The 56,500-nt window shown below is 60.3% G+C and carries 52 protein-coding genes and 1 riboswitch (1 of these 53 only partly in view); of the genes, 30 read left to right on the top strand and 22 right to left on the bottom strand.

All coding sequences use genetic code 11. The annotated features are described in order from the left end of the window. A partial coding sequence (locus tag DYI20_RS03315) for a transposase (protein WP_244924649.1) occupies positions 1-156 on the top strand: 156 nt, incomplete at its 5' end. Here the strand turns inward: DYI20_RS03315 and DYI20_RS03310 are convergent. Further along, positions 137-1,138: an IS481 family transposase gene (locus DYI20_RS03310; protein ID WP_122548869.1), complete on the bottom strand. Its 1,002-nt coding sequence runs from the start codon at positions 1,136-1,138 to the stop codon at positions 137-139. The two genes, DYI20_RS03315 and DYI20_RS03310, sit on opposite strands and share 20 nt — an antisense overlap. A 188-nt stretch (positions 1,139-1,326) precedes the next feature. On the opposite strand from DYI20_RS03310, the gene DYI20_RS03305 reads away from it, so the two are divergent. Further along, on the top strand, positions 1,327-2,766 hold the full coding sequence (locus tag DYI20_RS03305) for an NAD(P)H-quinone dehydrogenase (protein WP_122548877.1): 1,440 nt from the start codon (positions 1,327-1,329) through the stop codon (positions 2,764-2,766). A gap of 96 nt (positions 2,767-2,862) precedes the next feature. On the opposite strand, the gene DYI20_RS03300 is transcribed toward DYI20_RS03305, so the two are convergent. The 5 genes from DYI20_RS03300 to DYI20_RS03280 form a co-directional block, all read right to left on the bottom strand. Continuing rightward, positions 2,863-4,299, bottom strand: a complete 1,437-nt coding sequence (locus DYI20_RS03300) for an MFS transporter (RefSeq protein WP_243857804.1) — start codon at positions 4,297-4,299, stop codon at positions 2,863-2,865. Positions 4,300-4,476: 177 nt separating this feature from the next. After that, a complete protein-coding gene (locus tag DYI20_RS03295) occupies positions 4,477-6,312 on the bottom strand; it encodes an acetyl/propionyl/methylcrotonyl-CoA carboxylase subunit alpha (protein WP_122548867.1) in 1,836 nt (611 codons plus the stop codon). 204 nt (positions 6,313-6,516) lie between these two features. Then, entirely contained in the window at positions 6,517-7,164 is a 648-nt protein-coding gene (locus tag DYI20_RS03290) for a Maf family protein (RefSeq protein ID WP_110098786.1), read from the bottom strand. Beyond that, entirely contained in the window at positions 7,164-7,397 is a 234-nt protein-coding gene (locus DYI20_RS03285; protein ID WP_158278482.1) for an acyl-CoA carboxylase epsilon subunit, read from the bottom strand. The genes DYI20_RS03290 and DYI20_RS03285 overlap by 1 nt, the downstream gene beginning before the upstream one ends. A 39-nt stretch (positions 7,398-7,436) precedes the next feature. Then, on the bottom strand, positions 7,437-9,050 hold the full coding sequence (locus DYI20_RS03280; RefSeq protein ID WP_233242904.1) for an acyl-CoA carboxylase subunit beta: 1,614 nt from the start codon (positions 9,048-9,050) through the stop codon (positions 7,437-7,439). A gap of 160 nt (positions 9,051-9,210) precedes the next feature. On the opposite strand from DYI20_RS03280, the gene DYI20_RS03275 reads away from it, so the two are divergent. The 10 genes from DYI20_RS03275 (at position 9,211) to gatB (ending at position 20,035) form a co-directional block, all read left to right on the top strand. Beyond that, positions 9,211-10,128, top strand: a complete 918-nt coding sequence (locus DYI20_RS03275) for a biotin--[acetyl-CoA-carboxylase] ligase (protein WP_122548866.1) — start codon at positions 9,211-9,213, stop codon at positions 10,126-10,128. A gap of 177 nt (positions 10,129-10,305) precedes the next feature. Further along, positions 10,306-10,905, top strand: coding sequence for a PH domain-containing protein (locus DYI20_RS03270; protein WP_110098783.1), 600 nt, complete (start codon positions 10,306-10,308; stop codon positions 10,903-10,905). Continuing rightward, on the top strand, positions 10,905-12,122 hold the full coding sequence (locus DYI20_RS03265; protein WP_183145586.1) for an adenylate/guanylate cyclase domain-containing protein: 1,218 nt from the start codon (positions 10,905-10,907) through the stop codon (positions 12,120-12,122). The genes DYI20_RS03270 and DYI20_RS03265 overlap by 1 nt, the downstream gene beginning before the upstream one ends. 20 nt (positions 12,123-12,142) lie before the next feature. Then, positions 12,143-12,910, top strand: a complete 768-nt coding sequence (locus DYI20_RS03260; protein ID WP_158524596.1) for a PP2C family protein-serine/threonine phosphatase — start codon at positions 12,143-12,145, stop codon at positions 12,908-12,910. Further along, complete coding sequence (gene ligA, locus DYI20_RS03255) at positions 12,907-15,204, top strand: NAD-dependent DNA ligase LigA (RefSeq protein ID WP_122548865.1); 2,298 nt, start codon at positions 12,907-12,909, stop codon at positions 15,202-15,204. The genes DYI20_RS03260 and ligA overlap by 4 nt, the downstream gene beginning before the upstream one ends. A gap of 5 nt (positions 15,205-15,209) precedes the next feature. Further along, positions 15,210-16,112, top strand: coding sequence for an inositol monophosphatase family protein (locus DYI20_RS03250; protein WP_122548864.1), 903 nt, complete (start codon positions 15,210-15,212; stop codon positions 16,110-16,112). A 12-nt stretch (positions 16,113-16,124) separates the two neighbouring features. After that, positions 16,125-16,661 carry a GNAT family N-acetyltransferase gene (locus tag DYI20_RS03245; protein ID WP_199445893.1) on the top strand — a complete coding sequence of 179 codons (537 nt, stop codon included), beginning with the start codon at positions 16,125-16,127 and terminating at the stop codon, positions 16,659-16,661. Between the two features lie 55 nt (positions 16,662-16,716). Next, the gene (gatC, locus tag DYI20_RS03240) at positions 16,717-17,013 is read left to right on the top strand and encodes an Asp-tRNA(Asn)/Glu-tRNA(Gln) amidotransferase subunit GatC (protein ID WP_110098778.1); all 297 of its coding nucleotides are present in this window, start codon (positions 16,717-16,719) and stop codon (positions 17,011-17,013) included. Next, positions 17,013-18,542 carry an Asp-tRNA(Asn)/Glu-tRNA(Gln) amidotransferase subunit GatA gene (gene gatA, locus DYI20_RS03235; RefSeq protein ID WP_110110358.1) on the top strand — a complete coding sequence of 510 codons (1,530 nt, stop codon included), beginning with the start codon at positions 17,013-17,015 and terminating at the stop codon, positions 18,540-18,542. The genes gatC and gatA overlap by 1 nt, the downstream gene beginning before the upstream one ends. Further along, positions 18,539-20,035 carry an Asp-tRNA(Asn)/Glu-tRNA(Gln) amidotransferase subunit GatB gene (gatB, locus tag DYI20_RS03230; protein WP_110110357.1) on the top strand — a complete coding sequence of 499 codons (1,497 nt, stop codon included), beginning with the start codon at positions 18,539-18,541 and terminating at the stop codon, positions 20,033-20,035. Before gatA ends, gatB begins: the two co-directional genes overlap by 4 nt. Positions 20,036-20,149: 114 nt before the next feature. On the opposite strand, the gene DYI20_RS03225 is transcribed toward gatB, so the two are convergent. Next, positions 20,150-21,754 carry an ABC-ATPase domain-containing protein gene (locus tag DYI20_RS03225; RefSeq protein ID WP_122548863.1) on the bottom strand — a complete coding sequence of 535 codons (1,605 nt, stop codon included), beginning with the start codon at positions 21,752-21,754 and terminating at the stop codon, positions 20,150-20,152. A gap of 148 nt (positions 21,755-21,902) precedes the next feature. Here DYI20_RS03225 and DYI20_RS03220 point away from each other — a divergent pair, with 148 nt between their 5' ends. Next, entirely contained in the window at positions 21,903-23,003 is a 1,101-nt protein-coding gene (locus DYI20_RS03220) for an NAD(P)/FAD-dependent oxidoreductase (protein ID WP_122548862.1), read from the top strand. 10 nt (positions 23,004-23,013) lie between these two features. Here the strand turns inward: DYI20_RS03220 and DYI20_RS03215 are convergent, their stop codons facing one another. Continuing rightward, positions 23,014-23,895, bottom strand: a complete 882-nt coding sequence (locus DYI20_RS03215) for a phosphotransferase family protein (RefSeq protein ID WP_110101098.1) — start codon at positions 23,893-23,895, stop codon at positions 23,014-23,016. A 44-nt stretch (positions 23,896-23,939) separates the two neighbouring features. Here DYI20_RS03215 and DYI20_RS03210 point away from each other — a divergent pair, with 44 nt between their 5' ends. Together DYI20_RS03210 and DYI20_RS03205 are read left to right on the top strand one after the other, a co-directional pair. Then, positions 23,940-24,752: a CPBP family intramembrane glutamic endopeptidase gene (locus DYI20_RS03210; protein WP_244924648.1), complete on the top strand. Its 813-nt coding sequence runs from the start codon at positions 23,940-23,942 to the stop codon at positions 24,750-24,752. Positions 24,753-24,836: 84 nt separating this feature from the next. Then, positions 24,837-25,091 carry a hypothetical protein gene (locus DYI20_RS03205; RefSeq protein ID WP_110098772.1) on the top strand — a complete coding sequence of 85 codons (255 nt, stop codon included), beginning with the start codon at positions 24,837-24,839 and terminating at the stop codon, positions 25,089-25,091. Between the two features lie 51 nt (positions 25,092-25,142). Here the strand turns inward: DYI20_RS03205 and DYI20_RS03200 are convergent, their stop codons facing one another. Further along, complete coding sequence (locus DYI20_RS03200; protein WP_122548861.1) at positions 25,143-27,545, bottom strand: ATP-dependent RNA helicase; 2,403 nt, start codon at positions 27,543-27,545, stop codon at positions 25,143-25,145. Positions 27,546-27,653: 108 nt separating this feature from the next. Then, positions 27,654-27,769: riboswitch (SAM riboswitch) on the top strand. A 79-nt stretch (positions 27,770-27,848) separates the two neighbouring features. Here DYI20_RS03200 and DYI20_RS03195 point away from each other — a divergent pair. From DYI20_RS03195 to DYI20_RS03180, 4 genes are all read left to right on the top strand, one after another. Continuing rightward, positions 27,849-29,198 (top strand): O-acetylhomoserine aminocarboxypropyltransferase/cysteine synthase family protein, encoded by a 1,350-nt coding sequence (locus DYI20_RS03195; RefSeq protein ID WP_110098770.1) that lies wholly within the window; start codon positions 27,849-27,851, stop codon positions 29,196-29,198. Positions 29,199-29,261: 63 nt separating this feature from the next. After that, positions 29,262-30,425 carry a homoserine O-acetyltransferase MetX gene (gene metX / locus DYI20_RS03190; RefSeq protein ID WP_233491981.1) on the top strand — a complete coding sequence of 388 codons (1,164 nt, stop codon included), beginning with the start codon at positions 29,262-29,264 and terminating at the stop codon, positions 30,423-30,425. Between the two features lie 46 nt (positions 30,426-30,471). Next, the gene (locus tag DYI20_RS03185) at positions 30,472-31,155 is read left to right on the top strand and encodes an alpha/beta hydrolase (protein WP_122548860.1); all 684 of its coding nucleotides are present in this window, start codon (positions 30,472-30,474) and stop codon (positions 31,153-31,155) included. Between the two features lie 136 nt (positions 31,156-31,291). After that, positions 31,292-33,838 carry a bifunctional metallophosphatase/5'-nucleotidase gene (locus DYI20_RS03180; RefSeq protein ID WP_122548859.1) on the top strand — a complete coding sequence of 849 codons (2,547 nt, stop codon included), beginning with the start codon at positions 31,292-31,294 and terminating at the stop codon, positions 33,836-33,838. 130 nt (positions 33,839-33,968) lie between these two features. Here DYI20_RS03180 and DYI20_RS03175 read toward each other — a convergent pair whose 3' ends face one another. Further along, positions 33,969-34,229, bottom strand: coding sequence for an RNA-binding S4 domain-containing protein (locus DYI20_RS03175; RefSeq protein WP_110098767.1), 261 nt, complete (start codon positions 34,227-34,229; stop codon positions 33,969-33,971). A 196-nt stretch (positions 34,230-34,425) separates the two neighbouring features. Between DYI20_RS03175 and DYI20_RS03170 the strand changes: the two genes are divergently transcribed. The 7 genes from DYI20_RS03170 to DYI20_RS03140 all read left to right on the top strand — a co-directional run bounded on the left by DYI20_RS03170 (position 34,426) and on the right by DYI20_RS03140 (position 42,577). Further along, the gene (locus DYI20_RS03170) at positions 34,426-35,808 is read left to right on the top strand and encodes a glycine--tRNA ligase (RefSeq protein WP_122548858.1); all 1,383 of its coding nucleotides are present in this window, start codon (positions 34,426-34,428) and stop codon (positions 35,806-35,808) included. After that, entirely contained in the window at positions 35,809-36,750 is a 942-nt protein-coding gene (locus DYI20_RS03165; RefSeq protein WP_122548857.1) for a GNAT family N-acetyltransferase, read from the top strand. Then, the gene (locus DYI20_RS03160; protein ID WP_244924647.1) at positions 36,704-38,098 is read left to right on the top strand and encodes a YibE/F family protein; all 1,395 of its coding nucleotides are present in this window, start codon (positions 36,704-36,706) and stop codon (positions 38,096-38,098) included. Before DYI20_RS03165 ends, DYI20_RS03160 begins: the two co-directional genes overlap by 47 nt. Before the next feature lie 134 nt (positions 38,099-38,232). Beyond that, complete coding sequence (locus DYI20_RS03155) at positions 38,233-39,732, top strand: CoA-acylating methylmalonate-semialdehyde dehydrogenase (protein WP_122548855.1); 1,500 nt, start codon at positions 38,233-38,235, stop codon at positions 39,730-39,732. 26 nt (positions 39,733-39,758) lie between these two features. Further along, the gene (locus tag DYI20_RS03150) at positions 39,759-40,835 is read left to right on the top strand and encodes an enoyl-CoA hydratase/isomerase family protein (protein ID WP_122548854.1); all 1,077 of its coding nucleotides are present in this window, start codon (positions 39,759-39,761) and stop codon (positions 40,833-40,835) included. A 5-nt stretch (positions 40,836-40,840) separates the two neighbouring features. Then, complete coding sequence (mmsB, locus tag DYI20_RS03145) at positions 40,841-41,725, top strand: 3-hydroxyisobutyrate dehydrogenase (RefSeq protein WP_122548853.1); 885 nt, start codon at positions 40,841-40,843, stop codon at positions 41,723-41,725. A 66-nt stretch (positions 41,726-41,791) separates the two neighbouring features. Continuing rightward, the gene (locus DYI20_RS03140) at positions 41,792-42,577 is read left to right on the top strand and encodes an enoyl-CoA hydratase-related protein (RefSeq protein WP_122548852.1); all 786 of its coding nucleotides are present in this window, start codon (positions 41,792-41,794) and stop codon (positions 42,575-42,577) included. A gap of 91 nt (positions 42,578-42,668) precedes the next feature. On the opposite strand, the gene DYI20_RS03135 is transcribed toward DYI20_RS03140, so the two are convergent. Beyond that, entirely contained in the window at positions 42,669-44,441 is a 1,773-nt protein-coding gene (locus DYI20_RS03135; protein WP_122548851.1) for an AMP-binding protein, read from the bottom strand. 116 nt (positions 44,442-44,557) lie between these two features. On the opposite strand from DYI20_RS03135, the gene DYI20_RS03130 reads away from it, so the two are divergent. Then, entirely contained in the window at positions 44,558-45,751 is a 1,194-nt protein-coding gene (locus DYI20_RS03130) for an acyl-CoA dehydrogenase family protein (RefSeq protein ID WP_243857808.1), read from the top strand. A gap of 66 nt (positions 45,752-45,817) precedes the next feature. After that, entirely contained in the window at positions 45,818-47,392 is a 1,575-nt protein-coding gene (locus tag DYI20_RS03125; RefSeq protein WP_208392294.1) for a fatty acyl-CoA synthetase, read from the top strand. Here the strand turns inward: DYI20_RS03125 and DYI20_RS03120 are convergent. The 3 genes from DYI20_RS03120 to DYI20_RS03110 all read right to left on the bottom strand — a co-directional run bounded on the left by DYI20_RS03120 (position 47,381) and on the right by DYI20_RS03110 (position 50,967). Beyond that, positions 47,381-49,108 (bottom strand): AMP-binding protein, encoded by a 1,728-nt coding sequence (locus DYI20_RS03120; RefSeq protein WP_122548849.1) that lies wholly within the window; start codon positions 49,106-49,108, stop codon positions 47,381-47,383. The genes DYI20_RS03125 and DYI20_RS03120 overlap by 12 nt on opposite strands. 41 nt (positions 49,109-49,149) lie before the next feature. Then, complete coding sequence (locus DYI20_RS03115) at positions 49,150-50,118, bottom strand: LapA family protein (protein ID WP_147472509.1); 969 nt, start codon at positions 50,116-50,118, stop codon at positions 49,150-49,152. A 69-nt stretch (positions 50,119-50,187) separates the two neighbouring features. Continuing rightward, entirely contained in the window at positions 50,188-50,967 is a 780-nt protein-coding gene (locus DYI20_RS03110; protein ID WP_243857807.1) for an LLM class flavin-dependent oxidoreductase, read from the bottom strand. Positions 50,968-50,987: 20 nt separating this feature from the next. On the opposite strand from DYI20_RS03110, the gene DYI20_RS03105 reads away from it, so the two are divergent. After that, on the top strand, positions 50,988-51,518 hold the full coding sequence (locus DYI20_RS03105) for a recombinase family protein (RefSeq protein WP_425320824.1): 531 nt from the start codon (positions 50,988-50,990) through the stop codon (positions 51,516-51,518). Continuing rightward, positions 51,431-51,664, top strand: coding sequence for a hypothetical protein (locus DYI20_RS12875; RefSeq protein ID WP_233491989.1), 234 nt, complete (start codon positions 51,431-51,433; stop codon positions 51,662-51,664). The genes DYI20_RS03105 and DYI20_RS12875 overlap by 88 nt, the downstream gene beginning before the upstream one ends. 101 nt (positions 51,665-51,765) lie before the next feature. Here DYI20_RS12875 and DYI20_RS12440 read toward each other — a convergent pair whose 3' ends face one another. The 8 genes from DYI20_RS12440 to DYI20_RS03070 form a co-directional block, all read right to left on the bottom strand. Continuing rightward, positions 51,766-51,996 (bottom strand): low molecular weight phosphatase family protein, encoded by a 231-nt coding sequence (locus DYI20_RS12440; protein ID WP_166769962.1) that lies wholly within the window; start codon positions 51,994-51,996, stop codon positions 51,766-51,768. Between the two features lie 72 nt (positions 51,997-52,068). Next, positions 52,069-52,236, bottom strand: coding sequence for a hypothetical protein (locus DYI20_RS12270; protein ID WP_166769961.1), 168 nt, complete (start codon positions 52,234-52,236; stop codon positions 52,069-52,071). Positions 52,237-52,282: 46 nt separating this feature from the next. Continuing rightward, positions 52,283-53,161, bottom strand: a complete 879-nt coding sequence (locus tag DYI20_RS03095; protein WP_122548847.1) for a permease — start codon at positions 53,159-53,161, stop codon at positions 52,283-52,285. Further along, positions 53,151-53,546 carry an ArsR/SmtB family transcription factor gene (locus DYI20_RS03090; RefSeq protein WP_110101658.1) on the bottom strand — a complete coding sequence of 132 codons (396 nt, stop codon included), beginning with the start codon at positions 53,544-53,546 and terminating at the stop codon, positions 53,151-53,153. Before DYI20_RS03090 ends, DYI20_RS03095 begins: the two co-directional genes overlap by 11 nt. 47 nt (positions 53,547-53,593) lie before the next feature. After that, positions 53,594-54,664, bottom strand: a complete 1,071-nt coding sequence (locus DYI20_RS03085) for an ArsO family NAD(P)H-dependent flavin-containing monooxygenase (protein WP_122548846.1) — start codon at positions 54,662-54,664, stop codon at positions 53,594-53,596. Then, entirely contained in the window at positions 54,657-55,082 is a 426-nt protein-coding gene (locus DYI20_RS03080; RefSeq protein ID WP_110098754.1) for an arsenate reductase ArsC, read from the bottom strand. The genes DYI20_RS03085 and DYI20_RS03080 overlap by 8 nt, the downstream gene beginning before the upstream one ends. Further along, a complete protein-coding gene (gene arsB, locus DYI20_RS03075) occupies positions 55,079-56,197 on the bottom strand; it encodes an ACR3 family arsenite efflux transporter (protein WP_110101660.1) in 1,119 nt (372 codons plus the stop codon). The genes DYI20_RS03080 and arsB overlap by 4 nt, the downstream gene beginning before the upstream one ends. 38 nt (positions 56,198-56,235) lie before the next feature. After that, positions 56,236-56,500, bottom strand: partial view of a methyltransferase domain-containing protein gene (locus DYI20_RS03070; protein ID WP_122548845.1) — the final stretch only. 566 nt of this gene lie beyond the right edge of the window; only the last 265 of its 831 coding nucleotides appear in the window; its start codon lies off the right edge, out of view — the gene reads right to left on this strand; it ends in the stop codon at positions 56,236-56,238.

The following is a 56,500-nucleotide window of genomic DNA, read 5'->3' as shown; positions in this document are numbered from 1 at the left end:
CTGCACAGCATCTATGACCAGCCCGATGCCCAGGAAGTACACGCCCAGTTCGACCGTGTCGTCGAGGCCCTGGACCATAAACACCCCAAGGTCGCCGACCACCTGGCCGGGGCCCGCGAAGACATCCGCACCCCAGCTAGTTGTACTTCCCCGTGAGGTTGTGAACGCGGGCTGAGGAGGTTAGGCCTCCGATGGCGGTGTGGGTTCGATGATGATTGTACTCATGTAGGAAGGCCTGGTAGGAGGCCTCACGTTCTGATTCGCTAGCGTAGGCGCGCGCGTAGGCCCATTCGGTCATCAGGGTTCGGTTGAACCGCTCGACTTTGCCGTTGGTTTGTGGCCTGTAGGGCTTGGTGCGCTTGTGTTTGACTCCCTCGCCGAGGGCTTTGCGGAATTCCTTAGAGCGGTAGCATGAACCGTTATCGGTCATCACCGCGGTGACCTCGACGCCGATGCCGGCGAAGAAGGCCCTGGCGCGTTTCCAGAACCCAGCGGCGGTGTGCTTGCGCTCATCGTTGAGGATCTCGGAGTAGACCACCCGGGAGTGATCATCCACCGCGTGGTGCAAGTACCGGTAGCCCCTGCCCGCAGAGGCTCCCTCAGCAGCGGCCTTCTGCGTCTTAGCCAGGGCCTTCAGCGCCTGGGGTGAGCCTCTGCCATGGACTCGCCAGCCCCCACCGTCAGGGATCCGGCCCAGCTTCTTGATGTCCATGTGCACCAGCTCACCGGGTGCGGATGCTTCATACCGGTTCGGGGCCGCACGGCGCACCGGCAGCCCAGTGGCCTGGTCAATGCATTCCAACCTGGGCATCCGGTACCGCTGAAGCACCCGGCCCACGGTGGAGCGAGGGATACCCAGGTGAGCGCTAATCCGGTGAGGCCCCCACTGGCGGATGAATCGCAACGCGATGATCCTGCGCTCGGTGCGCTGTGGCAACCTTCGGGGACTATGGTGAGGGCGACTGGAGCGGTCCTGGAATCCGTGGCCGGCCCGGTGGCGGGTCACCCATTTCGAGACCGTGGCCGCAGAGACCTGGAATCGCTCTGCTACTCGGCGCTGGGGCCATCCCTGATCGATAACCAGGGCTACGATGCGTCGCCTTCCCTCCGGGGTCAGCGGTGATCTACGGTGAACCATAGGAGACCTCCGTATCTGATGGTGAGTTGTGGTAACCCACATCGATATCGGCGGTCTCCGCTTAAGTCACGGACCGTTCACATTAAGTCACGGACTGTTCACAACGTGTCGAGGAACTACACCTAGCTGTGAGGTTCAGCTGTCATCTGCACTACATCTGTGGGCCTTGGCAGGGTTTGTACGACAGAATAGGACTCGTGTCTTCTTCAGCATTGATTCCTCACCCCTCATTGACCATTATCGGTGCCGGACCCGGAGGCTACGAAGCAGCGCTGGTGGCTGCTAACCAAGGATCCGAGGTCACCATTGTCGAACGTGACGGTATCGGCGGGTCAGCGGTGCTGACCGACGTGGTGCCGTCGAAGACGCTGATCGCGGCAGCCGACGGCCGTCGGCGCGTGATGAAATCGACCAGTCTGGGTATTGAGCTGGATTCGAACGCAGTGTTCTCCAACCTCAACGAGGTGGACCAGCGTATTATCCAGCTGGCCTCGGAACAGTCCGAGGATATCCGCCATAAGTTACAGAAGGCCGGCGTCAGGATTGTCATCGGTCAGGCTCGCTTCCGGGAGCCTCGCGTGCTGGAAGTGGAAACCATCTCGGGCAAGACCGAAACCATCACTTCCGATGCGGTGCTCATCGCCACCGGGGCCTCACCTCGAGAACTCCCAACCGCCCAGCCCGACGGGGAGCGCATTTTCAACTGGAAGCAACTCTACCGACTCCGTGAACTGCCCGAACACATGATTGTGGTCGGCTCGGGTGTCACCGGTGCGGAATTCGCCTCGGCTTATAACCTGCTGGGCGCGAAGGTATCGCTGGTATCCTCACGTGACCAGGTGTTGCCCAATGAAGACCCTGATGCGGCGCGAGTGCTGGAAAACGTCTTTATAGAAAACGGTGTCAACGTCGTATCCCGAACCCGCGCCAATGCCGTGACCCGCACCGAGCACGGGGTTGCGGTCGAGTTGTCCACCGGCGAGGTGCTGGAGGGCTCCCACTGCCTGTTGGCGGTTGGCGGGATCCCCAACACCCAGCACCTGGGACTGGACGAGGTCGGGGTGGCCACCACTGAATCCGGACACATTCGGGTTGATGCGGTCTCGCGCACCTCCGTGGAAGGCATCTACGCTGCCGGGGACTGCACCGGTCGGCTGGCGTTGGCCTCCGTGGCGGCGATGCAGGGCCGGATCGCGGTCAACCACCTTATCGGTGATGAGGTTAAGCCCTTCAACCCGTTCCGGGTCTCGTCTAATATTTTCACCTCTCCGGAGATTGCCACCGTCGGTGTGGCTGCCCAGCAGGCCGATCGTACCAAGTACCAGTATGACGAGGTGATCCTGGATCTGACCACGAACCCGCGGGCCAAGATGATGAACGTTGAGCACGGTTTCGTCAAACTCTTTGCGCGCAAAGGCTCCAATAGTGTGGTCGGTGGTATCGTGGTGGCTCCCCGTGCCTCGGAGCTGATCTACCCGATCTCGTTGGCGGTGGCCAAACGACTGCAGGTCGATGATCTGGCCAATACCTTTACCGTCTACCCCTCACTGTCGGGCTCCCTGGCCGAGGCTGCCCGACTGTTGCACGTGCGTAGCAGTGATTTGAACCCGGTCCCCGAAGACGTCTAAATACACCAGAATGCTCGCCCAAGGCCTTTAAAGAGATTCAGGGCTGTCAGGATCGCGATGAGCCCTGACAGCCCTGAACCGTATGTCGGGTTAGCCTCAGGTGCGCTGGACTTCGTCGACAGTGAAGTCATACAGCGAGCGGTACTTGGTTTCCGGGGCCACAACGAGGGCCACCAGTGAGATCGCTGAAGCGATCGAGAGATAATAGCCGACCCAGGCCACTGACATATTTTGCACCAGAGCGGTGGCAATAAAAGGGGTCAGGGCGGCGCCGAGGATCGAGGAGACGTTATAGGCAACGCCCGAACCGGTGTAGCGGGTTTCGGTGGGGAACAGTTCCGGAAGTACCGCCGACATGGGCCCAAAGGTCAAGCCCATCAGCATCATGCCGACGATTAAGAAGGCAGCCATCTGCCAGACCTTCAGCGATCCATCGTCGTGGAGCACTGAATGCGGTGACAGCCAGGGGCCAAAGGTCATCCCGAATAGCACCATCAGCACCGTGATGACGATCAGGGTGGGTCTGCGGCCGAATCTATCGGCGAGGTATCCGGCGACCGGAATGAACAGCGCGAAAAAGACAATGCCGATCAGTTGCAAGACCAAAAACTCCGAGTAGTTTTCGCCCAGACCCTGCCCCTGCTTGGGGCTCCCAATGGCATAAGAGAGGATCCAGGTGGTCATCAAATAGAACATCACGTAGGTGGCGTACATGATGAACGTTCCCAGAAGTAACTCCCACCAGTTGCGCTTGAAGACCTGACCCAGGGGAGCCTTGGCCCGTTTGTCCTGGGCAATGACGCGCTGGAAAACCGGGGTTTCTTCCAGGCTGACGCGGATCCACAAGCCGATGATGACCATCACGGCCGAGAGCAGGAAGGGAAGCCGCCAGACCCAGTCGATGAACACGTGATCGACACCGTGTTCCACCGAGTTGTAGCCGACCGCAACAGTCAGGACCAAGAAAAAGCCATTGGCCAGCAAGAACCCAATTGGAGCACCCAGTTGTGGCCACATGGCCGCCCCAGCACGCTTGCCCTTTTGGGCGGTTTCGGTCGCGAGCAAGGCGGCCCCGGACCATTCACCGCCCAGGCCGAGTCCCTGGCAGAAGCGCAGAATGGTCAGCATCGCCGGCGCCCAGATCCCAATCTGGTGGTATGTAGGCAACAGACCAATCAAGAACGTGGCAATGCCCATGGTGAGCAAGGCGCCGATCAACGTGGCTTTGCGTCCGATGCGGTCGCCCATGTGGCCGAAAATGATCGAACCGATCGGCCGGGCCACGAAAGCAGCACCAAAGGTCGCCATCGAGGCCAGTAGTGCGGCCGACTCGTCGCCTTCAGCGAAGAAGATGAGCGGGAACACCGACACCGCGGCGGTGGCATAGATATAGAAGTCGTAGAACTCAATGGAGGTACCCACCAGGGAGGCGATAATAATCCGCCAGCGCGGGACACCGAGTTCTGTAGCGGTGTGGTCATAAGAATCTGACGCGATGTCGTCAGTGACACCAGGCATAGGCTGTCCTGCCATGATGCTCCTCAACAGGTAGTCAGTGAATAAGCGAATGTGGAACTTTTTCAGGCTACTACCGCGCTGAAGTCAACGCTGCAGAAACAGCAAAAACCGGGGTGATCGTCTCACATTTTGAGATTCTGTGAGAGGGTCACCCCGGTTGAGGCTATAAAAGACGAGATGGTGGCGGGATTTTTAGGAATCGGAGATGGTGGCCAGAATGCCACCGGCGGCGATGGTTTCCCCCTGGGCTACTGTCAAGGAAGTCACGGTGCCGGACTTGTGGGCGGTGATGGGCTGTTCCATCTTCATCGCTTCCAGTACCACGATCAGATCTCCTTCAGAGACGTGCTCGCCTTCGGTGACGGCGATTTTGACCAGCGTGCCCTGCATCGGGGAGGTTAAGTCATCGCCAGAGGCTTTCTTCGGTCCGGTCGCTCCGGCGGCTTTACGCAAACTGCGACGGGGCTTGCCGGTCGCTCGACCGCCCGATTGTTGCACCGAGGGCAACCCCGGCATGGTTTCCGGTAGCGTGACTTCGACACGCTTGGTGTTGACCTCGATGGTGACGCTACGACGTTCGGTCGCCTCGGTCTCGAGAGCGGTGGGGCCATCGTAAGGGGTGATGGTGTTATTGAACTCGGTTTCGATCCAACGGGTGTGGACATCGAAGGACCGAGCGTCAGGCTCGTTGAGCTCCGGGGCGAAGGCGGGATCGCGGACGACGAAACGATGGAAGGGGAGTACCGTTGGCATTCCCACGATCTGCATCTCAGTCAGGGCGCGGTAGGAGCGTTCCAGGGCCTCACGACGCGTTGCGCCGGTGACGATGAGTTTGGCCACCATAGAATCGAACGCGCCCGAGATGGTCTCGCCTTCTTCCACCCCGGTGTCGATGCGCACTCCGGGGCCACCCGGCAGACGCAACCGGGTTAGGGTACCCGGTGCTGGCATAAAGTTTCGACCGGCGTCCTCGCCATTGATTCGGAACTCGAAGGAGTGGCCACGGTTGGTCGGGTGCTGGTAACCAAGTTGTTCACCGCGGGCCACGCGGAATTGTTCGCGGACCAAATCCAGGCCCGTGACTTCTTCGGAGACACAGTGTTCGACCTGCAGTCGGGTATTGACCTCCAAAAACGAGATCGTGCCGTCTTGACCGACCAAAAACTCACAGGTACCAGCGCCGACGTAGTTGGCTTCCTGCAATAGTGCGACCGAGGCATCGTAGAGACGCTGGTTCTGCTCATCGGTCAAAAACGGTGCGGGTGCTTCTTCCACCAGCTTCTGGTTCCGCCGTTGCAACGAGCAGTCGCGGGTCGAGACCACGGCAACATGGCCGAAGGAATCTGCGATGCACTGGGTCTCAACGTGGCGGGGTGCCTCCAAGAAGCGCTCCACAAAACACTCACCACGACCAAACGCGGCGGTGGCTTCCCGCACGGCCGATTCAAACAGCTCGGGAATATCTGCGCGCTCGCGGGCGACCTTAATGCCCCGACCACCTCCCCCGTAGGCGGCCTTGATGGCCAAGGGCAGGCCGTGCTCATCGGCGAAGGCGAGAACCTCGTCGGCGGATTCCACCGGATCTTGAGTTCCTGGGGCGAGTGGAGCTCCGACCTTCTGAGCGATCTGTCGTGCTGCGACCTTATCGCCCAGGGAGTCAATGGCTGAGGGAGAGGGGCCAATCCAGACAAGGCCGGCCTCTAAGACGGCGCGGGCAAAGTCAGCGTTTTCAGCCAAAAAGCCGTACCCGGGATGAACGGCATCGGCTCCGGACTCTTGGGCTACACGAATGATTTTGTCGATGCGCAGGTACGTCTCGGCAGCTGTGTCGCCCTCCAAAGAGTAGGCTTCATCGGCCATACGCACATGCATCGCGTCTCGATCCGGGCCTGCATAAACCGCGACCGCGTCGAGGCCTTCGTCGTGGGCTGCGCGGATCACGCGAACAGCGATTTCACCGCGATTGGCAATTAGGACCTTAGAAAACGGCTTGAGCAGCAGCTCGGTGCTAGCGCGTTGAGCGGTCATACAGGCACAGGCTCCTCAAAAATGACGAAAACTTGGCGAGGGACGTCGGCAAACGGCCAGGAAAATATTCCACCACAGTCCCTTGAAGAATCCTAGGACCTCACGGTGGGAATTCTACAATTTGACGTGAAATTCTTGGCAGATTGGCAGAATCCCTTGGAGGAAGTCTACAAAAATGCTTCGAGTTCCTTCAGCGGTGTGATGTCAGTCCCACCAATCGGAGAGCCGGTATCCCCACGTTTGAAGTGACTCGCGCACCACACGCAGGCTGAGCCCCAAGACGGTATTGGGATCACCTTGCACGGACTGGATCAGCGATGCGCCCCGGGCTTCGAGGGTAAATCCACCGGCACACCCTAGCGGTTCGCCGGTGGCCACGTAGTCGAGGATCGTTTGCTCGTCCACCGCTGCGAACTCCACCTCAGCGGAGTCGGTGACCACTTGTTGCTTGAGCGCACCGGGTTTTTCAGGGTGGAGGAGCCCCAGCCAGTGTCCGGTGTGCAGGGTACCGGACTGTCCTTGTTGGGCCCGCCAGCGCTCGATGGCGATCTCGGGTTCATGGGGTTTGCCGTAAACGCTGGAGTTGAATTCAAAGACTGAATCGGCCGCCAAAATCAGTGTTGGGGAGGTTATCTCCTGAGCTACCTCGGTAGCGACTGCCCTGCCCTTGGCCTGGGCAAGCAACTCGGGAATCTCAACCGGGGTGAGTTCGCGGTTTTGAGAGGCCACCAATGCCGGTTCATCGATGTCGGACACACGTTGGGTGAAGGGAAGAGCGGCCCGAGCGAGTACTTGGGCTCGGGCTGAGGAGCCGGAGGCCAGAATAATCTCAGGGTGCTGAGATCGCGCCATTAGTCTTCCCCAGCGGAGATACGCCAGTGTGCCGTGACGTCACGGTTCCAGGTCGAGACCCGGCGACGGTGCGAAAAACGACGGGCACGGGCCTTTTCTCGGTCTTCGGCCGTTTCAGGCTGCGCCATGGCTACGATACCCACTACGGCCGTGGCTGCAGCGATGTCTTCGGCGGTGAGATTGCCACCACGCACGATCATCCCGGTGGGATCGTGGTGTTCCTCAACGCTCATCCAGGTTCCTCCCATATCTCGGCCGGTGTGGTCTTGGGTTTACAGTGGAATATTGCCGTGCTTGCGGTACGGGCGCGACTCACGCTTATTGACCGTGGCGCGAATGGCCTTGACAATTTCGGCGCGCGTTTCTGAAGGCGCGATCACGGCGTCAACGTAACCGGACTCTGCTGCCTGATAGGGGTTGAGCAACTCGGCCTCGTAGTCCTCAATCAATTCCTGGCGACGGGTCTCGACGTCTCCGCCCTCGTCAGCGACCTTGGCCAACTCGCGACGGTAGAGAATATTAACCGCACCCTGGGCACCCATAACACCGATCTGGGCGGTAGGCCAGGCCAGGTTGAGGTCTGCACCGAGCTTCTTCGAACCCATCACAATATAAGCGCCCCCGTAGGCCTTCCGAGTGATCACGGTGATCTTCGGGACCGTAGCCTCGGCATAGGCATAAATCAGCTTCGCGCCACGCCGAATGATGCCGTTGAACTCCTGATCGGTGCCGGGCAAGAAACCAGGCACATCCACCAGGGTGACAATCGGAATGTTGAAAGCATCGCAAAAACGCACGAAGCGTGCCGCCTTCTCCGAAGCAGCGATATCCAGGGTGCCAGCAAATTGCATTGGCTGGTTGGCCACCACGCCCACCGAACGCCCATCCATCCGGCCGAACCCGACAATCACGGAGGGAGCATAAAGTTGCTGGACTTCTAAAAAGGCCCCGTCATCAACCAGCGTGGCCACCACGTCGAGCATATTGTAGGGCTGGTTCGCCGAGTCGGGCACGATAGTGTTCAGGGACAGGTCGGCTTCGGTGGTCGCCAGATCGGGGTCGACATCGAAGATCTGACCATCGGAGTAGTTGTGCGCTGGCAGGTAATCCAGCAGTTCCCGCACCCAGTCGAAAGCATCGGCTTCATCCTCGGCCAGATAGGCCGCGGTCCCGGTCCGCTCATTGTGACTACGAGCGCCACCAAGAGTTTCCATATCAATGTCTTCACCGGTCACGGCCTTGATGACATCGGGGCCGGTGATGAACATGTGTGAGGTCTGATCCACCATGACCACAAAATCGGTCAGGGCCGGGGAGTAGGCGGCACCGCCAGCAGCCGGTCCCATAATGATCGAGATCTGCGGAATCACCCCCGAAGCCAACACATTATTGCGGAAGATGTCTGCGAACATCGCGAGGGAGTCCACGCCTTCTTGAATGCGTGCTCCGCCCCCGTCGTTGATCCCGATGATAGGACACCCATTACGGGCAGCGAATTGCTGGACTTTGACGATCTTTTCCCCGTTGACCTTCGACAGGGACCCACCGAACACGGTGAAATCCTGAGCGTAAACGGCCACCAGACGTCCATCGATGGTCCCATAGCCAGAAACCAGACCATCACCTTCGGGGTGTTTGGCGTCCATACCGAACGAGGTGGTGCGGTGCACGCGAAGCTGATCGAATTCGACAAATGAGCCGTCATCCACCAGCTCGTCGAGACGTTCACGAGCGGTGGCTTTACCGCGGGAGTGCTGACGGTCAATCGCGACTTGGCCGGAGGGCACCATCGCAGATTCACGCCGATGGAAGAAGTCTTCGAGTTTTCCCGCGGTGGTAGTCAGATCGGGAGTGGTCTGTCCCGCCTGGTCTGGCTCAGTGCTCAACAGCTTCCTCCAACATGGGTTAGGTGTGCTTTGTTGATCCCGCTGGTACTGCTGATTCTAGCGCGGAGAGCACAGCAAGATTCGAATCTCTAGTGTACTCATCTCAGCGCTCTGGCACCATGAAGTGTCCTGCGGGAAAGGCATCCCCTACGCTAGGAGTGTGACTACTTCCTCTGAGCCCATCATCCCAGCTGATCCGCAACGGATTCGTGAACGTTTCTCCACCGGCCTCAGTGATGATACCCGGCGGGGAGCCAGTCGGTTATGGTTGCCCAGCGTGGATTCCACGCAACGCTTTCTGATGAGGGAGGCCAAAGAGCACCCGGAGTTCTGGCCACACGCCAGTGGAGTGGGAGCTAATTATCAAACGGCAGGTCACGGCCGTCGTGGAAACGCCTGGCAGGCTGCTCCGGGCGCCTCGGTGAGTATGTCGATTCTGCTCAAACCCGCGCGGTTAGGACCCGGCCTCCAGGCCCAATATTGGCCCTGGATTACGTTGGTGGCTGCCGCGACGCTGGTCGACTGGTTCGGTGAACTAGGTGTGACGGCTCAGGTGAAATGGCCCAATGACGTGCTGGGATCTGACGGACGAAAACTCGTGGGAATCTTGGCGCAGGTTGTCGATGACGACCGGGTGATACTCGGTCTGGGCATCAACCGCGATTTCGGTGGTTCCGGCCAGCAACGTCCGGTCGACACCGCTGCGGCACTTAGCGATTACAACCCGGTCCTGGCCACTGTGGGGTCTCGAAAGCTTGCTGACGAGGCGATGACTCGTTTGGTGGCCGGACTCGAGACCTTTGCTGAGCGCGTCAATCCGCCCAACCCGGATCACGTCGAAGACGAACTGCGTCGTCTCAGTCGATTGATCGTTACCGAAGGCCAGTACATTAGCGGTGAACTTCCAGGCCAGCGTCGCTTGACCGGCTGGATCAGAGGCCTCGGGGATACCGGTTCACTGTTGGTCGAACCTGACCCCTCTCTGCCAGAGGACACCCTGGAAGATCTCCCGCGAGATCCCGACACCGGGTGGGTTGATCTGACCTCAGCAGTGATTCATCACGTTAGACCCCGATAGGTTCGCCTCCAGCCAGACAAGCACGACTCCACGTCGGGCTCGACCGGTAGAATGGCAGTGCCGGTCACATATCTCACGCTGTGAACGCTGAGCACACAGCATTTCTTCATCTTTGTCCGGCATACTGTGGTCGATGCAGCAGATGCACCCCGTCCGGGTCGGAGAGGAGGAGGATAAATGGCCAAGCTTGTCACCGGAGAACAAATGCGGATCCGTACCCGTGCCGATGCCTCCATCCTGATTGGCCCAGCCATCTGGCTGGTGTTATTGGGCGGGCTTCAAGGCGCTTGGCAAGGATTCTTAACCCGCCCTGATCTGCCCTGGGCGCTGAGTACGTATGACCGTGTGTGGTCGATCGCCGGAACTGTTGTGGTGGTTTTACTCCTGGCAGTGCTGGTGGTTCGCCCAGTCTGGCAATGGTTGACGGAAGTTTATGAAATCACCACCCACCGGGTGGCCCAACGCTACGGCACCTTATCTGTGCGTCGCCGGTGGATGGCGCTATCCAGTATTGTCCACATCCGGATTCGCCAGTCCCGCCGACAAACTCGTCGCGGGGTCGGAGACCTCCAACTCTTCACCGCTCAAGGACAATCCTGGACTTTGACTAACGTGCCACACGTCGATGACTTCACCCACTTTGTGGAAAACGAACGTCTCGCTTATGCTCGCAAATTTGGCACGTTGTCGGCAACCTATCGGCCCGACTATCGCCATGACGGCATGTCGACACAGACGCCGGGGAACTCCCAACCCCACCCGATGGGAGGCTACTGATGGCTCGCGGATCAGAGAACACCGGGCATTCCGAAGACCAGGTTTACCGGGACCCCACACCTACTCAGCCTGAACCAGTAGTGCAGTCTAACCCTTGGGAAGGGCTCAAAGAGCTCAGCGACTTACAGGACCAGAAAGGTGACACCGCTGCCACTCTTGACCCGATCAACGACCCGGAAACCTGGACCCAGGCGATCCGGGTGCTTGATGAAGAGCTCATCGGGGGGCCACGCAAACTTAATCGTCGCCAGTTGGCCCAGAAACTCGGCGTATCGGCGCTCTCCGTTCGCAAGCTCGGCCGAGCCTTGGGCTTCCCGAATGTCTCCGAAGAAGAACCAGTCTTTACCAATAGTGACGCTGACGCCTTCGCCACCATGATCGACTTGGTGCGACGCGGTATTTTGAACGAAGAAACCGCGATCTCACTCTCACGCTCCATTGGGCAGATGACCGACCGGATGGTGGTCTGGCAGATCGAGGCCCTAGTGGAAGACAAAATGAATGCCGAAGGTCTCTCAGATCCGCAGGCCCGCCGTGAAGTCGTCCAGATGTTGCCCCGAGTCGTGGATTCGCTGGAAGAAGTCATGGCCTACTCCTATAAGCGTCAACTGAATTCAGCGTTGCAACGACTGGCCGTGCGGGTTGAAGCAGGGCTCGCCGCTTCAGCCCGGGGTCGCGATGGCACCGAAGACGATGATTCGCTACCGCTGGCCCGGGCGGTCGGGTTTGCCGATATGGTCTCCTACACCTCGCTGTCGCGCACCATGTCCGAACGCACCCTGGCCCAAATGGTGCAACGCTTTGAGAACCGGTGCGCAGAAATTATCTCTGTGGGCGGAGGTCACCTGGTCAAAACCGTCGGCGATGAGGTGTTGTTCAATGCTGAAACCCCCGAAGACGGAGCCGAAATCTCGCTGGCCTTATCAAAGGCGCTGTCGGATGACCCGGTGCTCCCCTCGGCGCGCGTCTCGTTGGTGTGGGGCCGGGTGCTCTCCCGACTCGGAGATATCTACGGCCCCACCGTCAACCTTGCTGCCCGGCTGACCGCGCTGGCCGATCCGGGCACCGTGCTGGTTGACCAGATGGCTTCCAACGCGCTCGCCGATGATGACCGCTATATTCTGATTCCCCAGCCACCGGCTTCGGTGCGAGGATTCGGTGAAATTCGCCCGGCGATGTTGTTGCGGGGCACCGGTGAAGGTATTGAGATCGACTAGTGGGCGACTATTCTGGTGGGGTGAGTTCATCCTACCGATTCCGTAGTGGCGTCGCCACCGATGTGGGGCACCGACGTGACACTAATGAAGACAGCCATGGCACCGCTGACGACCTGTTCATCGTCGCCGACGGTATGGGAGGACACGATGCCGGAGAAGTCGCCTCGGCGCTGACCGTCAAAGCCCTGCTCACCGGGCGCAAAGAACACGGCGACAAGCTCGTAGAACTCACGGATCTGCAACAGTGGCTCACCACCGGCAACAAAGAAGTCTTTGACTATTCCAATGGGCGAGCTGGCACCACTGTCACGTTGCTCTGCGCGGTCAAACACGAAGGCGTAGAGCGACTGGCGGTGATCAATGTCGGTGACTCTCGCACCTACCTGTACCGCAGCGCCGATGAACAACTTGTGCAATTGACCGAGGATCACTCCGTGGTCCAAGAAATGCTCCGCTCCGGCCACATCACGGCCGATGAAGCACGCCACCATCGGGCCAAAAATATGATCACTCGTGCCGTGGGTTCCCAGCTGCGACTAACCGCCGATGTCATGATGCTCGATGCCGCGGTGGGAGACCGGTTCTTGCTGTGTAGCGATGGGTTGAGTAACGCGGTGGATCACCACGAAATAGGTTTAGTGCTCACGTCGGCCCAAACACCGCAAGATGCCGCCGACACATTTATCGAACAGGCCCTCGACCTCGACGGCTCGGACAATATCACCGCCGTGGTGGTGGAAGTGCTCGATGCCCCACCCGAGACCGACCACCAGAAGGTTCAGCAATGACTTCCTCCGCAGAACATCACGAGCCAGACGTCATCCCCGATTCCGAGCTACGTGAACACTACGAGCAACTCATCTCTCAGGTGCGCCGGCATCGCACCGCGTATTACCAACACGATGAGCCTGAAATCTCCGACGCCGCCTACGACAAGCTGTACCGCGAGCTTGAAGACCTCGAAGCGATGCACCCGGAGATCGTGGCCAATGACTCACCCACCCAAGACGTCGGTGGCGACGTCTCGGCGGCCTTCACCCCGGTGGAACACCTGAACCAGATGTACTCGCTGGAAGATGTCTTCTCCCTGCAGGAGCTGACCACCTGGTTCACTCGCACCGAGACCTCCCTGCACAACATCCGCCCCGATATGCGTCCGGCTTGGTTAGCGGAGGTCAAGATCGATGGTTTGGCCATCGCGCTGGTGTATCGCCATGGCGTCTTAGAGCGGGCCGCAACTCGTGGGGATGGCACTGTCGGTGAAGATGTGACTCACAACGTGCGCACCATCAAAGACATTCCCCAACGACTCCGTGGAGACAACATCCCTGAGTTGGTTGAAGTCCGCGGAGAGATCTTTATGCCTTCCCAGGCCTTCCGAGAATTCAACCAGCAACGTGCTGAGTCCGGGTTGGCGCCCTTTGCCAACCCACGTAACGCCGCGGCCGGGTCACTGCGACAAAAGGACCCGGCCCTCACCGCCCAACGTCCCCTATCGATGTTTGTCCATGGCATTGGAGCTCGGGAAGGACTGGAACTCACCAGCCAATACGAGACCTACCAGCAACTGGGGGAGTGGGGGCTACCTATCAGCCCGTACACCACCTTTTTCTCTGCTGAATCCGCCGAAGCAGCGCACCAGGATGTGCTGGATTATATCGCTCAGTATGGCGACCAGCGCCACGAGCTGGTGCATGACATTGATGGCATCGTGGTCAAGATCGATGACTTCGACCTGCAACGCCAGTTAGGCTATACCTCTCGGACACCACGCTGGGCGGTGGCTTATAAATACCCACCGGAAGAAGTCCATACCCAGTTATTGGATATTCGCGTCAACGTTGGCCGTACCGGACGAGTCACCCCCTACGCAGTGATGGAACCGGTCGTGGTGGCCGGCTCCACCGTCTCCATGGCGACCCTGCACAACCAAGACGTGGTCACAGCGAAGAACGTCAAGATCGGGGACACCGTGGTGTTGCGCAAGGCCGGTGACGTGATCCCCGAGATTGTCGGGCCGGTGCTACCGATTCGTGAACAGATCCAGTCCGGCGAGCGCGATGGTGAGATTCGGGACTTTCAGATGCCATCCGAGTGTCCTTCGTGTGGTGAGCCGTTGGCCCCGGCGAAAGAAGGGGACGTGGATCTGCGGTGTCTCAATGCCGAGAAGTGTCCGGCGCAATTGACCGGACGCATTGAGCACGCCGGCTCCCGGGGGGCCTTCGACATTGAAGCCCTGGGGGAAGAAGCCGCTATTTGGCTAACCAATGGGCCCGGACCTGACCCGGCCCATAACCACGGGCACGTCCACCCCCAAGGCCCGGGCGTGCTGACCTCGGATGCTCAGCTGTTTGACTTGGCAGAAACTAACGGTGACCCGGACCTGAAAGCAGCGCTGGGCGAGGTGAAGGTCTGGCGCGAAAAACGCGTCAAGGACAAGGACGGGCACCTGGTCCCCAGTGGCACGTGGCAGTTACAGCCCTATTTTTACAATCAACGTGGCGAACCCACCGCGAACACCAAGAAGTTATTTGCCGAACTGGACAAAGCCAAAGAACAACCGCTCTGGCGAGTGCTGGTGGCGCTGTCGATCCGCTACGTCGGACCCACCGCCGCCCGGGCGCTGGCCGTGGCCTTCGGGTCACTGCCGGCTATCCGAAAAGCCGCCCAGTCCGGTGACCCTGAAGCCTTTGCTCACGTTGATGGAATTGGCCCGACTATTGCCGAGGCACTGGTCGAGTTCTTCTCCGAACCATGGCGGCTGAAGGTCATCGATGCGTGGGCTGCTTGCGGGGTGCGCACCGAAGACGAACGCAACCAAGCCATCACCAAAACCCTGGCGGGGCTCACGCTCGTGGTGACCGGCACGTTGGAAGAATTCAGCAGGGACTCAGCCAAAGAGGCCATTCTTGCTCGTGGCGGTAAAGCCACCGGGTCGGTGTCGAAGAAGACCGATTATCTCATCGCGGGCGCCAATGCCGGTTCTAAACTCGATAAAGCCGAATCACTGGGCATCACCGTCCTCGACGAAGCGGGATTCCAACGGCTGTTGGAACAAGGACCTGACGGCGTTGAAGGATAGGACCTATGGTCGATGAATGCTCCCATCCGGTCCAGGGCCTGCTCGCGGTCGCACGCGCGGCCGCTCGAGCTGGCGCCGAGACCTTGCAACGACGCCCTGGTCCACTGACACCGTTGCGCGCCGACCAGCTCGGTGCCGAAAACAAAACCTCGACCTCCGATTGGGTCACCGACTACGACCGTGGCGCTGAACACGCGGTGCGTTCGGTCATTATCGCCTATCGGCCCCACGATGAGATCACCGGAGAAGAATACGACCAACACGTCCCCGAGAGCCCGTCGGGCTACCGGTGGTCCATCGATCCACTGGACGGCACCACGAACTTCATCAGGGGCATCCCACACTATGCCACCAGTGTGGCGGTGGGCTACCACGCCGACGAGGGACGGGCTGTCCAATGGCTAGCCGGAGTCGTCCACGCTCCGGCGCTGGGGTGCACCTGGTACGCCGCGCGTGGGGCGGGTGCCTATCTGGTGCGCGAGGCCGATGTCCCTGCGGGTGAAGCAGGTCAGCACCCAGAACCGTTGCGACTTTCCGGCCCGGCATCTCAACAGCAGGGGCGCCTGCTGGGAACCGGGTTCAGCTACGATCAGCAACGTCGTCCCTACCAAATTGAGGCTGCCAACCGGCTGATGGAGCACGAAGGATTCGCCGATATCCGCCGTCTCGGGTCAGCTGCCATTGATCTGTGTCTGGTGGCTCAAGGTACGCTGGACGCCTACGCCGAGTACGGTTTGAGCGAGTATGACTGGGCCGCTGGCGCGTTGATTGGTGAAGAAGCTGGTCTTAGCGTGCGTCGGCCTCGCTGGTCTAATGGCGTTGAGACGGGAGATTGGTGTCTGCTCGGGGAACTGGGTCCGACCGGCAACAGTCTCGGGCTGGAACCAGGCCACCGCTGTCACTACTGAAAGGTGGAGCACGTGATTCAGATCAGAACCGCCACCGAAGACGATTTCGCCGCCATTTCCGACCAACGAGTGCGCTCCTACCTTGACGGTGGTCATCTCCGCCCCGAAGACAGTTATGTCGAGACCTTGGCCGACGTGGCTGCTCACGCCTCCGAACTCCTGAAGGTCGCTGTCGATTCAGCGCACCCGGACCAGGTGCTCGGTTCAGTGATCATGGTTCGCCCCGAGGACGATGCCTCGGAAACCGCTCGGCCGGATGAACGTGAATTTCGCATGCTCGTGGTCGCCCCGGAGGCACGCCGTCGAGGAGTCGGCGCCGCCCTGGTCACTGCTGTATTGGATTGGGCCGAACGTGAAGGCGCTCGCGCGGTGTCGCTGACGACGTTGCAATCTATGACGGAGGCGCACCGGCTCTACGAACGTCTGGGCTTTCGCCGGGCGCCGGAACGCGACTGGTCGCTGTCTGATATCGGCTTAGCTGAGCCGGTCGACGGTGAAGAGGTCTTTCTCGTCTACGTCCGCCCCTTGTCAGCTGAGACAACGGGCTAAACTAGATGCGGACTGAAATACGTGCAGATGAACAGTGCAGTGATAAAGGAGACTCATGTCCGGAATCTCTCGCGAGACGGTCGCGCATCTAGCGCAACTGGCTCGAATTGATCTAACCCCCGAGGAACTTGACCGGTTCTGTGGTGATCTCGATCTGATCCTGAAGTCCACCGCGATGGTGCAGGAAGCGGCCGGAGACGACGTTCCGCCCACCTCTCACCCGATGCCACTGACCAATGTCTTCCGTGAAGACGAGGTATCCGGTGTGCTCACCCAAGATCAAGCGCTTGGCGGTGCCCCTGACGCCGAAGACGGCCAGTTCAAGGTTCCTTCGATCCTGGAGGCTGAGTAATGACACAGACCACAGATCTGACACGTTTAACTGCCCTGCAGATGGCTGAAAAACTCCAGTCCGGAGAGATCACCTCTAAGGAGCTGACCCAGGCCCACCTCGACCGTATTCACGCCATCGATGGTGACGCCGAGTCCGGGGTTCACGCCTTTCTTCACGTCAACGACAAAGAAGCCCTCGAGGTGGCTGTCGAAGTTGACCAGTTGCGCGCGCAAGGTGCTGAGCTACACCCGTTGGCCGGTGTACCCATTGCCATTAAGGATCTGCTGGTCACCGTCGGACAGCCTACGACCGCAGCATCCACGATCCTCAAGGACTGGATGAGCCCTTACGACGCCACGGTGATCCGCAAGATCCGTGAGGCCAAACTGCCCATACTGGGCAAAACGAACTTGGACGAATTCGCAATGGGCTCCACGACCGAATTCTCCGCCTACGGGCCCACGCGCAACCCCTGGGACACCACCCGCGTCCCGGGCGGATCCGGCGGTGGCTCCGCCGTTGCGGTCGCAGCGTTCATGGCCCCTCTAGCGATCGGTACCGATACCGGCGGGTCCATCCGCCAACCAGGTTCCTTCACCGGGACAGTGGGTGCTAAGCCCACTTACGGTTCGGTCTCCCGCTATGGTGCGATCGCGATGGCCTCCTCGCTGGACACTGTCGGCCCGGTGGCCCGCACCGTGGCTGATGCAGCGGCTCTGCACGAGCTGATTGCCGGCCACGACCCGCACGACTCCACCTCGCTACAACGCGAGTGGGACGACCTCGCCCCGGCTGTGGTCGCTGGTGAGGACCTCACCGGGCTGAAAATCGGTGTCATCGAGGAACTTGACGGTGAAGGATTCGATGCTGGGGTGCTGGAATGTTTCCAGGCCAGCCTGAGGCTGCTCGAAGATGCCGGAGCCGAGATCGTGAGGGTCGCGTTGCCTCATCTGAAAGCCGCTCTGCCGGCCTACTACCTGATCATGCCCTCGGAGGCGTCCTCCAACCTGGCCCGCTACGACGGTGTCCGCTACGGTAACCGGGTGGTGCCTGAGCAGGCCACGATCGACCGGGTCATGTCCGCTACCCGTGCTGCTGGCTTCGGGGATGAGGTCAAACGTCGCATCATCCTGGGGACCTACGCACTTTCGGCCGGTTACTATGACGCCTACTACGGTTCGGCCCAGAAGGTGCGCACTCTGGTCCAGCGCGACTTTGCAGCAGCCTTTGAAAAGGTAGACGCTTTGATCTCACCGACCACCCCGACCACCGCGATTGCCCTGGGCGAGGAACTGGACGACCCGATCGCCATGTACCTTAACGACGTGGCGACCTTGCCGTCGAACCTGGCCGGGATTCCTGCGATTTCCGTGCCCGGTGGACTGGCCTCCAACATGCCTGTCGGCGTGCAAATCCAAGCCCCGGCCACCGAAGATGCGCTGATGTACCGCATCGGTGCCGCTCTGGAAACCGGTCTGAAAGCCTCGCATGATGGCGCCGATTTCTTCTCGTTACTTCCCAACGCTTATGAGAGTGATGCCCGATGAGCCAAGATCTCATGAACCTCGATGAGGCCTTTGAAAAATTCGATCCCGTGCTGGGCTTTGAAGTCCACGTCGAGCTGAACACCACGACCAAAATGTTCTCCGCGGCGCCCAATGCCTTCGGCGATGAACCCAACACGAATACCACCGAAGTCGATTTGGGAATGCCCGGCGCGCTACCGGCAGTAAATAAAACCGCGGTGGAATCAGCCATCAAACTGGGCCTGGCCCTGAACTGTCACATCGCCGAGAAGTGCGGTTTCGCCCGCAAACAGTACTTCTACCCGGATCTGGCGAAGGCTTTTCAGACCTCCCAGTACGATGACCCGATTGCGTCGAGCGGTTATGTGGATGTGGAACTTGATGACGGAGAAATATTCCGCGTTGAGATCGAACGCGCGCACATGGAAGAAGACGCTGGAAAGCTCACCCATAAGGGTGGGTCCGGACGCATTCAGGACGCCTCCTATTCCCTGGTGGACTACAACCGTGCCGGCGTGCCCCTGATCGAAATCGTCACCAAGCCCATCGAAGGCGCCGGCGACCGGGCACCGGAGTTGGCCCGAGCCTATGTGACTGCGATCCGCGATATCGTCAAAGCCCTCAATATCTCGGATGCGCGCATGGAACGCGGTAATGTGCGGTGCGACGCCAATATTTCGCTGAAGCCTCGAGGTGCAGAGAAATTCGGGACCCGCACCGAAACCAAGAACGTCAACTCCACGCGTGCGGTACAGAACGCGGTGAGCTACGAGATTCAGCGCCAGGCTGCGATCCTGGATCAGGGTGGGTCTGTCACGCAGGAGACCCGGCACTGGCAGGAAACCTCAAAGACCACCACCTCGGGTCGTCCGAAGTCCGATGCTGACGATTACCGGTACTTCCCCGAGCCTGATTTGGTGCCGATCGTGACCGACCAGGCCTGGATTGACAAATTGCGCGAAGAACTGCCCGAAGATCCCTTGGCCCGCCGGCGTCGTCTCAAAGGCGAATGGGGTTACTCGGACGAAGAGTTCCGCGATGTGGTCGCAGCCGGGCTGATCGATGAAATCGATGCCACCGTTTCGGCCGGGGCCTCGGCATCAGCTGCCCGTAAATGGTGGATGGGGGAAATCGCCCGACTGGCCAATGAAGCTGAGGTTGCACCGCATGAACTCGGTGTCACCCCCGAGCACGTGGTCGAGATTGAGGCGCTCATCTCTGAAAAAACCATCAACGACAAGATCGCCCGCCAGGTCATCGGCCACGTCGCCGACGGTGAGGGCTCTCCTGGAGAGATCATTGAAGCCCGTTCTTTGGCCGTGGTCTCCGACGAGGGCGCGCTGAACGACGCCGTGGCCCAGGCGATTGCCGACAACCCGGACGTGGTCGAGAAGATCAAGGGTGGCAAGAAGAAAGCCATCGGTGCCCTGATGGGACCGGTGATGAAGGCCACCCGCGGTCAGGCGGATGCTGCACGTGTCCAAGAACTGATCAATGAACAGCTCGGCCTCTGAACCCCGGTCTATGCCTGGATTCCCGAGTCGTTGACGGCACCGAAGCCGGCCCCGTCTTACGCATCACGGGGCCGGCGTGGTGCTGTCTAGGCCCGATTTTCGTGCTCTGGCGCCTTAGCTGACCTTGAGCGAGCGCAACCGGTTGACCGCTGCCATCACCTCGTGGCGACGGGGCATTGCCAGGTGACCTTTCCACCGTGGCGCTAGCTCACTCAAGCTACGTAGCGTTAGGTTTGTCTCGCCCCTGTTATGGTTGTCACCCTGTTGTTGCGTTACGATGATCTGTTCCAGAATGCCAGCAATGGCCCGGGTCTGTTCCACACTGATCAGCTGGCTGAGGGCGGAGAGATCAATATCTTCGTGCCCGATCTGAATGGTGTGCACTCCGCGTGCCCGAGGCGGTTTCCGGGGAGATTTGATCTGTTGCGGAACACGATCCTTCGGCAACCTCAGGGGTTGCGCAGCGGACTGGTGTCGTTGCTGGGCACCGAGCCGGTGAGCCTCGGCGGTGAGATCACTGACACGGTAGTTTTCTAAACCTAGGACACGATCGGCCACCGAAAAGAACGCTCCGGTGCCCCCGGCCACCAGCACCGTGGAAATGCCTTGGTCGGCCAGTTCTTTGATGCGTGCGGTAAATGGGGTAATCGGCTCGGTTTTGACTAGCTGACGCATCAACTCATCCCGGACCATGAAGTTCGTGGCAGAGGTATCCTCATCGATCAGCACAGCGCTTGCTCCTGCTTCCAGGGCCTCTACGACGTTAGTGGCCTGCGAGGTGGAGCCCGACGCGTTCGTGGTGGAAAAACGTGTCGTGTCAGTGCCCTGTGGTAGGTCAGAGATGAAGGAGGAAATATCGACGCCGGCCACTGAACGACCGTCTTCGGCCCGAATTGCCACCGCATCGGGATCCGTGATCACGAACTCACGTCCGTCGCCGGCTCGGTGGGGATACACGCCGTGCTCCAGCGCATTGAGTACCGTGGATTTACCGTGGTAGCCCCCACCGACGATCAGTGTGATCCCGTGGGCGATGCCCATACCGGTGAGAGTTCGGCCACTGGGGAGATCGAAGCTGACCGAGACGGAATCCGGGGACTCGAACGGTTCGGCATATTGCAACGGTGCCGAGGAATTACCGGCAGCGCGGGGGAGCACTGAGCCATTGGCGATAAAGGCGACCAGCCCGCGGCGGGGAAGCTCGTCGCGAATGGCCTGCTGGTCCTTCAATAGCGTGATGGTCTCGTCCAGTTCCTGGTGGTCAATCTCCTTCGTGGCATCCCGGAGTAGGTCAGGCAACACCTGGGTGATCAACCGGGCAGCCTGGTGACCTTTGATCCGGCGACCCGCAGCCGGCAAGGACACCAGCAGGTGGATTTCCATCACCCACCGACTCGACCCTGGGACGCGATGAAACTGGATGCACGAACGCTCCAACACCTCAGGCCCAAACGTCCCGATGCTGATCTCGCGCGGGGCACGCTGGCGGATCCGGCGTGCCAAGTAGTCTGTGGTGGCCACTGTGGTCAGGTGGTCGGCGAGGTTCTCTAGGTGGTCGGCTGTGGCAAATACTCGCACCGTCGACGGCGGCGCATACGGGTCAGCCTGAATATGGTCCAGGTGTACCGTGAGCTCTCCGAGCTGGTGCTTACCCTTCAGATTGCGATATTTGGCGTAAGACTGCCCGTCCAGAGCGTGTAACTGCTTCGCCAGCGACATGGCACCTCCATCGTCAGCATCGAGACGTCACGCAGGTTTGGCAGTCTAACAGTGCACCCTTAGTCCCGGCTCAACCTGTCCGCACCGGCATGCGGGCCACCACCGTGTGGTCTCCTGTCATCCAGCCGCGCACGTAGACTGAGTGACTATGAAGTATGTGATTATTGGTGGCGGGATAGCCGGAATTTCCCTGGCCGAAGAGCTCACACGGCGTGTGGCCAGCAACGATCAGGTCACGGTGCTTGAGGCCGAAGACCGGTTGGCGTATCACACCTCCTCGCGGGCCGCCCAGCAACTGACACTGTCTTATGGACCCCAGGCGGTGCGAGAGCTTACCGAGTTCACCGTCCAGGACCTCGACAAACGACAACAGGGACTCGACGAACCACTGATGTGGCAGTCCGATTTCTTGCTTTTCGGTACCCAAGACCATGTCGTGGAGGAAATGTATCCGGGAATGACGCCCTTGACTCACCAGGAGGTGCGCGAGCACGCCCCGGAGATCCGTCCCGAAAGCTTCGACGATGGCGGACTGGAACACCGCTCGGTGCGAGTCCGCGCTCTGCCATTCCTGCACTGGTTGGCCGATCAGGCCACTGAACGCGGGGCGAACACCGTGCTGAATGCTCGAATGATCCGGGCTGAACGTGTGGGTGGGCTCTGGCAGCTGACCACTGAGGACGGCCAGGAATTCGTCGCCGACGTGGTGATCAACGCTGCTGGAGCGTGGGCCGATATCGTCGCTGAGGCCTTTGGGGCCCGGCCCTTGGGTCTCATTCCTAAGCGTCGTACGGCACTAGAGGCGGCTCTGGCCACTCCGCTGACTCCCGACCACCCGCTGGTCTGCCGTGCCGGCCACGACTACTACTACCGCTACGACGAACTGGGCATCGTCGCTTCTCCCGGGGAGGATGAGCCCTGGCATGCTGAGGATGCCCAACCCCGCGATGCCGACGTACAACGTCTGATCGATCGCATCCAGACTGAGACGACCTTGGAGATCACTGAGGTCATTCGCTCTTGGTGCGGACTGCGCACTGAAGGCCCCGATGGGGAACCGGTGAATGGATTTGACCCCCAAGTCCCGGGATTGTTCTGGCTGGCCGGACAATCTGGGTACGGATTCCAAACCTCACTGGCTATGGCCACTCTGGCCACCGACCTGCTCATTGATCGCACCGCTGGCAACTGGGTGAGTGCTGATGCCGTCGCTCGGGTCAGCCCGGACCGCTTTTACCAGCAGGGTTGAGCCGACCGACTTACCGCAGTGCCTGCTGGGCCGCTTCGAGTCGCGGGACCGTCTTCCGCATGAGCCGACGGAAGGCAGAGGCTGGTGGCTGACGCCGGAGTGCGTTCTCGATAGATTCCAGTGCCATCGACGCTGACCATACGCGGGCATGCACCAGCTCGGAGGGTGAAGAACAGATCTGGGGGAGCATACCGGCGCCGTGCCACAGACTGAGAATCGCCGGATTCAGGGCCGGGTCCCACCGACTTGCCTGGTCCCAGTCCAGCACCCCGTTCAGTCGCCAGGGATCCTGGAGCCAGAGCATATTGTGTCCGGCGAGATCACCGTGCACGAGCCCGAAAGGGCCTTCTTGGGTCCATGTATGAGTCAGTTCCGCGACGTCTGCAATAAACTGCGCAAAATCCGGTAGCGGTGGGCCGGGCATCTTGGCTAGTCGCGTGACTTTCTGCGGGGTCAGCCCGCCACGCTGGGCAAAGGGCTGGTTCAACGCCAAACCGGTGGTGTCAACCTCCGATAACGTGTGAACAATGTCGCGTAACTGCTCTGGGTCCCCGCTGTGGTTCGGGTGGGCCGTGCCAGCAATATAGGGCTGGATAACTCCGCCGTCGACGATCGACAACGCTACCGGGACCTGCCACGGTAACTGGGGTGCGAGCTGGTCCAGCAACGTTGCCTGACGTTCAAGATTGGTGGCCGAATCCCGTGGAATCCGCACCACAAGGTGGCCCGGAACGATGACCAGACGATGATCTTTTCCTCGCTCGATCAGATGAGCTTGAGACCACGGTGCGGACTCAATCAGGGCGCGGTGTCTAGCGCTGATCCCCTCGCGCAAATGCGCGGCCAAATGCTGTGCCAGGGCCAGGTCGTCGTCGGTGGGCAAAGAAGCCATAGTCTCTAATTTAGTGCCCCTGACAGGTTTACACTGGGGTGGTGGTGCTGAGATTCTCGCGAACGGTGGTCTGGTGGCAGATCCTGATTGTCCTGGGGCTATCCCTGGGACGCTCCGGGGTCTACGCCCTGGTGGACTTAATGGAAAAGCTCACTCAAGCACCTTTAGACGAGCAAACCACCGCGCTCAACCCCTCGCTGGCACCAGATCCCGTGTTTGATCTGATTCGCCAACTCCTCAGCATTGGGTTCGGTCTGGTCCCGGTCGTGCTGGTGCTTCACCTGGTGTGGATCTACGGTCGCAACCCATTGCGAAGCTTCGGTTTGGATTTCCGCCGTCCGGTGAGTGACCTTGGGCTGGGACTGATCCTGTTTGTCACTATGGGTGCTGGCACTCTGCTGGTCTACGCGGTGGGACGATCTCTGGGGCTGACCACCGCGATTATCGGATCGAGCATGAATGACCACTGGTGGACTCCCATCGTGCTGACGCTGGCAGCCGTCCGGCACAGTCTGGTTGAAGAAGTCATTATCTTGGCCTGGTTGGTGGACCGGGTCAGCCTCCTGCGACGCACCCCCTTTCCCCCGGCTGACTTGGGTACAAATACCACCTGGCTGCCAACCACCACGACCGATGTGGTCGCGGTCTTGCTGGTCTCCTCGCTGATCCGGGCCAGCTACCACCTCTACCAGGGCATCGGTCCGGGGATCGGTAACGCGATCATGGGAGTGGTATTCGTGCTGGTATATCTGAAGTATCGAAGGGTGATGCCGATGGTCTGGGCTCATCTCTTCTTGGACGTGGCCGGCTTCGTGGGCTTCCCGGTACTCGAAAGCCTGGGCTGGTTTGGGCACTAACGTCGGGCTCGGCGTGCCACGTGGAAGGTAAGCGGTTGTGCATCGCGATCACACAGCGCGCAACGCATCGTGAAAGGAACATTCATGCAGAAAAATAAGCTTCTGATTTATGGCCCGTTGGGTGTGGGCGCTCTCGCGCTGTTTTCGCTCATGGCGCTACTGTTATACCTGTTTATTTTTGGCACCCTCTTGGGCCATAATGTTTCCTCGCTCGACGGTGACGGACCGCAATGGCCGTTTGCGACCGCATGGGTGCTGGGATGGATTAGTGTCATCTGCGTTCCGCTGGGGGCTCTCTGGGCCGTGATCATGCCACATATTGGCCGGGAGCAGGGCTAAAGAGAGAAGCCAGCTCAGCTGGGGGTCGTTCCATGGCCGGTTTGTCCGCTGTCAGCGGTGCAACCGTTTATTGGTCAGCCGGGTCGCGGTGGCGGTCGTGGGGTCTTCTGGCCACGGGTGTTTGGCGTAGCGTCCTCGGTTCTCGGCACGTACCTGGGGATAGACTTCAGACCAGAAAAACGGCAGGTCTTGGGTGATAGCTAACGGTCTTCCGGCAGGGGAGAGCAAATGAATGCTAACCGGGACATCGGCAATGGTTGGTGTCTCCACGGCTCCGAACATCTCTTGGAGCTTCACTGCCAGCACGGGTGGGTCCTGGGAATAATCCACCCGATAGCTTGAACCGGACGGGACCGTGAGCCGTTCCGGGACTCGTGTCTGTAATTCAGCGTCCTTGTCCCAGCCCACCAGCGTCTTCAGACCTGACAGGAGATCTTGGGCAAAAGGAGCCCATTGTTCGGGAGTGAAACTCCGGGGATCGGGCCAGTCTGGCAGATGGTGATGGGCGAAGCGTAGCCGGTCCCAGTACTGCCAGAATTGCTGACTTGGGTTGAGGGCCTCGAGCCCCTGGACGCGAATGGCCCGAGCGGTGGCCTGCAAGGTGTCGTCACTGGTGGCCGCCACCGGGGTCTGGTGGAGAATGATGGCACAGATCCGGGACACCTCGCGGACGGTGACTTTCTGCCCCGACCATTCGGCAACTCGCTCTTGGGTAACGGGTAACAACAGCTCGACGGTGTCTTGATCAACCGGCACTGCCGCGCGGATGATGGGCTTGCCACGCAACAGCCCAACCTCAGTGCACACTAACCAGTCGGTCTGTGGTAGCCGAGAATCTCGGGGTAGTTCGGCGGCGGTTCCGGAGACCAACAAGAATTCTCGGGAGTCGCGTTCTCGGCGACGGGCAATGCGATCTGGGTAAGCCAGAGCTGCTACGGTGGCGAGATCCTGTTCCCGGGGCTTCTCAGCCGGTGCTATACCGGAGGGGGGAGCACCGGTGAGGCCGAGAAATCGGTGCGCCTCGCGTGGAAGCTCACGTGCTCTCACATTGACACCAGGGGCTCTCTGATCGGAATCCAATAACGCTACCGCCGTGGCCGCGGTGGCAGGGTCGAGGAGTTCGGAACCGTCCAGTAAAGCGCGGGCGAGTCGTGGTTCTGTAGGAACTGAGGCTAAACGTCGACCCAGATCGGTCACCACCGGCCACGCACCGGAGTCTTTATCGGGTGGTTCGATAGCTTCCAAAGCACGCAAGACCTCCACTGCGGCGCGATATGCGCGTTGCGGTGGACAGGTCGGGAGACGGGTCGGACCCCAACATGCCAGGAACAACACGGCCGAGGTCAGGTCACTGGTGAGGATCTCCGGGGTGATATCACTGGGGCGGGCAGCGTATTCGCGTTCCGTCACACACCGTACGACCAGGCCTGGCCCGAGACGCGCCGCACGACCGGCCCGCTGCCGCATCGAGGCCTTGGACGCACCCACGGTGACCAGCCCGGTCATGGCCCGCATCGTGTCTAACCGTTGGGTTCGCTCCAGCCCTGAGTCCACCACGGCCCTGACCCCCGGAACGGTCAAGGACGACTCAGCGACATTCGTTGCCAGAATGATGCGCTGGTGGCTGGCTCGGGAGAGTACCTGGTCCTGTTCCTCCACGGTGCTTGACCCGGTCAACACGAGGGCTTCAGGAAGCTGGCGTTGTACCGCGCGGATCTCGGCGACACCGGGCAGAAAGACCAAAACGTCTCCCTCGGTGCGAGCACTGGTTTGGGCCGTCGTCTTCGCAACGTGGGCGAGAAAAGCTGGAGTGACGCCACGGTCGTCCAGCGCGGCGGGGGGCTTAGAGAATTCTTCGGTGAGGGCATAAATCTCGGTGTGGGCGGTGAATAATGCAGCATCAAAATAGTTCACCCACTGTTGCGACTGCGCAGTTGCTGACATCGCCACGAGTTCCAGGTCATCGCGTCGTGGTAAGAGATCGCGGATAAATGCGGCGGTGAGGTCGGTTTCTACAGAGCGTTCATGGATTTCGTCGATCACCACCGCCGAAACATCATCCAGGTCCGGATCACGCAACAGACGACGGAGCAACACTCCCACCGTGACGAACTCGATCTGAGTCTGTGCTGAGACCTTCGCATCGCCCCGAACGGTATAACCAATGTGGTCCCCCACGATGGTGCGAGTGAGCTGTGCCAGTCGCCGTGCTGCTGCCCGGGCCGCAACCCGGCGCGGCTGGGTCACCACGACCTTGAGACCGGGCTCGCGGTGCTCGGCCCTGGCCGCCAACAACGGGGGAATGATCGTGGTTTTACCCGTACCCGGAGGTGATTCCACCACCGCGCGTAGCCGGTGCGGTAGCCCGAGAAGTTCTTCGACTAATGACGCGGCCGGTAACCCGTGGCCGATCTGTGGGAGGGCGTCGTGGAAGGACAATGAAGAACTGGTCATCCCTTGTAGTCTATGGACTCGTCGTTGGTAGGCAGAACCAGTGCAGTCTCCGATGTGATCAGACCTGGGATGAAATGACCGCCCAGATCTGGCAGAATACTTTGTATTGGTCACGAGTGTCAGTGAAACAGCCCCGGCTTACTGACCGGCAACCCTCCACCGCGGTGGGGTGCCCCGGGTGAGGACCAGGCGCGAACCACAATGGTTCGCAGCAAGCGCGGGTCCACCGTGCTCTGAACGCTGTCTGCCGGCACGGTGTCAGAACACGAGTTGCGACCCCTGAGACAACAGGAGTCAAACCCCATGGGTCAATCACAGCAACCAGACAGCACCAACCCCAACACCTGGGGGCTAGCCACCAAACAGATTCACGCTGGGATCCCGGAGGTAGCCGACTACGGTTCCACCCAGCTTCCCATTCATGCCACAGCGTCCTATAACTTCCCGACTTTGCAGGACGCAGCCGATCGTTTCGCACTCTCCAGCCTGGGCCAGATCTACACCCGCATTACGAATCCCACCACCGACGCGGTCGAACAGAAGATCGCCGCACTGGAAGGTGGCGTGGGGGCGGTGATGACCTCCTCCGGACAGTCCGCGACCACCCTGGCCGTTCTCAACCTTGCCGGTGCGGGAGATTCGGTGGTGGTGTCCGCATCACTGTATGGTGGCACCCAAAACCTGTTCAAACACACCCTGCCGCGACTCGGGATTGAAACGATCTTTGTCGACGATCCCGATGACCTTGACGCCTGGAAACAGGCCATCAAACCCAACACCAAGGTGCTCTTTGGTGAAGTGCTGGGTAACCCGAAAGCCGATGTGCTCGATGTGGCAGCGGTGGCAGATATTGCCCATCAGGCGGGGCTCCCCTTGATCGTGGATTCGACATTGACTCCACCGCCGGTGTTCCGCCCGTTCGAACACGGTGTGGATATTGTCGTGCACTCGGCGACCAAATACCTGGGCGGTCATGCCGCGGCGCTCGGCGGGTTCGTCGTTGATTCGGGCCATTTCGACTGGACAGCCGACCCGGAAAAATTCCCCTGGTTCAATACCCCCGACGAGTCGTATCACGGCGTGGTGTTCGGCACCGATTTTGGACCCGATGGACCGCTGGGCGCGAATCTCTCCTATATTTTGCGACTTCGCACCCAGCTGTTGCGCGATCTGGGCAGCGCAGCCAGCCCATTCAATGCCTGGATCGTCAACCTCGGCCTCGAGACCCTCTCCTTACGTGTCTCCCGCCATGTGGAATCAGCGCTGACGGTGGCGCACTGGCTGGAAGACCATCCCTTAGTTCAGCACGTGGCCTACGCCGGTCTGGAATCAAGTCCCTGGTATCACCGTGCCCAACGGCTCTTGCCCGAGGGAACCTCTGGCATCGTCTCCTTCAACATCGCCGGCGGTGCACAAGCCGGTCGGATTTTCGCTGAAGCCTTGACGCTTCACAAGCGAGTCGCCAACCTTGGCGACACTCGCTCACTGGTGATTCACCCGGCTTCGACCACTCACGCCCAGCTCAGTGAAGCAGAACAGCGGGCCGCCGGCGTCGAGCCGTCGTTAGTCAGGCTATCGGTCGGTCTGGAGAACCCCGAGGATATCCTGGCTGATCTGCAACAAGGTTTTGCAGCAGTCGAACAGCGTCGCTAGCGCCACAACCGCGTAGCTACTCGCAGATACTGCCGGGCACAGTATCGACAACCGGAACTGAGGATGATGAACGTGTCAGTGGATGCAGAACCGATCGTTGCAGGTCGTGCGATCTCACCGGGGCTTCGGACCATCTCAGTGGGTGAACTGACCTTTGAAACCGGAGGCTGGCTACCCGAGGTGCAGCTGGCCTATGAAACCTGGGGCACACTCAATCAGGATGGCTCCAACGCCATCCTGATATTGCACGCCCTGACCGGTGATAGCCACGTGGTTTCCTCAGAAGCGCTTCCGCATCCGGGCTGGTGGGAGTCTCTTGTCGGGCCGGGCCGCCCCATCGATACCCGAAAATGGTTCGTGGTGGCACCCAATATGGTGGGTGGCTGTTACGGCTCGACGGGCCCGTCTTCCCCGGACCCTGACGGGCGACCGTGGGGCTCACGGTTTCCCTTTACCACGATCCGAGATTCGGTTCATGCTGAAGCACGCCTGGCCGACGCGCTGGGCATTGAGACTTGGCACGCCGTGCTGGGCGGTTCTATGGGCGGAGCTCGCGCACTGGAATGGGCAGCCACCTACCCGGAACGAGTCCGGGGTGCGGGTATTTTAGCCTGTGGGGGAGCAGCCAGCGCCGAGCAGATTGCCTTCGCCCAGTCGCAAGTGGCCGCGATCAAACTTGATCCACACTACCGCCGTGGTGACTACTACGGTCAACAGCCGCCCGAGGAAGGGCTGGGTATCGCACGGCGCATTGCTCACATCACCTACCGTTCGGAGGCCGAGCTCCAGTACCGCTTCGCTCGGAAACCTCAAGGGCAGGAAGACCCCTTCGGACAGATCACTCAGCGTACCGGCCGGTACCAGATCGAATCCTATTTGGATTACAAAGCCAAAGACCTGGCCTCCCGGTTCGATGCCAACTCCTACGTGGTTCTCACCGAAGCGCTGATGTCGCACGACGTTGGACGCAACCGTGGCGGGCAACAAGCCGCGGTAGCACGGATTGTGGCAACACCGTTCATCGCTGCGGTCTCCTCGGACCGGTTGTACTTCCCCTCTCAGTCCCAGCAACTAGCCGACGACTTCAACCGCGGCCGTGGTGCCCAGGATCCTAATCATCCGCAGCATGTCCTCAGTCACCAAATCGATTCGCCCATCGGACATGATGGCTTCCTGACCGCTCCCGAAAAAATCGCGGATGAACTCATCCGGGTCCTGGAGCTGTAAAGCGAAGCTTCTGCACTGGTAGACTGGTTCGCTAAGATCATCGACTATGAGCTACAACACTGAGTCGAACCAGCTGGTAGTACGTTTCAGCCACCAGGACCTTTCCTCCCGGAGCGATAGTGATCTGCTCGTGGTGCTTCACGGTTACGGCGCCGATGAAACCGATCTCCTTCCGCTCACGGCCGAGTTGCCCGACACTTTTACCGTAGCCGCGGTGCGTGCCCCCATCTGGCTGACCAACGGGATGAATGGATACGCCTGGTTCCCGATCACCGAAGACTTGAGCTCACCTCCGGAAAGCGTTCGCAACAGCCTTGAGCAGTTGGACTCCTGGATCCAGAGCGTCGCTGATGGTTTCCGCACCGTCTCCATTTTGGGGTTCTCCCAGGGTATGGCCATGGCCACCTCCATGTTACGGATGCGCCCCGACCAATATGCTGCGGTGGTTGGTCTGTCGGGCTTTGTTCTTGACGCGAGTAACGAGCCACTCCTGGCAGAGCTGTTGAGTCACGACGAAGAACTGGCAACCAAACAGGTGCCGGTCTTCTGGGGTCGCGACCTACAAGACCCCATTATCCCGCCTGAAATGGCCGAAGATGCCGGCATGTGGCTTGACCAGCATGTCGACCTCACACAGGACACGTACCAAGGTGTGGGCCATGGGGTACACCCGCAGGAAATCTCCGATCTCACCGCATTCCTCGTTCGCCACGTCGCGAACCGGCGTTAACCGTAGGTGAATTTCGGGGTGCATCAGGAGACATGGGTTGTTACCAATCTGTAATCTGTGGCCCCTACAGTGATCGTGTTCTTACTGAGGCTGACCAAGCCTTGTTCCAAGATCACTATCACCGAGGAGAACACGCATGTCGTCGAATCGTCGCCCGCTTGCTATCGGGCTGATCACTCTTGTGGGGTTGCTTGCTCCGACCCCGGCTTTGGCAGCGACTTCCGAGTCCCCTGCCCCTGAAGAAAATCTCGCACCTTCGGCACCGGCTACTCAGCCGTCGGAAGCTCCTGCGGAGACTCAGCCCGCTGACAACGGACCTGAGACTGAAGATACCGAGACGGAAGGTTCTGAGACCGCGGGCTCCGAATCCCCTAATCCGGATGAGGAAACCGCCGAGAACCCAGACGGAGAAACCACCGTCAGCTTGCTGAACATCAATGACTTTCATGGTCGCATGAGTGAAGATATCGCCATGCCGTTTGCCAAGCTGATCACTGATCAGCAGGCTGTGAACCCTGGTAACACTTTGTTCTTGTCGTCTGGTGACGATATTGGTGCTTCGCTGTATGTTTCCTCTGTGCAGGATGACAACCCGACTCTGGATTACCTGAATGCTCTAGGTCTGGATGCTAGTGCGTTGGGTAACCACGAGTTTGATAAGGGCGTTAGCGACTTAGTAGACCGTGTCTTCCCGCGCTCGGATTTCGATCATCTGGCGGCTAATGTGATCGTGAAGGAAACCGGCGAGCCGCTGACCGATCCTTATAAGATCTACGAAACCGAGTCCGGTCACTCCGTGGCCGTCGTGGGCGGTGTGACCCAGGAGACTGTTACCCTGGTGAACCCGGCCGGCATTGAGTCCGTCGAGTTCAAAGACCCGGTGGAATCGGTCAACACCTACATTGAGCAGCTGTCCGATGGGGATGCGTCGAACGGCGAGGCAGACATCATCGTGGCTTCGTACCACGAGGGTGTCAACACCGACAATATTGACAACGACCGCATCGTCAACAACACCCACCCTGAAGCTGACGTGATCTTTACCGGTCACACTCACGAGTTGTACAACGTGGATGCTCCAGTTCCAGGCGAGGAGGGCAAGACCCGCCCGGTTATGCAGACCGGTGAATACGGCAGCAACCTGGCTCGTGTTGACTTCAGCCTCGATGCTGAGGGCGAGATCATTGACGTCGAGCACAAGAACTTGCCTGCCGGCGATGCTCCGAGTGAGGACGAGATCGCTGCCAGCCCGGTGCTGACCGAGGTTAAGCAGATTGTTGATGACGCCGCTGCTGTGGCTGAAGAAGAAGGCTCTGTGGTGATCGGTGAGCTCGAAGACTACATCACCACCGGTTACAATCCTGAGGCCACCGATAAGGGTGGATTCGACCAGCGTGATCGCGAATCCACCATGGGTCACCTGGTGGCCGATGCGTGGTTGTGGGCCGGCAATAACAACCCGGCTGGTCTGAGTGCTGACATCGGTGTGCTGGCCGCCGGCTCCCTCCGTGACGAATTCCCCAGTGGCCTGCGTCTGAACAAAGACCTGCAACCTGGTGAAGTCACCGTTGCTGATGCTGTATCCGTGAACCCGTTTGCTAACGACATCTACGTCGTAGAGATCACCGGCGAGCAGCTCCGTGAAGCGCTGGAACAGCAGTGGCAGACCACCGCTGATGGTGAGATTCCTTCTCGCCCCTACCTGCAACTGGCTCTGAGCTCTAACGTTCGTTACACCTTTACCGGTGAAGTGTCGACCAACGCTAACAACCGTGCTGGTCACGAGACTCTGGGTAACAACATCGACCAGATCTGGGTTAACGACAAGCTGGTCACTGGTGACGAGACCTTCAAGGTGGCTCTGCCGTCCTTCTTGGCCGCTGGTGGTGACAACTTCCGTGCTTTTGGTAACAGCCTGAACCAGCAGCAGACCGCGCTGATTGACTCCGACATCTTCGTCAACTACCTGCGTGACGAGCTGGATGGCAAGATTGCTCCGCGTTTCGATCAGCAGGCCATCAATATCTCTGATGTGTCTGATAGCTACGACATCAACGGCGAGCTGACTTTCGGCCTGCAGTCCCTGGGTGTTCCGTCCTACAACGCTCCGATTCCGGAGAACTTCGCGGCCAGCATCGTGACCGAAGATGGCACCGAGGTTGAACTGGGCACCGTCGAGGTGCAAGACAAAGCAGGTAACGTCAAGTTCGACCTGTCGCAGTTCGATTTGGCTGCCGGTAACGTTCAGGTCAAGCTGGTGGATGAGACCACCGGTACCATCATTACCCGCGCCATTGAGTTGACTGGTGAGCGGGACGACGAGGGCGGACAGCCTGGTGATGGTGAGACGACCGAGCCTGGTGACGAGGAGACCAGCGAGCAGCCTGGTCAGCCTGGTGATGACGAGACCAGCGAGCAGCCTGGTCAGCCTGGTGATGACGAGACCAGCGAGCAGCCTGGTCAGCAACCTGGTGATGAAGATGAGTCGGGCAAGCCTAGCGAAGGTGGCGAGGCTAGCGAAGATGGCGAGGCTGGCGACAAGGGCCAGGGCGGTGCCGAAGGTTCTGAACAGGGCTCCTTGGCTTCCACTGGTGCCACCATTGGTGGTCTGGCACTGCTGGGTGTAGCGGCTCTGGGTGTTGGCGCGCTGTTGGTTCGCCGCCGCGCTAACGCTCACGAGTAAGGGCCCTATCCCCTGAGGGGATAGTTCACACTGACGATCAGGGTGGTGACGGAATCATTTCGTCACCACCCTGAATCGTTGTGGAGGCTGAGTCTTAACCGGGTTAAAGAACGAAAAACATAGGAACAGACTAGACCCCGGGTGATTCTCGTTCGATAGTGACAGCAATGCCTGCGCTCGGGATAGCAATTACGTCCCCGGGGTGCAATTGTCGACCACGGCGAGTTTCGACCTCACCGTTGACCACAATAAGGCCATCCTGGATAATCTCACGGGCCTCCACTCCGTCTTCGACGAGGTTTCCCAATTTGAGGGCCTGGCCTAAACGGATCATGTCATCGTTGATCAATAGTGCTGTGACGTCAGGTGGCTCAGAAGCAGAAATACCCATGATGCCATTCTCACACCCGCCAACGATGTTGTCAGTGCCTGATCTGGGTGTCGCATCCGTGCCCGTGACTCAAACTGCCCGTAGACTAGTCACCGTTAGGCTCGCTTACGCACCATCGAACAGAGTGAGCCTCCACGATATCAAGACACTCATACCACCTTTGTCCCGCGCGAGCCCGCGCAGAAAGTGAAGCTTCATGGCTGCCCCGTCATCTCCTCTGGACCAGGTTATTAATCTCGCCAAACGGCGTGGATTCGTGTTCCAAGCCGGTGAAATTTACGGTGGCTCGCGTTCAGCCTGGGACTATGGACCACTGGGCGTCGAGCTGAAAGAGAACATTAAGAATCAGTGGTGGCAGACCTTTGTTCGTGGGCGTGGCGATATGGTCGGACTGGACTCGTCCATTATTTTGCCCCGTCAGGTCTGGGAGGCCTCCGGCCACGTCGAGACCTTCACGGACCCGCTGGTGGAATGCACGAGCTGTCACCGCCGGCAACGCCAAGACCACCTCGAGGAAGCTTTCGAAGCCAAGCATAACCGTGTTGCAGAATCCATGGCAGAAATCGTCTGCCCCGACTGTGGGACTCGTGGCCAGTGGACCGAACCTCAGTTGTTCTCCGGACTGGTCAAAACCTATCTGGGGCCGGTTGATAATGAGGAAGGCCTGCACTACATGCGCCCGGAGACTGCCCAGGGCATCTTCGTGAATTTCCTGAACGTGCTCAATGCCTCCCGGAAGAAACCACCGTTTGGTATCGGCCAGATTGGTAAAGCCTTCCGTAACGAGATCACTCCGGGTAACTTCATCTTCCGCACCCGCGAATTCGAACAGATGGAAATTGAATATTTCGTCCATCCCGACGAGGCTGGCGAACACTTTGACCGGTGGGTTGATGACTGCTTCAACTGGTTCGTTGATCTCGGCGTCAACTCCGACAACCTGCGTAAGTTCGATGTTCCTGCCGAAGACCGGGCACACTACTCGGACGGCACCATCGACTTGGAGTATCGTTTCGGTTTCCAGGGTTCTGAGTGGGGCGAACTGATGGGTATTGCGAACCGGACCAACTATGACCTGTCGCAACACACCGAGTATTCCGGTACCAAGATGCAGTACTTCGACCAGGGCACCAACGAGCGGTACACACCCTATGTGATTGAACCCTCCTTCGGTCTCACACGCTCGCTGATGGCCTTCTTAGTGGATTCCTACCGCGAAGACGAAGCCCCCAACACGAAGGGTGGGGTTGATGTGCGCACCGTACTGGGCCTGGACCCCCGATTGGCACCGATTAAAGCCGCCGTGCTCCCGCTGTCGAAGAAATCCGAGCTACAGGTCCCGGCTAGCCAGCTGGCCGACACCCTGCGGAAACGCTGGAATGTCGATTACGACGAGTCCGGGGCGATCGGGCGTCGCTACCGTCGTCAGGACGAAGTTGGTACCCCGTACTGCATCACCGTCGACTTTGACACGCTCGAAGACCAGGCCGTGACGATCCGTGAACGTGACTCGATGAACCAAGAACGTGTGAGCCTTGACCAGGTGGAGAACTACCTCAGCACCAATTTGGGTATCTAAATGACACCAGGCGACGATATTCACATCCGGCCTTGGGCAGAAGGCGACGACCTGAAGCTTCTCGAAGTTTTCGCCGACGTCGCCTCGCCCCAGCAAGCTGCCGACCGACTCATTCTTGCCAGGGCCACCACCGAGCCCTTCGGCATCACTTTGGTCGCTGAACGCGACGGTATTGCCATCGCTGCCGGTGGTGTGCGAGAGCAACCCATCCACCCCCAACGGCACTGGGTATACCTCGAAACTGCTCCGCTCGAGCGTCGTCAAGGATTTGCCGGCCTGCTCTTGGAACGGTTGGGTGAGAACATCCCGGCAGGTAGCGAGCTCAAGGCCCGGTCGGTGGCCGGTGATACCGCCACCGAATCCTTTTTAACCCGGCACGGGTTCTCCCGCATCAACACCGCTCGCAGGGTGCTGATTGGACCCGGTGGACTACAAACTCCCACCTTCAGCGAGAATGGTGAGGACGGTGCCCCAGTGTTAGAAGAACTCGGCACCGGTTCCGTTGAGCTCTCTCAAACGGTCGCGACCTTCTACAATGCCGTGCATGCTAGCTGGGATCCCAGCGAAATCAGCCTGACCAAGGCTCAACAGCTTTTCCTGGCACCTGAAACTGCAGCGACCGGCGCTGTGGTAGTCCGAGACCGCCCCAAAGCGCACTCGGGTACCATTCAGGCATTCGCGATCTCTTACCTGGTGGAAAGACCGGACGGAGCCGAGCACGATGAACGGCAACCGGCCGAGGTGCTCATGGGATGGAACCCGGAGGCTCCCGACCCGCACACCGCCGTGAGAAACTTACTCGCCATGCTCACCGGAACATACCCGATTCAGCTCGAAACCGATGAGTCACTCACCGCGCTCAACCCGGTCATCGACGAGTTGATTGACTCCGGCTATGCCACCGTGGAAGCAACTCATCACCTGTGGGCCACGGATGGCTGATCACCGTCGCCGTTCACATCGAGCAACCACTGCTGGGCACCCCCGCAACGAGACGGAGACTGGGACCCCGCACGCCGGGCACGGCCACGGCCTACCGGCCGGGCCCAGCGCCGATGGACTGGTGGCTGGCACCTCCAGTCGCAAAAAGCGCCGTGTCATCGGGTGGCTGACCGGAATCCTGGCCCCGTTGACCTTGGTGCTGATCATCGGCATGGTGCTGTTGTGGCCCTCCGGCAGCTACCGGGAACTGACCCTCGACGACCCCTACGGCACGACCGAGAACTTCACCATCACACCGGCCACCGTCATCGAAACGGCGGAACGAAGCTGTCAAGACCAAAACCAGGTGATGGAATCAACCACCGGGGCTCCCATGACCCTGCCCGATTCCGAGACCGGGGCTAGCCCAGACTGCCACACCGCTTGGGTCAATCCCGATGGAGGTGGCAGTGAACGAGTCGAAGTGGAGATCCCGCCCCAGGTCTCGGCTTCGGCCAGCATTGAGGTGGGAGACCGACTGAAAATCCTGCGCCCCAACGCCTCGTCGGGATTTGACACCTCGGTGGCCGATTTCGTCGACTTCGAGCGCACCGTACCGATCGTGCTACTGGCCGGCCTCTACGCGCTGGTGGTCGTGCTGGTGGCCCGGTGGCGCGGGGTGCGCGCGATCATCGGACTCGTCGCCTCCTTCGCGGTGATCTTCTTTTTCATGATCCCGGCACTGCTCGAAGGCGGCCCACCACTGTGGATTGGACTCGTCGGGTGCTGTTTGATCATGGTCGCTGTGCTCTACTTCGCCCACGGTTTCTCTCTACGGACCACCACCGCCTTGCTCGGCACCCTCTTAGGCCTGGGCTTGACCGCAGGATTGGCCATTTGGAGCACCGATGCCGCCTATCTGACCGGGATGGGTGAAGAAGAATCCTTCGTGCTCTCCTCGGTCGTGCCCGATATTCGGCTCTCCGGCATTGTGCTCTGCGGACTACTTATCGCCGGGCTGGGAGTGCTCAACGACGTGACCATCACCCAATCCTCAGCAGTCTGGGAACTGCAAGCCGCCAACCCGCAGGCCAGCGCCAGGGAGCTCTTTAGCGCCGGCATGCGCATCGGCCGGGACCACATTGCCTCTACGGTCTATACCATCGCCTTTGCCTATGCCGGATCAGCGTTACCGGTCATGATGGTGATCTCCATGTACGAAACCGGACTGGGCACCATCCTGGTCTCCTCCGAACTGGCCGAAGAAGTCGTCCGGATCTTGGTGGGATCGATCGGACTGGTCTTGGCCATCCCGGCCACCACCGCCATTGCCGTTGTGGTGGCCAGGGCCGTCAGCAGTGACTCTTAACCTCCAGCCCGTGGTAGTGTGATCCGGGGCACAACTCGTGCTAGATTCAGAGATGAACCCTGTCCTGTACGCTCGTACAGTTTGCAGGTGTGTGGCATGAATCGGTAGCACGACGGGAGAAAGAGGTCTCGATCATGGTTCAGCAACTTAGTCACTACCTCAATGGTGCACGGGTACCGGGGTCATCCGGTGCCTTCAGTGACGTCTACAACCCCTCCACGGGAGAAGTTCAAGCTCAGGTCCCGCTGGCCAGTGTCGACGAGGTTCGGGAGGCAATCGCCCAGGCCAAACGAGCCCAGCCCGCGTGGGCAGCCACCAACGCCCAGAAACGAGCTCGGATCATTTCGCGATTCGTGGATGTCGCATACCAGCACGAAGACGAGCTGGCTGAATTGCTCTCGCTGGAACATGGCAAGATTTTTGACGATGCCAAGGGAGATTTGCAACGTGGGCTGGACGTGATGGAATTCGCCACTGCAGCCCCGCATCTGCTGAAAGGCGAGTACTCGACCGGAGTCGGCACCGGCATCGATGTCTACTCCATGCGCCAGCCGTTGGGCGTGGTCGCCGGCATTACCCCGTTCAACTTCCCGGCCATGATCCCGTTGTGGAAGGCCGCCGGCGCGATTGCCTCCGGTAATGCCTTCATCCTCAAGCCCTCCGAACGAGACCCTTCGGTGCCCCTGCGGCTGGCGGAGCTGTTCACCGAGGCTGGGCTGCCCGATGGCATCCTGCAGGTCGTTAATGGCGATAAAACCGCCGTGGATGAGATCCTGGACCACCCAGACATCAAGGCCGTGGGCTTTGTGGGGTCCACCCCGATTGCTGCCTCGATCTATTCCCACGCTGCCGCGAAGGGCAAGCGCGCCCAGTGCTTCGGTGGGGCGAAAAACCACATGGTGATTATGCCCGATGCCGATATGGACCAGGCCGCCGATGCACTGATTGGGGCGGCTTTTGGTTCGGCCGGTGAGCGGTGTATGGCCATCTCCGTGGCGGTGCCGGTCGGCGTTGAGACACATCAGATCATTCGCGATAAGGTCCTGGAACGCGCCCAGCGACTCACCGTGGGACACTCGCTGGCTCAGGACTCCGATTTCGGTCCGGTCGTCTCCCCGGAAGCCAAAGAACGCATTGAAGCAGCCATCGCCCGCGGTGTGGATGAGGGTGCCGAGCTCATCCTGGATGGCCGCCATCCCAAGGTCGCCGATTATCCCAATGGCTTCTATATCGGTGCCACCATTTTCGACCACGTCACTCCCGGGTCCTCACTGCACGCCGATGAGATCTTCGGTCCGGTGCTGTCCATTGTCCCGGCCGCCGACTATGACGCAGCGGTGGAGATCATCCACGGCCACGAGATGGGCAACGGTGTGGCGATCTTTACTCGCGACGGTGACGCTGCTCGGGAATTCGCCGCTGGGATTGAGGTGGGCATGGTCGGTATTAACGTGCCCATCCCGGTTCCGATCGCCTATTACACCTTCGGCGGCTGGAAAGCCTCGGGCTTCGGGGATCTCAATCAGCACGGTCCCGATGCGTTCCGGTTCTATACCCGCACCAAGACCGTCACCCAACGGTGGCCATCCGGTATCAAAGACGGCGCCAGCTTCGTGATGCCCACCGGCAACTAACACCCCACCACGAAAGGATCACGAAGATGACCGAGAACCATTCCGAACACGTCATAGCAGAGGTCCGTGGATCACTGGGCATCATCACCTTGAATAAGCCCCAGGCGATGAACTCGCTGTCACTGGAGATGGTCCGCACCATCACCGCGACACTGCAGCAGTTCCGCGAGAACTCTGCGGTGGTCTCAGTCGCGTTGCGCGGCGCCGGCGATCGCGGTTTCTGTGCCGGCGGGGACGTGGTGGCGCTGTACCACCAGGTCGTCGATGATCCGCGTGATGCCTCGCCGTTCTTCATTGCGGAGTACCAGCTCGACCACGCCATTTCGGTCTACCCTAAGCCGGTGCTGGCCGTGATGAACGGTGTGGTGCTCGGTGGGGGAGTGGGCCTGGCCGGCCCCAGCTCCCACCGGATCGTGACCGAGACGACCCGGCTGGGTATGCCAGAAACCGGGATCGGTTTCAGCCCCGATGTGGCTGGAGTCAACTACCTAGCCCAGGCGCCTGGACTGCTGGGACGCCACCTGGCACTGACCGGTGCACACATTTCAGCTGCCGATGTCCTACATATCGGAATGGCTGATTATTTCGTCAACGACGAGTCCATCGAGGAACTTTTGGACGCGGTGTCTCAGATCAGCACCGCAGACCAACTGGACCCGACCATCCGGCAGTTTCAGGCTGAGCCGGGCCAGTCAGAGCTGGCCGCCCAGGCGGAATGGATCGACCGAGTCTACGACGCAGACACCGTGGAACAGATGCTGAGCAATGTGAGTGGCTTGGTGGAAAACCACCCCGACCACCCGGCCGGAAAGGCGCTCCGAGCACTACAGCGTAATTCACCGACCGGGATGAAAGTGGCTTTAGAAGCCGTCAAACGGGCCGGAGACCAGACCATTGGTGAAACCCTGGCTCAAGATTTGCGGACCACCATGAATGCTGCCTATGGCCACGACTTGCGCGAGGGTATTCGCGCTCAACTGGTGGATAAAGACCGCAACCCGCGGTGGAAACCGGCTGAGCTCTCGCAGGTCAGCCAACAGCTGGTCAACAGCTTCTTTGACCCTGTCGATGGGGTAGCAGATCTAGAACTCAACGAAGGATGAACCTGATGAACATCGCGTTTTTGGGATTAGGAAATATGGGGGCCCATATGGCCCGCAACCTGCTGGAGGCCGGCTACCAGGTGACCGGTTTCGACGTGGTTCCCGCTGCCGTGGAGCGTGCCGCCGAGGCGGGGATTGCCCCGGCCGAGTCAGGAGAGGCCGCGGTGCGCGACGCCGAGGTGGTGATCACCATGTTCCAAAACGGGCAACAGGTGTTGGATGCCTATCAAGGCTTACTAGCTGCCGCGCCGGAGAACACGCTGTTTATTGACTCGTCGACTATCAGCGTCGATGAAGCCCGTCAGGCTGCAGAACAGGCTCGTCAGGCAGGCCACCGCCCACTGGATGCTCCGGTCTCGGGCGGCATGTCCGGTGCTGAGGCAGGAACCTTGACTTTCATGGTGGGTGGCGATGCCGAAGCGTTTGCCACGGCCGAACCGCTTTTCCAGGCCATGGGACGCAAGATTGTGCACTGCGGTAACTCCGGTGCTGGACAAGCGGCAAAAGTCTGTAACAACATGCTGTTGGCGGTGACCACCATTGGCGCCAGTGAGGCCTTCGCGCTGGGACAGAATCTGGGGCTCAGCGACCAGGCACTGTACGATGTGCTGTCGACTTCGGCGGCACAATGTTGGGCCGTGACCACCAACTGCCCGGTGCCCGGCCCGGTGGGGACGGCCCCGGCCGATCGGGGCTACGCCCCGGGGTTTGCAACCGCGCTGATGGCCAAGGATCTCGGGTTGGCGCATGCGGCGATTGAAACCACCGGGACCTCGGCTTCGTTCGGGGAAGCAGCCTACGAGGCATACCGTCAGTTCAACGAGCTAGATGGTGGTGCCTACTCAGGACAGGACTTCTCAGCGATCATTAAAACTATTCGCCAGAGTTGACCTCGTGATGACGACGAGAAAGCACAAAACAACGAGACCCACCACTGAAAGGTAGATGACGAGACGATGACTGAGTCCAGCGAAGAGATTATTCTGACCGAAGTCCAAGACCGGATCGGAATGATCCGGCTCAACCGTCCTCAGGCCCTGAATGCACTGAATGCCGAGGTCATGACCGCGGTGGTGGACACCGTCACAGGTTGGGAAAAAGACCCCCAGATCATGGCTGTCGTCATTACGGGCAACGAGAAAGCCTTCGCTGCTGGTGCTGACATTAAAGAAATGTCGACCAAAACCGCAGTAGAGATGGCGCGCAACGACTGGTTTGCCGATTGGGACGCCTTTGCGAATCTACGGATCCCTACCATTGCTGCGGTCAACGGGTATGCGCTCGGTGGTGGCTGCGAGCTAGCCATGATGTGCGATATTCTCATCGCCGGTCCCTCCACCAAATTTGGTCAGCCTGAAATCAACCTCGGTGTCATCCCCGGGATGGGTGGTTCCCAACGACTCACCCGAGCGGTCGGAAAAGCCAAGGCCATGGACATGGTGCTGACCGGTCGGATGATGCCAGCCGACGAAGCAGAACGCGCCGGTCTCGTTTCACGACTAGTCGACGAGGATGAAAAGGTTTTTGACACCGCGATCGAGGTGGCCGGAACCATCGCCTCGAAATCGCGTCCGGTGGTTCTGGTCGCCAAGGACGCGGTGTCTGCTGCCTTTGAGACCACCTTGCAACAAGGTGTGCTCTTTGAACGCCGGACCTTCCATAGCCTGTTCTCCCTGCAGGACCAGAAAGAGGGCATGGCCGCCTTTAACGAAAAGCGCAAACCTGAATTCACAGATCACTAAAAATCCCCACACATACAGGATCCGCCGGTTGGTGTCCTACCAGCCGGCGGATCCTGCTGTGCTGAGGGCTGAAGTCCGGGAAATCGGTCAGTTACGCGGTGACATCCGTGTCGGAAAACTCGTGGTTGTACCCTTCGGTGCTGGTGCGCGTGGCACGAGCTTGATCCGTGAGTTCGCCTTCCTCACCGTGGAATTCCCGCTCTTTTGCACGCAATTCAACACGGCGGATTTTGCCCGAAACCGTCTTGGGCAACTCGGCGAATTCCAGCCGGCGAATCTTGGCATACGGAGGCAACACCGTGGAAGTGTGAGCGAAAATCGATGCCGCGGTCTCAGCAGTCGGCTCGTGCCCGGCGGCCAACACCACATAGGCTTTCGGCACCGAGAGTCGAATCGGATCTGGGGATGGGACCACCGCCACCTCGGCCACTGCCGGATGCTCAATCACTGCCGATTCCAATTCGAAGGGGGAGAGCTTATAGTCAGAAGCTTTAAACACGTCATCGGCTCGACCAATATAGGTGAAGATTCCCTGCTCATCTCGCTCCATGATGTCACCGGTGTGGTAGTAGCCACCGCGGAACGCTTTGTCGTTCTTCTCCGGGTCCTTATAGTAGCCCTTCATCAGCCCTACCGGCTGAGGGTCGGCAACCAGGCATACCTCGCCCTCTCCTGCCCCTTCGATGAGCTCATCGGTGGCCGGATCGATCAGGACCACCTCAAAGCCGGGGAGGGGCCGGCCTACGGAACCGGGCTTGAGCTCCTGGCCGGGAGTATTAGCGATCTGCAACGTGGACTCGGTCTGTCCGAACCCGTCGCGAATGTCTCGATTCCAGTCTTCGCGGACTTTATTGATCACCCGGGGGTTCAACGGTTCACCGGCAGCAACAACTTTGTCGGGTGGATTCTTCAGTTTGGTCAAATCCGCCTGAATCAGCATCCGCCAAACCGTCGGCGGAGCGCAGAAACTCGTCACCCCTTCGTCATCCATAACCTGCATCAATTTTTCGGCATCGAAGCGTGAATAGTTGTAGAGGAAGATCGTCGCTTCAGCGATCAACGGGGCAAAGAAATTCGACCAGGCGTGTTTTGCCCACCCTGGCGACGCGACATTGAGGTGAACATCTCCGGGTTCTAAACCGATCCAATATACCGTGGTGAAATGCCCAACCGGGTACGAGAGATGGGAATGAGCCACCATTTTGGCCCGTGATGTGGTCCCGGAGGTGAAATACAACAGGACCGTGTCATCAGCAGGAGTTGGTTGATCCGGTGTAAAGGCGATGTCCGCATCGAACGAGGCAACGTAGCTGAACCGGGGGTGGGCCACATTCTGCGCTTCGGTGTCCGACCTCGTGGTTCCGGTGGTGATGACCGTCATCTCACCGGTGACGGCCTCGAACTTCTCTGCGTTATCTGGGTTGACCACAACCCAGCGAGCCTCGGAACGATCAATGCGCTCCTGTAGATCATGGGGCGAGAGCATCACCGTGGTTGGTAACAGCACCGCCCCCAATTTGATGCCAGCCAGCATCGTTTCCCACAGCTCCACCTGGTTATTGAGCATCACCATCACGCCATCGCCACGCTGTACACCCAGAGAACGCAACCAATTGGCAACCTGCGAGGAGCGGTCGGCCAGTTCTCGATATGTCAGTCGCGTCGAGGAACCATCCTCTTCAACGATGACTAACGCGTTGTGATCCCCGCGTTCGGTCTCATAGGCCACGTGGTCGACCCAGTCTAGGGCGAAATTGAAGTGCTCAAACTCTGGCCACCTGAAGTTCTCTCGGGCGCTCTGGATATCGGTGCGGTAGCTAAGAAGTTGATCGCGGGCTGCGCGAAATGTCTCGGTAGCTGACATGAGGATTGTTCTCCTTGCCAAGGATGGAAACAGGGGGATGGAATCACAGGCTGTACAAGTGTATAGTTCCAACTGGAGTGATACAGCTCACTTTATAGTTTCGAGAGAGGATGTCAATGACTTCGACCGTGGACTGCGACCCTGAGCTTCGTCTCCCTTTCCCTGATGCGGATCTGCTCGATGTTGCATCGTTGCTGACGGCTGATGAACGTCAAGCTTTGCGTGCCGTGCGATCCTACATGCAGGACGTGGTTCGCCCGGTGATTGTCGACTACTGGAACCGTGAAGAGTTTCCTTTTGAGTTGCTTCCGGGGATGGCTGAGGTTGGGCTCGCCGATGTGGCTTTACAGGACCGGTCCTGGCTCTACCGTGGGCTCGTCTACTCCGAAGTGAGTCGTGTCGATGTCTCGCTCGGGGCGTTGGTGGGTATTCATAATGAGCTCATTGTCGGTATGGTCAACCAATTGGGGTCTGAGGCTCAACGACAGCGGTGGCTACCAAAACTCACCCGTTTTGAGGCGGTCGGGTCGTTTGGAATGACCGAGCCGGATCACGGGTCCGACATCGCCGGGGGTTTGGAAACCACTGCCACCCCGGTTGAGGGTGGATGGGTTATTAATGGTGCCAAGCGCTGGATCGGCGCCGGGACTTTCTGTGATTTTCTCTTGGCCTGGGCCAAGGATGCCGCTGATGGTTCGGTGAAGGCTTTCCTGATTGACTCATCGACCCCAGGGTTTTCGGCCGCAAAGATTGGGCATAAGATCGGTCTGCGCGTGATGCAAAACGCGGACATCACCCTCGATAACGTCTTGGTTTCCAGCGATGACATGCTCCCCGGAGTGGTCGGCTTTGACTCCGCGAACGAAATGTTGCGCAATTCCCGGGTCTGGGTCGGCTGGCAAGCCGTCGGCGCCCAGCTGGGTGCCTTTGATGTGATGCGAAACTATGCGCTGAATCGACAACAATTCGGTCGTCGGTTGGTGAAGTTCCAGCTCATCCAGCAAGGTCTTGCAGACCTGATCTCCAATGCCCATGCATGTCTGGGCATGATGATGAATATTGCTCGCTTGCAAGAAACCAACCAGATCGAAATGGTCCATGCCGCCATGGGTAAGGCGACCGGGTCTCGGCTGTTGCGAGAATCGGCGGCGATTGCGCGCAACGCGCTGGGTGGTAACGGGATCCTATCGACCTATGAAGCAGCCAAGATCTTCTGTGATGCCGAGGTGATACACACCTATGAAGGCACCTATGAGATCAACTCGCTGATTGTGTCTAGGGCGGTGACGGGGCACTCTGCTTTCGTGTAGAGTCGGCCGTGTCACACCGTGTTTTCTCTCACATAGTATCCCAAAGAACCTCATAAAAAGGGCCCCATGAAAACCAGTGAAATGATTCAACGTGCCCGCTTGAACACCATTGGGCAAGCTTTGCACCGGGTAGCTGTCGGATCGCCCGATAAGCCAGCTCTGAAATATCTGCAACGCGAATTTAGTTATCGAGATCTAGACGATGCGGCCACCATCACCGCTCGTCTGCTGATCGAAGCCGGGGTGAAACCGGGTGACCGCGTGGCTTCCTATGCCAAGAACTCCGATGCCTTTGTGTTGGCATTCTTTGGGTCTTTACGGGCCGCTGCAGTTCACGTGCCCATTAACTTCGCCCTCACCGGTGAAGAGTTGGTACATGCGTTGATTGACTCCGGGTCCACCTATGTCTTTTGTGATCCAGACCAATATGACAAAGTCGAGGAAGTTCGTGGTGATACGGCCGTGCAACAGGTGACCTTGCTCCACGGGGACATGGACTCGCTACTGGCTCGGGTGCAGTTGATTCTCGAGGATCCTGAGCAACGCCAGGCCTACACCTCTGGTGAGACACCGGATAGTCAGGCACAATCTAGTGACGTAGTGCAACTGCTCTATACTTCCGGAACCACCTCGCGCCCGAAGGGTGCGATTCACACGCACGAATCGTTGATGACCCACTATGGTGCGGTGCAACAGGCTCTGGACTTTACGCCCCAGGATCGTCCTGTGGTGTGTATGCCGCTTTATCACTCGGCCGGGCTCCACGTGTTTTTGACCCCTTATCTGCTGATGGGGGTAACCGTTCGACTCCTAACCGTTCCGGATATCTCAGAGATCTTGGCGAAGGTGGAAGAAGACCGGGCCACCAGCTTGTTTTTAGCCCCGACCGTTTGGGTGCCGTTGTCGCAGCATCCAGAGCTGGAACACCGGGATCTCTCCTCGCTGACGCACGCCTACTACGGAGCCTCTATCATGCCGGTCACGGTGCTCCAAAGACTGCGGGAGGCTTATCCGAAAATCGGGTTCTACAACTGCTTCGGTCAATCTGAAATGGGGCCGCTCGTTTCTGTCTTGCGTCCAGAAGACCATGATGAACGGCCGAAATCCGCGGGTCTACCGTTACCCACGGTGCAAATCCGGGTGGTGGACCCAGAAGGACAGCCGGTCCCTGAAGGAACCCCGGGGGAGATTCAGTATCGTTCGCCGCAACTGTGTCGGGGCTACTGGAACCGAGATGAGGCTACTGCCGAAAGCTTCGCCGATGGCTGGTTCCACTCCGGAGATCAGGTCGTGCTCGATGAAGACGGCTACATTGAGGTGGTCGACCGGATTAAAGATGTCATTAACACCGGCGGTATTCTGGTTGCCTCTCGCGAGGTCGAAGATGCCATCTACCGTCACGACGCCGTTGCGGAAGTTGCGGTCATTGGACGCCCCGATGAGAAATGGATCGAATCCATTACCGCCTATGTGGTGCTCAAGCCCGATCAGCAGCTCGACGCTGACGAGCTCAAAGAGTTCCTGCGTCCCATCTTGGCCGGGTTCAAAATTCCTAAGAGTTACGAGTTCGTTGACGAGCTACCCCGGAATCAGTCCGGCAAAATTCTCAAGCGTCAGCTCCGGGGGGGCCTAAGACCGTAACTGGGCCTCAGCAAACTCGACGTTGAACCCTTCGGTAACCACGGGCGGAGTCTTCTGCCCATCGTCACCGTGGAGTTCTTGTTCTTGGCGACGTAATTGCACCCGTCGGATCTTGCCGGAGATCGTCTTGGGTAGCTGCGAGAACTGGAAGCGACGAACCCGGCCGTATGGTGGCAGTGTCTCACGACCGAACTCATAGATGGACCGCGCGGTCTCTTCGGTAGGTTCATAGCCTTGAGCCAAAACGATATAAGCCTTCGGCACGGCCATACGAATGGCATCCGGTGAAGGCACCACGGCAACTTCCAGCACCGCGGGGTGCTGGATGAGCCCGGATTCCAGTTCAAAGGGCGAGAGCTTGTAGTCGGAGGCTTTGAACAGATCATCGGCGCGGGACACGTAGGTGTAGACCCCAGATTCATCGCGCTTCATCACGTCCCCGGTGCGGTACACGCCCTGTGAGAAGGCTTCGGCATTACGCTCATCGTCCCGGTAGTATCCCGGGGTTAACCCACCCGGTCGTGGGTCAAGGCGGAGAACGACCTGGCCTTCACCGGGGCCGGAAATGATGTCTTCGGTGTCCTGATCCATCAGCTCGACCTGGTAGCCCGGCAACGGGCGACCCAAAGCCCCCGGGGTGAGCTCTTGGCCGGGGGTGTTGGCGATTTGGAGCGTGGTTTCGGTCTGCCCATAACCGTCGCGAATATCCACGCCCCAGCCGCGCCGGACGTGTTCGATAATGCTGGCGCTGAGTGGTTCCCCAGCCGAGAGTGCAACCGTTGGAGGAGTGGACAGTTGGGTCAGATCTGCCTGGATCAGCATTCGCCACACGGTCGGAGGAACACACAGGGAGGTGACCTGCTGGCGATCCATTAACTCCATCAGCGCCTCAGGATCAAAGCGACGGTAGTTGAATACCAGAATGGTGGCCTCGGCAATCCAGGGTGTAAAGAAGCTGGACCAGGCGTGTTTGCCCCAGCCCGGGGAGGCGATATTCAGATGGACGTCTCCGGGACGCAACCCCATCCAATACAGAGTGGAGAAGTGCCCTACTGCGTAGGAGTACTGCGTGTGAGTAACCATCTTCGGTTCCGAGGTGGTCCCGGAGGTGAAATAGATCAGCATCGTCTCCGCCGCTTCGGTCAGCCCCGGATCGGTCAGCTCGCCGGTGGCCTCGCGGGTGAACCCGTGGGCCTGATCTGTGGCCTCCCCAGTGGTGATCAAACCATCGAGCTGGTCGGCACAGTTGGCGAATTTGTCGAGATTGTCCGTATTGGTCATCGCCCAACGCACTTGGGCGCGTTGCAGACGAGAGATAATGGCCTGGGGAGCCAGCATCGTGGTGGTGGGCAGAACGACCACACCGAGCTTGATCGCCGCCAGCATGGCTTCCCACAGCTCGACCTGGTTGTCCAGCATCAGCATGAGCTTATCGCCACGGCGCATGCCCAGGGATTGGAACCAGACCGCCACGCGGGCAGCGCGCTCCGCGAGCTCGCGGAAGGTCAAGGAAATGTCTACGCCGGCCTCGTTGGCAATGATCAGAGCTGGTTGATCGCCACGGACGGGGTCGGCGGCCAGCTGGTCGAACCAGTCGGAGGTGAAATTGAAGTGGTCGATCTCAGGCCACGAGAAGCTCTTGCGTGCTTGGTCGAGATCCTCACGTAAACGTAGCAGGTCATCTCGGTAGGCTCGGTAGGTCTCCGTGACTGTCATCAACACACACCTTTCGTGGCTTCAATCTTGGCTCGAGCTGATCAGATGTCGTGCACCACTCGGCGGTAGCCCGACTCAAAGTCCTTCCGGCCACGGGCGATGTTCTCACCAACTAACCGCAACCTGTCGGTACGCAATCCCACGGTGAGTGCATCTTGGAGCACTTCACGATTTTTTGGTGTAAAGAACAGAAAGCCCAGGATCCGCTGTGCCCGATGGAAAAGCGACTGTGCGTCGAGATCGTCGCCGCCGAGCGCCTCATAATAAACATTAGCAATCTCCACCGGGCTCAGATCCTTCAAACGCCCATGTGAGCCCAACATCACGGTGCGGTATACCGCCCATTGATCGATGTTGACACTGGCGGGCCAGAGGAAGCCGTACTCGTCGGTGATCCAGGTGCCGTGAGCGAGCCGCTCACGGATGACCTGGCTGGCCGCGGAGCTGACGCGGGTGACGAACCGTGGCCGGCAGGGCCAGAGGTGATCGAGCAGATATTCCGCCCGGGGCCGACCGGACATCCCCGACGTATCGGGGTACCGCAACCGCTCGCCCCAGCGTGGTTCCAAATACTGCTGCAACTGAACATTGTCGACCTCGGCGCCGGACTGTGTGAAGCGCATAATGGTCTCCGTCTCCCGGAGCACATCCTCCAACTGCGAGGTAATCATTTCGATGCGGTTCAGATCCCGATTCGATAAGCGGGGATTTGTGGCTACATCAGAACTTGGGTCCACAGGTGACACCGCCGGTGCCCAGAGTCGCTGGGCGCGCGCGTACTGTGTATGGAGACGTTGAATCGCTGGGTGCTGGCCGGTGACCCATTCGGGGTGGTCCAAGGCCTGAGCGGGGTCGGTTTCTCGCAGTGCCAGTTCCGACTGCAACCGCTTGATCTTGTGTTGTAAGGCGTTCAATCGGGCACGCTGGACACGACGTTGATATAAGAACACGGCACAACAGCCCACAGCGATCACCAGGGCCACCAGTAAGAAGAAGATCACAGGCTCCACGATGCTCACTCTATCTTGTGCGCTCGGTGTGGTGAGATGAAACGGTGGGACGCACGGCGGGCTGATCCATCACTTCCACCCCAGGTGCTCAAATACCCGGACCCAACTGGCAAAGAGGCGCCGGTTGGCAACCACGCCCCACTGGTTGGGGTTGGCCACCAGGAGCAGGTCAGCCTCTCGCACCGCCTGATCTGCGGCCAGCTGCTCCGCGACGCTGTCTACGGTGCCCACCACCGTGGGCCCGGACCGAGCTCGAGCACCATCGAGCATCCCGACAGAGTCTGTCTCCCCCGAGATCGGGGCATAACGGAGCTTGTCTTCGGCCGATTCGATCACGTAGATAGACCGAGTGACCGCCGTCTGTCCGCCTGTCGTGTGGCCCGAGGCAGTATAAGCGGCACGATACTCGGTGAGTTGGTGAGCCTGCTGGACATGGAAGGGGCGTCCGTCGTCTTCCAACAACAGGGTAGACGAGACCAAGTTATATCCCTGTTCGCCGGCCCAGACCGCCGACGAGGTGCTTCCGGCTCCCCAATACAGGCGGTTAATCAAGGTCGAGGAATACGGTTCGATGCGCAACCGGTCCACCCCCACCGGCGCCCAGGACGACTCCGGGTCAGCGTGAGCGATGGGCTCACCGGAGACTGCCTGTCGAATGCGTCCCCCGGTGTTGCGGGGATAGTCAGACCAGGACTGGCCCTGGTCACGGTGATAACCGAACTGGTGTTGCCCATCCAAGGCCGCCTCAGGAGAACCACGGGAGATCCCCAGATGTAGACGCGCATCGGAGATGAGATCGGTGGTGGCGGCTTCCTCGGCAAAGTACAGCGGATTCTCGTAGCGCAACATTCACCCGTAACATTGGATTCATGACGAGTCGCGTAGCCGCCTACATGCGGATCTCCCAGGACCGCACGGGCGACGGATGGGCCATCGACACCCAGCTCCGCAAGATCAGCGACCTGGCCACGCTGAGGGGCTGGCGGGTCGTCGCCGAGTACGAGGACTCCTCCGTCTCGGCCTCCAAGCCGCGTGGTGCCGGCACGGACTGGGCCAGGATGCTCAAGGACGCCGACGCCGGTCAGTTCGACACCGTGGTCGCCGTCGACATCGACCGCCTCCTGCGCAGCACCAAGGATCTGAACACGCTGATCGACCATGGGCTGCAGGTCGTCACGGTCGACGGCGAGATCGACCTCGCCACGGCCGATGGGGAGTTCCGGGCGACGATGCTGGCCGGCACGCGCGCTTCGAGGCCAGGCGCAAGGCGGAGCGGACGATCCGCTCGAACGAACGCCGTCGTACCGAGGGGATGCCGGTGCTCTCGGGCTGGACGCCGTTCGGCTACACGAAGGACGGGGCGCAGATCCCGGAGCAGGCCGAGGCGGGTGCGTACCTGATCCGGTCGGGCGGGGGCACCTTCCGCCAGTTCTACGACGAGCGGATGGAGCGGGTCGACAAGCTGCGGGCGCCGGGCAAGCAGCTCGAGGACGAGGCGCGTCGTCATGAGGACGAGGCGCGCAGGATCACCGGCAGGGTCCGATGATGGAGATGACGGAATAGCCCCGGCCAGGGCCGGACGGGGCTATCGGTGAAGAGGGAGAGGTCCATGCTCGGCAGGTGCGCTGGGCCGGTCATGATCTTGGGTCAGGTGAGTTCGGTGATGAGGTCGCGGATGCGGGAACCGATCTCGTTATGGATGGGGCGCACAGCGTCGAGCCCAAGTCCTGTGGGGTTGTTCAACTGCCAGTCCTCGTAGCGTTTGCCGGGGAAGACCGGGCAGGTGTCGCCACATCTCGTCGTGCTCACTGCAGCCGAGGTCTGCGCGGTATCGGTGGCGAGCAGCGTGGCATGGTCGGAGGGTTGGATTGCGCACACGGCGAGGGCCTTCGCCAGTGGCGGGGCCCTCGTGGCTGTTCCTATGACGGCATCGAAGTTCTGTGGATAGCGTCAGCCTTCCGTCTTGGCGTCCTGGCAGCAGTTCTCCTCCGTTGGCTGAGGCGTCGTAGTGTTGGTGTTCTGCTGCTTATCGTCTTCGTCGGCCGGGACGATCTCGACGTTGCAGCAGTCTGACTGCTCGTTCTTCGAGCGTCCGGTGAACAGGTCTTTCAGTCCCATGGTGGTTCCTTTCCTATGGTGGGTTTACGGGGGACAGTTGTAGGGATCAGGCTGTGATCGTGAGGATGTAGCCGCCGGCGATCGCCACGGTAAGGATGGTGACGACGTATGCCACGAGAAGCCGTGGCTTGAAGATCGCCGTGAGCATCGAGACCTCCGGCGGGGAGGCCCCGGCCCCGCCGATCATCAGGGCGAAGATCGGGCCGAGGGCCACACCGGCGGACTGGAGGGCCAGCCCGACCGGGAGCATGGTCTCCAAGCGGATGTAGAGCGGGATGCCGATGACCGCGGCCAGTGGCACCGCCCACCAGATGTTGGCTCCGGCGAAGGCGGTCAGCTGGTCCTCGGGGACGAACTCGTAGATCGCGGCTCCGATCGCCACGCCGATGAGCATGGGCACAAGCAGGGGGCGCAGATCGGTCCAGGCTTGGCGGAGCGCTCCGGGCATCTCGCCGCGCATTCCTTTCCACGGCTCGGGCGTCGTCTCGCCCTGCACGCGCACGCGCTTGAGCGCCTTCTTCAGGCCCAGGCCGCGCCATACCCACGGGATGATCAGTGAGACGGCCAGGGTGAAGAGCGTGTAGACGATCGCGGTCGTCCACCCGAAGATGATTCCGATGCTGCCGACGATGATCGGGTTGAGCAGCGGTGAGGCGATGAGGTAGGTCATCGCGGTCTGGAAGGCGACCCCGGCGTTGAGCATTCCGACCAGCATCGGCAGTGTCGAGCAGGAGCAGAATGGAGTCACCGCCCCCAAAAGTAGTCCCTTGATGGATCCGGGGACTTTCCCGCTGCTCATCCAGTCACGCATCTTCTCCGGGCCGAATCGCCGGTTGATCAGCGCGACGGCGGTCGAGACGACGAGGAACAGGGCCAGCAGCTCGCCCAGCAGCAGTGCGAAGGTGCCGAGCGTGTCAGTCAGCATCGGTCACCACACTGCGTGCCGGGATCTCGGCCTCGGTGCAGCAGGCTCGCTGTCCGGCGGGAGTCAGGGTGGCAAGGTGGGCCAGCCATTGGACTGGGGCGGCCAACTGTTCGCAGCAGATCGAGATGAGGTTCGACCGGCCCTGCGGGGTCACGTCGATCAGTTCCGCTTTAAGCAGGGCGGAGACGTGGTGGCTGACCAGCGCCTGACTAAGGCCGGTGGCCTCCTGCAGCTGCTTGTTCGTCTTGGCGCCATCGGCGAGGCACAGCACGATCGTGAGCCGGTTCTCATCGGCCAGGGCCGAGAGGGTGGGGGCCAGGTAGGCGGCGCGTTCTTTGGCTGAGAGGTCCGAGGCCACGGCCGGAATTTGTATCGGTGAAGACATACCTCCACACTAACAAGCCACTGCTTATGACACAAGCGACGGCTTATCTATTGTGGGGGTGACGCCTCGGGGAGGTGGCTGGTGATGTCATGGACTGCGTCCTTGGCGGTCCTGCCCGCCCCGATCAGGGTGGCTGAGGCGAAGCCGGTCCAGTCCCCGTACCCGAGCAGGTGCAGGCGGGGCTCGTCGGCAGAGCGTGTGCCGATGGTCTTGGGCACGCCGTTCTCGCGCCTCAGGCCCAGGGACGCGAGATGGTTCAGGGTGGGGCGGAAGCCGGTGCACCAGATGATCGCGTCGTAGGGATCCATGGTGCCGTCGCTCCAGGCCGCTCCCTCGGCGGTGAGCCGGTCGAACATGGGGCGGGGGCGCAGCACGCCGCGGTCGCGGGCAGCACGGACACTGGGGACCATGACGATGTCGCCCAGACCGGAGACGCCATCGGCCTGGGTTCCCGCCTTCCGGGCGGCTTCTTCTCGGGTGGCGGTGTCGAAGAGGACGCGGCCGTCGACGTCGTCGGGCATGAACCGGGGCGGGTGTCGGGTCGCCCAGGTCGTCTCCGCGATGGTGGAGACCTCGGCGACGATCTGCGCGGCGGAATTGCCGGCACCGACGACCAGCACCCGCTGGCCGCGGAATCGCTCCGGGACGGAGTAGTCGACCGTGTGTAGCTGCTCGCCCGCGAAATCGGCCATGCCCGGATAGGCGGGCATGAAGGGGGTGTCCCAGGTGCCGGTGGCGCTGATGACGAACTCGGCGTTCCAGGTGCCCCGGTCGGTCTCAACGCTGAGCCCGCGGCTGTGGGCGCGGACGCCGCTGACCTGGACGGGCCGGTGCACGGGCAGCTCGTAACGCTGTTCGTAGTCGTGCAGGTACTCGACGACGTGACCGGCGGTGGGGAACGTCTCGCCCCGCTGGCGCGGCATTGGCCAGCCCGGTAGCGGGCTGTACTCGGCCGGGGAGAACAGTCGCAGTGAGTCCCAGCCGTGACGCCAGGCCCCGCCTGCACGGTCCTGCCGGTCGAGGATCACGAAGTTCAGCCCCGCCCGGCGCAGATAGTAGCCGGCGGCCAGGCCTGCTTGGCCGCCGCCGATCACCACGACGTCGGCGTGCTCACTCATCGGTCTCCTGAGGAACGAGCAGTTCGGCGATGAGGACGCGGACGCGGGTCTCGATCTCGTTCCGGATAGTACGCACGGCGTCGAGCCCACGCCCTGCGGGGTCGTCGAGCTGCCAGTCCTCGTAGCGCTTGCCGGGGAGAAACGGGCAGGTATCGCCGCACCCCATGGTGATGACGACATCAGCGGTCTGCACCGCGTCGGTGGTCAGCAGCTTGGGCCGCTCGGCGGTGATGTCGATGCCGACCTCGCGCATGGCCTCGACCACGGCCGGGTTGAGCTGGTGGGCGGGCTCCGACCCAGCGGAGCGGACCGCGATGCGGCCCGCCGCGTGGTGGGTGAGGAAGGCGGCGGCCATCTGGGAGCGTCCGGCGTTGTGGACGCAGACGAACAACACCGTCGGAGGGGTATCGGTGGTCATCGGGGGCTCGTTTCTGTCTGGTAGGGGTCGGTGTGGAACCAGCGGCGTGCAGCCCACAGGGAGACGTAGACGAGAGCGACGAGGACAGGCACCTCGATCAACGGGCCGACCACCCCGGCCAGCGCCTGCCCACTGGTTGCGCCGAAGGTGCCGATGGCGACGGCGATGGCGAGTTCGAAGTTGTTGCCCGCCGCGGTGAATGCCAGCGTGGTGGATCGGGCGTAGCCGAGGCCGATGCCCTTGCCGAGCAGGAGGCCTGCGAACCACATGAACGCGAAGTAGACCAGCAGCGGCAACGCGATCCTCGCGACATCGAGGGGATTCTGCGTGATGGTTTCGCCTTGGAGGGCGAAGAGCAGCACGATCGTGAACAGCAGCCCGTAGAGCGCCCACGGCCCGACGCGCGGGATGAACTTCTCTTCGTACCAGGCGCGGCCCTTGCGTTTCTCGCCGATCCAGCGGGTCGCGAACCCCGCGACCAGCGGTACGCCGAGGAAGACGAGCACGTTGAGGGCGATCTGCCCGACCGAGACGTCCAGGCCCTGGGTGTCCAGGCCCAGCCAACCAGGAAGCACGGTGAGGTAGAACCATCCGAGCACGGAGAACATCACGACCTGGAAGATCGAGTTGATCGCGACCAGCACCGCGGTCGCTTCCCGGTCGCCGCAGGCCAGGTCGTTCCAGATCACCACCATCGCGATACAGCGGGCGAGACCGACGATGATGAGGCCGGTGCGGTACTCGGGCAGATCGGGCAGGAACAGCCAGGCGAGGGCGAACATGACCGCGGGGCCGAGCAGCCAGTTCAGCACCAGCGAGGACACCAGGAGTTTCTTGTCGCCGATGACGGCGGCGATCTTGTCGTAGCGGACTTTCGCGAGCACCGGGTACATCATCACCAGCAGGCCCAGTCCGATCGGCACCGAGATGCCGGCGACCTCCATCCTCGTGAGCACGTCAGCCAGGGCGGGGATGAAGCGGCCCAGGAGGAGGCCGGCGATCATCGCCAGCCCGATCCAGACCGGCAGCCACTTATCCAACGTCGACAACTGCCGCCTCGCCGCAGCCGCAGGCGCTGGGGTGTTCGTGCTCTTGGTGTTCGGGGGTGCCGGCATCGTGCTGCTCAGTCTCCTCGTCAGCTCGGGGTATGCGGTTAGTTCGTAGGCTTAGTGGCGCGGATGATCGCGGCGTGCATCCCGTCCGCGGGCTCGTGCGTGAACTCCACGCTCGCACCCGTGAACCCCGCCTTGGCGAGGCCGTCGAGGTACTCGGTCTTCGACAGGGCTCCGGCGATACACCCAACGTAGGAACCGCGCTCAGCACGCTCTTCGGGGGTGAGGGGGTCTTCGGCGACGACATCGGAGGCCCCGATACGGCCACCCGGCGCGAGGACGCGGAACATCTCGGCAAGGTCGGCG

The sequence above is a fragment of the Auritidibacter ignavus genome (genome assembly GCF_003703835.1).
GTDB classification, from domain to species: Bacteria; Actinomycetota; Actinomycetes; order Actinomycetales; family Micrococcaceae; genus Auritidibacter; species Auritidibacter ignavus.
This window is presented reverse-complemented; position numbering and strand designations above follow the sequence as displayed.

Coding starts and splice junctions, on each gene's coding strand:
- DYI20_RS03310 (WP_122548869.1), bottom strand. CDS start 1,138: ATGGTTCACCGTAGATCACCGCTGACCCCGGAGGGAAGGCGACGCATC.
- DYI20_RS03300 (WP_243857804.1), bottom strand. CDS start 4,299: ATGGCAGGACAGCCTATGCCTGGTGTCACTGACGACATCGCGTCAGAT.
- DYI20_RS03295 (WP_122548867.1), bottom strand. CDS start 6,312: ATGACCGCTCAACGCGCTAGCACCGAGCTGCTGCTCAAGCCGTTTTCT.
- DYI20_RS03290 (WP_110098786.1), bottom strand. CDS start 7,164: ATGGCGCGATCTCAGCACCCTGAGATTATTCTGGCCTCCGGCTCCTCA.
- DYI20_RS03285 (WP_158278482.1), bottom strand. CDS start 7,397: ATGAGCGTTGAGGAACACCACGATCCCACCGGGATGATCGTGCGTGGT.
- DYI20_RS03270 (WP_110098783.1), top strand. CDS start 10,306: ATGGCCAAGCTTGTCACCGGAGAACAAATGCGGATCCGTACCCGTGCC.
- DYI20_RS03265 (WP_183145586.1), top strand. CDS start 10,905: ATGGCTCGCGGATCAGAGAACACCGGGCATTCCGAAGACCAGGTTTAC.
- ligA (WP_122548865.1), top strand. CDS start 12,907: ATGACTTCCTCCGCAGAACATCACGAGCCAGACGTCATCCCCGATTCC.
- DYI20_RS03250 (WP_122548864.1), top strand. CDS start 15,210: ATGGTCGATGAATGCTCCCATCCGGTCCAGGGCCTGCTCGCGGTCGCA.
- gatC (WP_110098778.1), top strand. CDS start 16,717: ATGTCCGGAATCTCTCGCGAGACGGTCGCGCATCTAGCGCAACTGGCT.
- gatA (WP_110110358.1), top strand. CDS start 17,013: ATGACACAGACCACAGATCTGACACGTTTAACTGCCCTGCAGATGGCT.
- gatB (WP_110110357.1), top strand. CDS start 18,539: ATGAGCCAAGATCTCATGAACCTCGATGAGGCCTTTGAAAAATTCGAT.
- DYI20_RS03225 (WP_122548863.1), bottom strand. CDS start 21,754: ATGTCGCTGGCGAAGCAGTTACACGCTCTGGACGGGCAGTCTTACGCC.
- DYI20_RS03220 (WP_122548862.1), top strand. CDS start 21,903: ATGAAGTATGTGATTATTGGTGGCGGGATAGCCGGAATTTCCCTGGCC.
- DYI20_RS03215 (WP_110101098.1), bottom strand. CDS start 23,895: ATGGCTTCTTTGCCCACCGACGACGACCTGGCCCTGGCACAGCATTTG.
- DYI20_RS03205 (WP_110098772.1), top strand. CDS start 24,837: ATGCAGAAAAATAAGCTTCTGATTTATGGCCCGTTGGGTGTGGGCGCT.
- DYI20_RS03200 (WP_122548861.1), bottom strand. CDS start 27,545: ATGACCAGTTCTTCATTGTCCTTCCACGACGCCCTCCCACAGATCGGC.
- DYI20_RS03195 (WP_110098770.1), top strand. CDS start 27,849: ATGGGTCAATCACAGCAACCAGACAGCACCAACCCCAACACCTGGGGG.
- metX (WP_233491981.1), top strand. CDS start 29,262: ATGATGAACGTGTCAGTGGATGCAGAACCGATCGTTGCAGGTCGTGCG.
- DYI20_RS03185 (WP_122548860.1), top strand. CDS start 30,472: ATGAGCTACAACACTGAGTCGAACCAGCTGGTAGTACGTTTCAGCCAC.
- DYI20_RS03180 (WP_122548859.1), top strand. CDS start 31,292: ATGTCGTCGAATCGTCGCCCGCTTGCTATCGGGCTGATCACTCTTGTG.
- DYI20_RS03175 (WP_110098767.1), bottom strand. CDS start 34,229: ATGGGTATTTCTGCTTCTGAGCCACCTGACGTCACAGCACTATTGATC.
- DYI20_RS03170 (WP_122548858.1), top strand. CDS start 34,426: ATGGCTGCCCCGTCATCTCCTCTGGACCAGGTTATTAATCTCGCCAAA.
- DYI20_RS03165 (WP_122548857.1), top strand. CDS start 35,809: ATGACACCAGGCGACGATATTCACATCCGGCCTTGGGCAGAAGGCGAC.
- DYI20_RS03160 (WP_244924647.1), top strand. CDS start 36,704: ATGCCACCGTGGAAGCAACTCATCACCTGTGGGCCACGGATGGCTGAT.
- DYI20_RS03155 (WP_122548855.1), top strand. CDS start 38,233: ATGGTTCAGCAACTTAGTCACTACCTCAATGGTGCACGGGTACCGGGG.
- DYI20_RS03150 (WP_122548854.1), top strand. CDS start 39,759: ATGACCGAGAACCATTCCGAACACGTCATAGCAGAGGTCCGTGGATCA.
- mmsB (WP_122548853.1), top strand. CDS start 40,841: ATGAACATCGCGTTTTTGGGATTAGGAAATATGGGGGCCCATATGGCC.
- DYI20_RS03140 (WP_122548852.1), top strand. CDS start 41,792: ATGACTGAGTCCAGCGAAGAGATTATTCTGACCGAAGTCCAAGACCGG.
- DYI20_RS03135 (WP_122548851.1), bottom strand. CDS start 44,441: ATGTCAGCTACCGAGACATTTCGCGCAGCCCGCGATCAACTTCTTAGC.
- DYI20_RS03130 (WP_243857808.1), top strand. CDS start 44,558: ATGACTTCGACCGTGGACTGCGACCCTGAGCTTCGTCTCCCTTTCCCT.
- DYI20_RS03125 (WP_208392294.1), top strand. CDS start 45,818: ATGAAAACCAGTGAAATGATTCAACGTGCCCGCTTGAACACCATTGGG.
- DYI20_RS03120 (WP_122548849.1), bottom strand. CDS start 49,108: ATGACAGTCACGGAGACCTACCGAGCCTACCGAGATGACCTGCTACGT.
- DYI20_RS03110 (WP_243857807.1), bottom strand. CDS start 50,967: ATGTTGCGCTACGAGAATCCGCTGTACTTTGCCGAGGAAGCCGCCACC.
- DYI20_RS03105 (WP_425320824.1), top strand. CDS start 50,988: ATGACGAGTCGCGTAGCCGCCTACATGCGGATCTCCCAGGACCGCACG.
- DYI20_RS12875 (WP_233491989.1), top strand. CDS start 51,431: ATGCCGGTGCTCTCGGGCTGGACGCCGTTCGGCTACACGAAGGACGGG.
- DYI20_RS12270 (WP_166769961.1), bottom strand. CDS start 52,236: ATGGGACTGAAAGACCTGTTCACCGGACGCTCGAAGAACGAGCAGTCA.
- DYI20_RS03095 (WP_122548847.1), bottom strand. CDS start 53,161: ATGCTGACTGACACGCTCGGCACCTTCGCACTGCTGCTGGGCGAGCTG.
- DYI20_RS03090 (WP_110101658.1), bottom strand. CDS start 53,546: ATGTCTTCACCGATACAAATTCCGGCCGTGGCCTCGGACCTCTCAGCC.
- DYI20_RS03085 (WP_122548846.1), bottom strand. CDS start 54,664: ATGAGTGAGCACGCCGACGTCGTGGTGATCGGCGGCGGCCAAGCAGGC.
- DYI20_RS03080 (WP_110098754.1), bottom strand. CDS start 55,082: ATGACCACCGATACCCCTCCGACGGTGTTGTTCGTCTGCGTCCACAAC.
- arsB (WP_110101660.1), bottom strand. CDS start 56,197: ATGCCGGCACCCCCGAACACCAAGAGCACGAACACCCCAGCGCCTGCG.